The following is a 55,614-nucleotide window of genomic DNA, read 5'->3' on the forward strand; positions in this document are numbered from 1 at the left end:
CGTGACATTCGCAGCAGAGATGCCCCCCGCCGATGTCATCGCCACATTCGTGGCGCTGTTGCCGTCGCCGGTCACACTCAACAGGCCGGCACCGCTCGACAAGGCGATATCGTCGTCGGCAGCGACCGATTGCAGCGTAATGCCGGAATCGGCCTGAACAGCGAGCTTTGCCTTCGAGCTCACCTTGGCCGCCGTCACCTTGGACTTCGAGGTGATGGAGACGCCCTGGCTGCCCGACACATTGGCGATCGAGATCTTACCGTCCGCCGACAGCGTCAGGTCTGCGGCATTGGCGGCCATGTCGCCGCTCATATTGACGCCGGCGCCCTTCTCTGTGACGACGATCTTGATGCGGTCGGCCTGCATGGCGCCGAGCGCCGTGCCGTCGATGGCGTATTCCGGCGTGCCGGAGACGGAGGTTAGCGCCGTCGCCTCGCCCGTCGCATAGTCATATTTGTTCGCTCCGGCCGTCAGGCGCAGCGCCTTGCCATAAACCGGGCCGTTGACGTGAATGCTGCGGGAGACGACATCGAAGAGATCGACAGCACCGGGGCTGGCCGCAAAATTGCCGCCAGCTCCCTCGAAGGTGACGTCGCCGCCATTGACCGTAAAACCCGTCAGGCTGCCATCGGCGCCGATAGTGGGTACACCCGTGGTCAGGGTGGCATGCGGGGTGTTGATGAAGCCGCAGCCGTTGCATGTGATTCCGTTAGGATTCGCTACTATGACGTCCGCTTTTGTCCCGAACACTTCCGTCGGGCCATTCAGCGCCGAGCGGTTGCCGCTGGTGACTTCGTTGAGGATCACCGAGGCCGGGTTCGAGGCATTGAGGTTCGGATTGCCCGGCGTGACCCCGCCAAGGTTCGAGGTGCCTTCCTCGCCCTTGAAATTGTTGAGGATGGCACCCTGCGTGCCGACGTTGAAATTGTCGTATTTGTTGTGCGACAGTCCGGCCGCGTTCGGCGTGACGATGTCGACCAGCGGCACGCCGTTCGGAGCCGCTCCGACACTCGGCTGGTTGGCAATAGGTGCCGTCGTGCTTGCCGAGATCGATTGGGCATTGGCGAGCATCGGCTGCAAGAACAGAAGCGCGCTGAGGGTGACGGCAAGCGTTTGATGTCCAAGGCGCGCGAGCCGGTGAATGGCCTTACGTGCCCTCGACCGCAAGACGGTCCGCTCGTTGAACGATTTGCTGGAATCCCACCCGGAATGCTTGCCCACGATACGCTCTCGCCCTTTAGAGGCTGAGGCCACGTCTGCGGATCTCGCAGGAAAATGTAGCCTACATCTTGCCTCGCCCGGACCGCATCATGCGGCACCATATTGATGGTTTTTCTTGATTGACTTGGAGGCGGACGTCAATTCACTACACGGATATGGAGAGCAAACTTCAGGGAATTCGCGTGAATTTGGTAAAGCCTGTGTGAATTTTACACCAACCACTATAGTGACACGACGGAGAACACGCGTCGCGGCTGATTCAGGTGCTTCAGGTCGAGTGGCGCGGCGACGGCGACGTACGTCAATACGGCACCTTGGTTTGAAGCATTTGTTTTAGTCAGCTGTGTGGATCCGACCATCCTCTCTTCATTTGAGGCAGTCTCGGCTCAGTTTTGAGACCGGAATGACAGATCAAACGATCACTGGCAGGCAACTGTGTACCCCGCACCCTCGTCAAGGAGCTTGGTCAAATTGATCCAAGCGGGAAGTCTTGCGGCAATTGTTGCACTGGAATTGCCGTACCAGCTTTTTGCCGTTGTCGCGCGGCGCATAACCGGCAAAGTCAAGTTGGCCGAAGACGCCACAATGCGGACAAGCAAGATGCGCGACCGAGGGCTTAATACCCAACTTGATCTTGGCATGCAGCCGACCGGAGGGATCAAGGTCAAGCAGCCAGGCGCGGAAGACGCGTACCCAACGCGCCACCATGTCCTGCATAACGTCAAGCCGATCGGCGGCTTCCGCCATAGTCATCTGCTGCGAAAGCATCGGCACGAAGGCGGTCAGGCTTTCGCGTTTGCGGAAGCCGACAAGCGCCGTGCCGGTTCGCCGCGAAAAACCCTGACCGCAGCTCTTGCAGGAAAAATAGGGCGTTCCGGTCGGTGAAATGCCTTTGTAACGCAGAACAGTATTGCTGCTCTGGCAATAAAAGCAGGCCGGCGGATCGAGGCTCAGTGAATAGGCCTCTTCGATCTCTGCCATGAGGAAGGCGGTCAGCTCGGGATCTTCGGTCGGGGTGAGTTCGACGGGATGGCGACGGTTCTTGTGCCTCGTGCGTGGCAGCATCAGGTCGAATTCGGGTTCGGGAACCTTTGTGCGGGGCATTGGCTATCGTTTCTCCCTACGAAGGGTCCGAATTCTTAAGGCGGTCAAGCTGACATATCGGGATAGCTCAAGTTTTTTGCGGATCCACCTTTAATTTCAAGGCGTCATCTGGCGTTTTCCAATGGATTTACTCGAAATCTTTGATGAGCCATCCATAGAGAAAGCGTCGTCCCTGTGTCCCAAACTTTCTTCTCGATCTCGATGGAACGTTGGTCGATTCCCAACCGGGCATCCTCTCGAGCTGCCGGGCAGCCCTGCGAGCCCTCGGCCACGAAATGGATCCGGAGATGGATATTCGCTCGATTATTGGGCCTCCGATCGAGGATGTGATGCGCTATCTTCTCAGCTCATTCGGGGATGATCGTATCGCCGAGGCGGTTGACGCTTACCGGGCTGACTAGGGAACCCGTGGTCTCTGCTAAGCGAGCTCTGCCCAGGGATCAGGGAAACGCTGGTCGAGCTGCATTCTCAAGGCGTCCGTCTCTTCCTGGCGACCTCAAAACGAGAAACCTTTGCTCGGTGCATTCTCGATAAGGCACAGCAAAGTTTATAGGGGTTCATGGTGTTTTCCGTTCTGCTTATCGGAGCGTATCTATGGAGCGTTCGATCCTCGACCAGAGGCCCGTTTAATGACCGCAATTGGCCCATGTGAGACGTGACAGACTGCGGACGGCAGGGTCAGCGGTTCGATCCCGCTCAAGGCGATTAGATGACTTTGCGCACTTCCTGTTCGAAACTGAGGACATGATGCAGCGCAATTCGCTCAGCGGTATCGGCATCCCCACGGCAGACGGCTTCGAGCATGAGTATCTGCTCCTGCACGACTTTATCGAGTTCGGGTGATAGCTCCGGAAACCGCCGCATCGCGACGTGAAGAATCCGAAGAGAGAGATTGTGGTAATGATCGAGCGTGTCGAAGAGATACCGATTTTTGGCACATCGATAAATAAAGCGATGGATGCGCCGATCGAGCGCCAGCAGAGCGTCGAGCTCCGAAGGTAGGGAAAGCGCCTTTAGCGCTTCTATCAGTTCACCGGCCTCGCGCCGTTCGGGCTCACGCAATCGTTCCGCCGCCAGTCGCGTCGCCCAGGATTCGATGCGTGCTCTTGCCTCGTAGATCGCGGTGAGGTCGCTGATGTCAATCCTGCTAACGAACGTTCCTCGGCGCGCGTTGACATCGACAAAGCCATCCCGCTGCAGCCGCAGGAAGGCTTCCCGCACGGGCGTACGACCGACGTCGAGCCGGCGCATGACGTCGTTTTCCTTGAGGATGGTACCAGGGGCCAAGTGGACGGTGATGATGTCCTCGCGCAGCTGCAAATAGGTGCGCTCCGCCAATGTCAACGTGGCTTCCGGATCGTCGAGCATTTCTTCCGACATCCAAGTGTCCATCCACGTCTTCTCCATCCTTGGGGTGATCCGATGCGCTTTATACGGAATCACTTGACAATGCACCTCAATAATATACGGTGTAATATATTACAAAAATATAAGGAGGGTGAACATGAATAGCAGCGATATTTTCCCGCGTTCGCGGCTTAAGCATGCAGTTTCGGCAATCCTTGTCTTGGGGCTCGCGCTCTTTTCTGTACCCGTCATTGCGCAAGCCGCAGACCTGGAAACGCTAAAGCCGGGTGTGCTCCAGGTGGTCATCGAGCCCTATATGCCTTACACGGCATTGAAAGATGACAAGCAGGTCGGTCTCGACAGCGATATCCTGAATGCGATCGCCAACAAGCTTGGCCTGAAGATCGAAACGACGGTGACAGATTTCCCCGGCATGCTTGCCGCGGTGCAAGCGCAACGTGCGGACATCACGATCGGTGGCATCGCCTGGTCCGATGCGCGTCAAAAGGCGGGCTTGTTCACCGATCCTCCCTACTATTCGCCGCCGGCCATGGCCGTGCATGGTGACGTTGCATATCCCGATGTTCAGAGTCTTGAGGGCAAGGCGCTCGGAACCGTGACCGGTTACGTCTGGGCCAAATCCATTGCTCAGGTCCCGAAGGCCGATGCGCACACCTACCCGGCGGCCGACAGTGTTTTCTCGGATCTTTCCTCAGGAAGGATCGACGTCGGCTTTCTCGACCCGCTGCTGATCATCTATCAGCAACAGCAACGACCCGACATGAAGTTTAAGGTGGCCTATCTCAATCCACCAACCGCGGAGCAGGTCGCCGCGCATCCCGACTATAAATATTTCCAGCCCTACATGACCGGCTTCTATCTGCCCAAACAGGCTCCGAAGCTTACCCAGGCGATCTCGGACCAGATCAATGCGATGTATAAGGACGGCTCGCTCGCCGCACTGGTGACGAAATGGGGTGGCGATCCCAAGCAGTTCCTGGTTCCGTCCCCGGATATGGCAGCCCAACGGCGTGGCGTGGACCGCCCGGAGACATGGTCACCGCCATCCATCGCCAATTGAGCGCGGGAGAACGGACATGAGTTTTTGGCAACCTCTTGCTCAATTGTTTCAAGTTCCGTGGGGCGACTATGCGGGCAATCTTGCCGAGGGTCTTTTACGGACCCTGGCCTATACTCTGTGCAGTTTTGCTGGGGCGGCGATCCTGGGGCTGGTGCTTGCCTTGATGCGCCTTAACCGGTTGCGCATCGTGCGCTTGCCGGCCACCATCTACACGGAGGTCTTCAAGAATGTGCCTCTGCTTGCCATTATCTTCGTCACCTACTTTGGCTTGCCTTCCGTTGGCATCAGGTTCAGCGTCTTCGTCGCCGGCGTTTTGAGCCTCGTGCTGTTCTACGCTGCCTATCTCTCTGAAATCTTTCGCGCCGCCATAGCCGGCATTCACGCCGGTCAGAACGAGGCAGCGCATGCATTGGGTCTTGGCCGCGCCACGACCTTTGGTCACGTGATCCTGCCGCAGGCGCTGCGACTTGCGCTCCCAGGTACCAATACGATGTTCGTGGACTTGCTGAAGTCGACGTCGCTGCTGGTGACCATCTCGGCAGCGGAACTGATGACCCGGGCTCAGTTGATCGCCTCCGAGACGTTTCGGTCGCTGGAGGTCTATCTGGTGATCGCCGCGATTTACTTTGCTGTCTGTTATCCGGTCTCGCAGTGCCTCCTCTGGCTTGAGCGCACCATTCAAGCGGGGATACCCTTGTCGGTTGGCCGGCGGCGGCGTCTTAAGCTGGCAAGAGCCTTGATTCAAACTGGGAGCTAGACGAATGGCCCACGTAACGGTCGAAACAACCGGCGCTGCCGTCCCTTCCGACAAAACCGCGGCGATCAAGATCAGGGGACTTCGAAAATCTTTCGACGGAAGGCTGGTGCTCGATGGAGTAGACCTTGATGTCCCACGCGGGCGCATCATCAGCATCATCGGGCAGAGCGGCGGCGGCAAGACAACGCTGATGCGCTGCGTGAATTTGCTGGAGCAGCCGGATGACGGCGCCATCGAAATAAATGGCGAAACGATCTGTTCGAACGGAACGGTCACCTGCAGAGACCTCGCCAGACTTCGCCAAGGAGTCGGAATGGTGTTCCAGCGTTTCAATCTCTTTCCGCATCTGACCGCCGTGGAAAATGTCGTGCTGGCGCAGATGCACGCTGCTGCCGTCGGCGAGCGTGAAGCGGTAGAACGGGCCGTGCGATTGCTGACCCGGGTTGGTCTGGTACACCGTGCGCTGGCCTATCCGGAGCAGATGTCAGGCGGAGAACAACAGCGGGTGGCAATCGCGCGGGCTCTTGCTCTTTCGCCGACCGTGCTCCTGTTTGACGAGCCGACCTCCGCCCTCGATCCGGAGTCGACCGGGGAGGTGCTGCGCGTGATGCGCGAACTTGCAGGCGACGGAATGACGATGATCATCGTCACCCATGAACTGCCGTTTGCCCGGGAAGTGTCGGACTGGGTCGTCTTTATCGATGGCGGCCGGATCATCGAGCAAGGCCCGGCGTCAGCCGTGCTTGACAACCCCAGAGAGCCTCGAACCGTTTCTTATGTCGCACGATACGCAAAACCCGGCTGAACGCGAGCTGTAGTGCGTGAGCTCCGGCAGCAGCACAGACTGCCTTCCTCTTAGAGCAATGGATGAGATGCACAGGATATCGACGGATATCGCCGTTGTGGGTGGCGGCGTCATTGGCTTGGCGATTGCCCTTCGACTTCGCGCCGACGGGCGTGAGGTCGTCCTGATCGAGCCGAATGAGCCGGGTTCAGGGGCCTCCTACGGGAACGCTGGAACGGTGGCGAACTATGCAGTCATTCCGGTTGGCACTCCATCAGTGCTTCGAAATTTTCTGACGCTGCTCCTCAATCCAGGCAGTCCCTTGGCGATCAGGACCTCAGCCCTGCCAACCTTGTTTCCGTGGCTGGCCCGCTTTGCCTATGAATCCCTCCCACATCGCTATCGCCAAAATGCCGGCCGGATCGCCGAACTCGTTTCGGACGCTTCGTCAGCCTGGACGGAATTCGCCTCGGAGATAGGCGCGTCTAACTTTCTGTCGGCAAAGGGTTGCCTCTACCTTTATGAAACGGCCAAGGCGTTCCAGGCGGCTGGCGCGGATATAGAGTTGCGTCGCAATCATGGTGTTTCGCAACAGCTCCTGTCGGCTGGCGATGTGGCCGAGCTTGAGCCACGCCTCGCCGGGTTTGAGGGCGGCCTTTTCTTTCCCGAAGCCATCAACCTCAGCGATCCGGGCGCGGTGATGGGCCTGTTGGCTGCGGCCGTGAAGCGGGCAGGGGCTGAATTCGTTCAGGCATCCGTCACAAGCATTGTGCGTGAACGGAGCGGCTTGCGCATCGCTGCCTCACATTACGATGTTCATGCTCGCAGGGTTGTGATTGCTGCCGGTGCCCATTCAAAACAGCTCGCTGCATCGCTTGGTGATCCGGTACAGCTCGATACCGAGCGCGGCTACCATATCGAGTACGATATGACGGAGCTGCCGGTCGAGCGGCCGGTTTGTCCGACCGCGCATGGATTTTACTTCTGTCCGATGCAGGGCCGGCTGCGTGTTGCAGGGCTGGTGGAGCTTGGCGGACTGACTGCTCCGCCGAACTCGCAATTGACGGAAGCACTGGTGAGGAATGCGCGCAGAGTGTTTCCTGAACTTGGGGCTCCAAGTCGCTCCTGGCTGGGGTTTCGGCCTTCAATGCCCAATTCCGTCCCGGTTATCAGGCCGTCAAAATCCGGCAGAGATGTTATTCTTGCCTTTGGGCACGGTCACATCGGGCTAACGCTGGCGCCGCGTACAGCGCGTTTGGTCAGCGCAATGCTGACCACCTGAATTGCTGGTGCGATCATTTTGCAAATATTAGACCTTATCGGCGGGGGCTCGCGGGAGAGCGGCTTTAGATTCTCGTCGCCCCAACGAGGAGGGTACTCGTCCAGCAGCACGGCAAGAACTCGACGGACCTGAGGGTGGGTGATTAGGTCGATCGCATCGGCAAGAGGAAAATATCCGCGCTCTCGTATCTGCTGTTCCGGATAATGATCGGCGATCCGGTCGTTCAGCAGCACGTGAACGGCAACCTCATAGCGAGTGCAGCTGCCTTCCTTTTCGTAGCCGAAGTGACCGATAGGCCTTGAACAGACGATCCCCGTTACGCCCGCCTCTTCGAAGGCCTCGCGGTGAGCCGTCCGCGAACTGACTTCGCCAGGCTCAATTCCGCCTTTCGGTAATCATCCATATATTGGATCGGAGCTGCGAACTGACTGGCGGTCAGATCGAAGCGCTCTCCGACAACACGATTGTAGAAGTGACAAGCACCGGCAATTTCCGTTTTTAGAATTTCACCGCCAAGAAGGTCCTGCACCGGCATCCCGTCGGATGACATCAGCGCCGTTACAAGGCCAGGCCGCGCCAGCGCAACAGTAGTTGCGAAATGTCGAAGACCGAAGGAAGAGGTGGAGCGGCGGCCAGCTTGTTGCGTTGACGCCCGAGTCGCAAACCGTGTGCACCACTGAAGTGCTGCTAACGCAGAAGACCTTGGTCGGAAATATCGGCGGTCATGCCGATGATCTTACTGCCTAATCGCCGCAAGCGCTCTCCACCGCTGAACCATTCAGGTCGAACAGAGCGACGTCATGACCTGCTTCAACAAGCCGTTGCGCGGTTGCAGTTGCTATCCCTGAGCCTGCTCCCGTCACCATTGCTATGCGTCGTGCCATTCGTAAACCTTTCCCGGAGATCGGAATCGACTGATGCCGGGCGGTGCGTTTGCGAATGATGCAATCGGTCGCGCAACAGGATTCGCAAGCCTATCGCACTGACGGCTGCGAAATCTTTGCCTCGCCTGCATTTTCGGGAAGACGGCTTGACCTCATTCCCCGTATACGAAGACGCCATCCTCTCGCGCAGCCGCGATCATCGCACTTCGTGCTGCTTCGGTGCTAATTCGCCCCTCAACCGCGTCAAGAAGCGCTTGCTTTGCGCCTTCATAGGCCCTTCCAGTTTTCTCCTTCGGCCATTCGTTCAAAAGAAATCCCGCGGCACGTTCGGTGCTATTGATCCTGATCGCTCGGCCCAAGTGTCTTGTTTCAAGCATCAGGGGGTGGTCCCACCATTGTCTGTCCATAGCGATATCCCTCCGCAAGCCGAACAAGGCATTGGGAGCTTTGTTCCCGGAAACGCGGCATAAGGAAAATCAATACAGGAAGTCGCGGTTTTTTGGTGTTGCAGAGCGGCGGCACTCGCCCGTTCCGCAGTTGCGAACATTGCCGTAGTTAAGCTGCGAAGGGTTCGCCTGTGAGCTAGATCCCTGACCCTGCGACAATTACAACGGCTGCGAACTCAAGAGGGCCCTCGGATCTAATTCCTCTAAGAACGGCACCTCTTTGCCCTCCATTCCGTCAGCGCCAAACAAGCAAAGAACCCGCCACCGTACGGTGGCGGGAAATCTGTCTGGGAGGATCGCGCCGAGAACTAAGCGCGGCAAATTCTTGAAATTTAATAGCTGAAAATTACATCATTTTCAGTCGGCAAATCCAAAAGAGGAGGCAGGAAAGGAATGATCCGCAGGTATCTCAGCAAGCGTGATTTGGCTCTTGATTCAATTGATTTGGACACCTGTCAACGCGCCTTTGATGCCATTTTGCTGAAAAGGAACATCGAGCGCGAAAGTGAAGAAGCCGAGCTAGTGGCAGCAATGATCATCGAACTTTTCAGGGAAGGAGTTCATGATGAACAACAGCTCGTCGATCTCGTCGGCATTAACGATCGCCATCGCCCTGCTAGCGGGTAGCTCACCAAACGGCGGCCCGCATATGGTCAGTTGATTTGCAAGTGATGAATGGCGAGATGGCTGAATAATTCGGCGCAATCTGTTCTCGTCTCGGCGCCGACGGAGCTATCGAAGTTCTTCTTATCACAACGCGCGAAACGCGTCGTTGGACCATTCCCAAGGGATGGCCTATCAAGAGTTTGAAACCGAACGAGGTTGCGGAGCGTGAGGCTTGGGAAGAGGCTGGTGTCAAAGGCAAGGCCGAGAAAAAACCCTTTGGTTACTACACCTATTTAACGATTTTCGATTCAGAAAATGCCATGCCATCTATGGTCGAGGTTCATCTTTTACGAGTCCAGAAGGTATCTGCCTAATTTCCGGAACGTAAAGAACGCACCACAGAATGGTTCTCGCCATCGGGAGCTGCCAAAAGAGTGCAGGAGCCCGAGTTGAGGGGCCTACTGGCCTGCTTGATGCAATCTCCCATCGAAAACGTCGTGGCCGAAATGGGCGGGAGAAAAAGCCGTCCGTGACCCACCTTCACTGTAAATGCTGCCCAACATTCAAGTGGATGACGATACGAACTGCTCAAGTGCTGACGCCGACTTTTAATTGAGGCTGTCGGGCCGCAAGGCTTGCCAGCGCGAGCGTGCTAAGCTCCGTGGTAGACAAGCATAATTTTTTTGCTCAAGCCCTAGCCCAAGAGAATGTCGGTCGCCAACCATGCGCCCATAGCCCGAGCGAAGTTACCCTTGAGCAGTCGGACGCACTACGATGTCACCGACGTCCACGTCAGCGGGTTGGGCGATGGCGAACTCCACAGCGCCCGCGATCGCGTTCGGGTCGAGCGCCACCGTTTCCATCCCGCGCGCGACCTGGTCGCGCAGCGCCGGATCGCGAATGCTGTTGCCAAATTCCGAGCGCACGTAGCCTGGCGAAATGCCAGTGACGCGCAGGTCTGCCCCGGCTTCCTGGCGCAACCCTTCCAGCAGCGTGCGCACGGCGTTCTTCGTCGCAGCGTAGACCGCCTGGCCGGGCACGATCCGTAGGCCCGCAGTTGAGATGATGGTCACGAACTGCCCGGCCTTCTGGCGCCGGAAGACGGGCAGAGCGGCGGCGATGCCGTAGAGCACGCCGCGGAAGTTGATGTCGATCATCGCATCCCAATCATCCAGCTGCAATTCGTCGAGCTTGGAAATTGGGCCAATGCCGGCGTTTGAAACCAGCACGTCGAGGCGGCCGAACTCACTGCAGGCCAGGTCCACCAGCGCCTGCATCGAGGTGCGGTCCCGCACATCCGTCTGGCGAAAGGTGGCGCTTCCACCGGCCAACTCAATCTCATGCTGAAGGGCTTCAAGTTGTTCGGTGCGGCGCGCGCCAAGCACCAGCATTGCCCCGTGGGAGGCCAGCCGCAAAGCAGTGGCACGTCCGATCCCGCTGCTCGCCCCTGTGATCGCAATCACTTTGCTCTTTACGTTTTCCATCGTCGTTCTCCGTTTCGACTGGAGCAAGGTTATTGCCTGCGACCTGTCTTATCTATATCATTCGATCCCGTATTTTTGTTGAGATCGTCCGAAATATGACCGATGCCCTTACCTCGATCTTCAGCCTCCTCGATCTGCGCAGCGCCCGCTGCACACGGCTCGAAGCGGCGGGCGCCTGGTCCTTGCGGTTTCCCGAGAAGCTGGCGCTGAAATTCGCCGCGGTGATCCAGGGCGAGTGCTGGATGATACATCCCGATCATCCCCCCGTGCAGATGGCGCAGGGCGACGTGTTCCTGCTGTCGCAGACGCCCGCCTATGTTCTGGCGAGCGATCCACATCTCCCTGCAGAAGACGGCGCGAAGGTGATCGACTGGGAAGGTTCGGACGTTGGCCGCTACGGCGGGGCCGACACGGTGCTGCTGGGCGGCAGTTTCAGGGTGAATCCGCTGCACGAACGCTTGCTGACCGAGGCCCTGCCGCATCTGATGCTCCTGCCTCGGGACGCCCTGGCAGCATCGACGCTGAGCCGGACCCTGGAAATCATGGAAGGCGAGTTCCGTCAGATCCGGATGGGATCGGACCTGATCCGGCGCCATCTCGCCGATATGCTGCTCGTGCAGATGCTGCGCGCCTTTGCCGAGCGCGACGTGCGGGGCATGGATCGGCGGCAGCCGCGCGGGAGCGGCTGGATTGGCGCGCTGACCGATCCACGCCTCGGCGCGGCGCTTGACCGCATCCATGCTGAACCGGGGCGTCATTGGACAGTGAAGGCGCTCTCCGAGGTCGCGGGCATGTCCCGTACGTCCTTCGCAGAAGCCTTCCATGCCGCGATCGGGCAGACCCCGATCGACTACGTCACCCGGTGGCGGATGCAAGTCGGTGAAGATCTCATTCATCAAGGTTTGGGCATCGCTGACGTCGCTGCAACGCTCGGCTATGCATCTCAAAGTGCATTCGGAACCGCTTTCAAGCGCATCAAAGGTTGTTCCCCGAAAGTCGCGACAAGACAACCTGTGCGCTCAGCGGGCGAACGGGCATAGCGGCTCAGTCCCAAACCCTTCCGATCTCGGTGATGTGCGAAAAACAGGTGATTCAGACACCCGGGACCCTTAGCGCATATCGCTGTTAAAGTGCGACTTGCGAAGCGACCGACATCAATTCCTGGGAATTCGGTGCCTTGAATGTCTGAAGCCCGGCCTCCAGAACTTCAGTGAAGCTCCAGCGCACGATGCCCTCCCGGTCTATTAGGAACTGACCGACAAGCTGCCCGTGGTCGGCAGTCATCATCTGCTCATCGGCTTCCGTAATTTGATATCCTTCCTTCTCGTTAAGAAATTCGTCCATTGCCATTACGCCCATAGGCTCGGGCAACTCGCCCGGAAGTTCGATCCGTATCGCCATGACCATGTCGATCCCGACCTCGCGTAAGCCGAACGCTTGGTGCGAAGCCCGTGCCGGGTCGGAAGCCGCGAGAAGATCGGGTATGGGATGGTAACGGAAATAGAGCCGCGCGCGTTCGACCGGGGTGTTTACCACCGCCAGGGATTGGACGCCTTTCTCACGCAGTATCGGGCTGAGATATGCCATGGCCGCGACGTGGCGCCGGCAGAACGGGCAATGCAAGCCTCGAAACAAACCGATCAACAATGGGCTGCGGCCACGAAAATCGTCAAGTGCGATCTTCCCCTCGTGCGAGATCGCATCGAACTCAACGTTCGGGACCCGGTCGCCCGGCTGTAGCGGATGGTCGACATAGGGCGGGGACATGGACAACCTCCTCGCTCGGGGATCAGTCGAGCAAAGGCGCCACGTCAAGTACTGTGAGGTCGAGATTGAGCGTTGCAGGCCTGACCTCTCGTCTTACCGCGCCGCCAGGATCCGATCTAAGAATGGCCTCACATGAGCCCGCGGGCAAGCGGCAAACAGCGAATCGTGAATTGAAAAAGTCCGTTTTCTGCAGACTCTGATTTTTTTAGCGGCCGTAGAGACCGACACAGAGAATTGAGCTGGGGGACCTGCGGCCCCGGCGACCACAATTCGCCCATCGACTGGGTATTCGTAAACCGCCATTGCATGCCGATACGCTGTCGCCGAAGGTGTTGCCTGGCTTGGCGACCGGTCCACGGCCAGAGCTGGACAGGCCGAAGTCCGCACCGGAAAGCTTGCAGATCGAGAACGCAGTGCTTCGCGAGCAAAACAGCGGCTGGCCCTTCTTAACCGAAGTATCTTTCATCGGGCATTAGCGGCTGCCTGAACCACAAAGCGATCACCGATGCGAGGCTCCAAGAAACTCCGACGCATCCGAGTTCCAGAGCAAGCGTCGGGCCACCGGGAGGAACGTTCGGCTTTCGCTCAAAGAGCATCGGCAGAAAAGGCCATGCAACTCTATTTGTCGCAATAAGCTAAAATGCGACAGATCGATCCACTGGGAAAAAAGTGAGACGTGTGAGGCCTCTCCTTCAGTCGTGATTATGCAAGTCTTGTCTCGCCTGATCAGAAGATAGAAGAAAATGTTCAAAAACGTTTTTTCTTCGACGGTACGACAGATGGAGAGGCTGGATACGGCACATTCAATTTCAAGATAGACGCGCCGGAGTATCTGCCTAAAAAGGGGATTGTTCCCGTGGAGTTGAGGCTTTGGCGTTTCGAAATCGAGGACCACTTCCCAGCCATTTTCAGTTTTGTCATTTATCGTTTTGGCAACAAATCGATTTGAGGCAACCAGATAATCGGTAATGTTGTCATCTTAGATGCTGATGCTCTCACCAATTATGGACTGATTTTTCGGGTTTCTGGTTTCAAATGGGCGCCGTATAAATTTCAAATCGTCATATGTTGACTTTCAATTAGTCAATGCCATAGTTTCAAATGGTCACCGGGAGCAAATCTATGGCGATATATCCAAGGCTCGCCGAGCAGCGGATTAACGACGCGATGTCAGATACACGCGTCGTATTGATCGTCGGTCCCCGACAATCCGGCAAAACGACGCTGGCCAGGAAGATGGCCAGTCCAGAGATGGAATATTACACACTCGACAATGCGACGACTCTGGAAGCAGCTCAGCGAGACCCCGTTGGTTTCGTCAGAGGAATGAACCGGGCCATCATCGACGAGATTCAGCGCGCTCCCGAGCTGCTGCTGGCAATCAAAGAAAGCGTGGATACCGACCAACGTCCGGGACGTTTCCTCCTGACGGGCTCAGCCAATCTCATGACATTGCCACGCGTGGCAGACTCACTGGCAGGACGCATGGAGGTCGTCCGATTACTGCCGCTCGCTCAAAGCGAAATCAGGGCGGCAGGCGGCAGATTCTTGCTCGATGCCTTTCGAAACGATGCAAAAGCTGGGGATTCCGTCGTCGGCGACGACTTGATGGCTGCAGTTCTGGCCGGTGGATATCCCGAGGCGTTGGGCCGCAAAACCTCGACCCGTAGACAGGACTGGTATGCGGATTATATCCAGGCAATCGTTCAGCGCGATGTTCGCGATGTGGCACAAATCGAGCAGATCACTCAAATGCCGCGGTTGCTACGCATTCTTGCGGAGCATTCGGGCCAACTCGTGAACTACTCTGGTATCGGTGCCGCTATCGGGATGAATCACATCACAACACAAAAATACGTCGGCATATTCGAGAGCTTATTCCTCGCTCGAACCTTGCAACCCTGGTTTTCCAATAAGCTGAAACGCCTCATCAAGACACCCAAAATACATTTTCTTGATTCTGGTCTTCTTGCCTCCCTCCGAGACCTTTCTCTCGACCGGCTACGGGCAGAGAGGGGGCAATATGGACCATTGCTGGAGACTTTCGTCTTCGCCGAAATTCTTAAACTCGCAAGTGGCGGGGAAGAACGCTTTGAGTTCTCACACTTTCGCGACAAGCAGCAGAACGAAGTCGATATCGTTATCGAAGACAGAAGAGGACGTATTGTCGGCATCGAGATAAAGGCGGCAGCTACCGTCTCGAGCACCGATTTTTCTGGATTGCGAATTCTGGCCGAGACATTTGGAGAAAGATTTGTTTCAGGCTTTGTCTTGTATGACCATCAAAAGGTGGTCCCCTTTGGAGAGCGTCTATACGCCGTGCCTATTTCCGCATTGTGGCGTTAGGGCATGCGAACTTCGGTTCAAATTCCAAACCCGTACATGCTTAAAAATTCGACGGTTTCAATGAAAAAGGGCACTCTGGTTCAAATCCCTTCAAGGCAATCATTGGCCCTAAATGATCGTAAAGTCGCAACGCACGCTGACAAGGACAATAAATCATTCAGTTGACCGGCCCGTTCGACCAAATCCCAAGGATGATGACCAAGAATTTCAGGAGCAAGTTATTCCGCGCGGGACTGGGGAGGTACCAATTACCCTGTTTCGCCGTGTTCGTGGCTATTCAACCTCAAGCGTATGCCCTCCCTTGGCGAACTCCGCTCACGTGATGGACCCGAAGTCGGGCGGAGCTATCAAGGCAAAATCCGGTTCGAGCGGCCTTCGGTTCGGTTTCGACCAGCCTGTCCTTTGCCGAGGCGGCGGACTTCCGGACACTCGCGGAGTACGTCTCATGCCGAATAGGTCGCACGGTGCAGGCCAAAGGGCGTATATGATTGGTGGCATTCTCATGTTCTAATTCAACAGTCGGCCGTGCCCACGACCGCAATTGAAACGAGCACTTCATGGACCTCTGCCCCTATCCCTAACCGGATGGGGGCCTTTTCATAGCAATAATGGAGATTCGATGAAGAGAATGTTCGCGCTTGCAGTCATTGCGTTGGCTGTTCAAAGCCATACCGCTTTGGCGACCGACAATTCCGCAGTCTCGGTGTTTGCCGCAAATGCGAGAACGGACACCAACCTCCAAGAGATGCTTTTCATTGCGGGAGAGGCACTCTCTCGGGCAAATGACGAAATGTCGACGAAAGCAAACGGAAAGCGCCTGTACTGTCTTCCTGCCAATACGAAAATCAACGGCGAGCGCTATGCGGCAATATTTGAGAGCTATGTCAAGAGGAAGGCCTGGACCCAACGTCTCGGCCCCTGGGGCTTTGAAGGCTACCTTCTCCTTGCACTTGAGGACACGTTTCCCTGCGAGAACTGAAAATTATGAAAGCAGGCCTCCCGATCGAGATTAACCGCAGCCGCGAGAAAGTCGAGATAGACGGTCCGCATAAAAAAAGCCCCCGCCTACTTGCGTTTCAGCGGGGGGAGGAAATATGGCAATATATTAGAATGCGCGAGTGAATGATCAAAGGCCAAACTTAAGGTCACAAACCCTGTCCGAGCAGTTTTGGTAACTTTTTATTTCCCGAGAGCACGCAAAAGTCGTGTCAGGCGCTCGCCGTCCGATCTGCGAATGGTTCCTATCGCCTCACCATCTGGAAATTCCATCGTTAACGGCCTGTTGCCTCATTCTGCCGACTAGGGATGAATGGCAGATATTTCACCAGGAAGGGGTTCGCTAAAAGCGGCCATGCACCAGCCAATGTGGCGAGGTGGCGTTCGTCATGAACGCCTTGCTCATATAGAGTCACCACGATTGATGCCAGCCGCTCGGCTTCAGCTCCATTCTTCATAAGGTTCAATCTTGAAAGGACCTGTTGGAAAGCCCGCTGACAAATTTCTAGGTCGTGCTGTCCCAAGATTTCATCGTGGTTTCGAATATATCTGTTAACCACCGAACCATCTCTTCATGCAAAAGAAGGCAGTATACAACGCAAGTTTATACCGATGGTAGCGTTGTGCAACTGCAAGATACATTTTTCCTTGGAGATGGCTTGCGAACATCGCTTCGCTAAGGCCCAGCCCCCGTGCCGCTATTTATTGTTGAGCGGGCGCTGTCGCCGGCGGCGTTGTGGTGGTTGGTGGCTGTGTCGTCGTCGTCTGGGCTGGAGCTATGGAGCCTGTTGTACTGGCGTGCGGCCAGAAAGACCAGGCAAGCGCCGCGACCACAATAAACGCTAGTATGGCGACCCATGGCATCCAAGGTTGCCGAAGTACAGGGGTCGTTCTGAGATCTGGGTTAGGCTTGTTGATGTCGTTGCTCATCGGAGTACTCCTTTGAGACTTAACTTCTAGCTGCAGCAAAGGTTCCTGACCACGCGGGCGTTGCGCCCCTAGAAATGCGTATGCCAGGTCCGCCTGCGCATGCCAGAAAGGAATCCCCATCTGCACTCTCATCAGGTGGAAGCCGGTAGCTCTGGCAAGTCGTCTGGCACCCGATCCCAAGCAGCATGGCTGTGTCGAAAGAATGACCATGTCGGCTTGAACACCGAGGTGTCATCGAGCGTGCCAGCGTAGATGTTTACGAAGTCGGGAATGACCTCGGGCGTGCTAAAAAGAAGACTGCCACAGGTGGGGCAAAAATGCCGGACCGTCAATTTCCCGCTCCCTCCCGGAGCCGCGTAGCTTCTTGTCTCGCCGCTAATCGTTACCCTCTCGCGTGGCATGCTCATCGCGGGAACATGGCCTGAACCGGAAGCCCTTTGGCAATCTCGACAATAGCAGACCAAGAACAATCCGGTTCACCCTCGCACTCGTAGCGCACCGCACCGCATAAACAGCCACCTACTAACATCATTTTCTCCAGAACCGCACCGGTCTCTCAGGGCCCCTGGTTGCATTACGAGACAATATTACGATGCGCGGCACAGTCAATCGAGCTCCCCCTGCTTCTGCATGCAGCGGCTTCGACCGGGCCAGCAGCACAGCTTTCTCTCATTCGCCCTTTCAGAGTTGCCGATCGAAAAGATCACTGGTCGATCGATCTATCGTCGACCTGTTGCATGGACTGGACATTCATCGCGATGTGAAACCAACGCTCCAATGCGGCACTGGAGATACCGGAGTTCAATCAGGCAATCCGGCCTTCTCCAGTCCGCCAACATAGAGTTCGGACATGCGATGATCGCGAAAGACGCTGGTTCGGGAACTGCGCAGGTTGGAGGCCGGCTGCGCCTTCAGGATATCAGCGATCACGGCCCTTGCCTCTTCGAGGCGACCAAGATGTCCCAAAGCCGCGGCTCGATAGCGGCGTGCGACATTGTGGCTCGGCACTTCGGCCAGGATGCGGCCCGTTATGTTCACGGTTTCCTCAAAATGGCCGGCAAAAAAATGCGCGCACGCCAGCCCTAGCAGCGGGAAGTAGCTTCTGGGATCGACCGGACTGAGGCGCCGCGCCTCTTCGAATTGCTCGATGGCCCTGAGGCTCTCACCGAAATAGTTGAACACCCACCCGCAAAATGAGCGGACGTGCATCGAATTCGGGTGCAAAGCAAGCGCGTGGTTCGCCAATTCGAGCGACTGCTCGAAGCGGACACCGAGTGTGGAGTATGCCCAGGCCGCGATAGCGAGGACAGCAGCATTCTCGGGATCGATTGCGACTGCCTGGCCCGCCAGTTCACAAGCCTCCGCTGTGCTCGCCATCTTATCCACGGCCCATCCATTCAGCGTCATACGGACGAGGCATTCGGCCAATGCGGCAAGGGCATCCGCGTAGCTTGGGTCGAGCGCGATCGCCCGGCGCAGCATGGTTTCGGCTTCCACGAAGCCATCCCGCGTGTAGGCGTTCATGGACGGCAGCGCCCGCAGATAAAGATCGTAGGCGCCGAGATTCTCCGTCGGTTTCCGCTGCGCCCGCTCTATTTCGGCCAACCGGAGACGTGGTTCGACGGCCACGACGACGTTTGTGGTGATGCTGTCCTGCAAGTCGAAGATATCCGCCAGGTCGCCGTCGAAACGATCGGCCCAGATGTGCCGTCCGGTAGAAGCCTCGATGAGTTGCCCCGCGATGCGCACGCGCTGCCCCGCTTTGCGGATCGAGCCTTCCAAAAGATAGCGCACGCCGAGTTCGCGCCCAACCTGACGAGCGTCGACAGATTTGTGCTTGTAAATGAAGGACGAGTTCCGGGCGATGACGAACAGCCACCGGGTGCGGCTCAACGCCGTAATGATGTCCTCTACAATGCCGTCCGCGAAATAGTCTGTCTCCTGATCGCCGCCGAGGTTTTGAAACGGCAGTACCGCAAGAGAAGAGCGCTCCATCGCGGACCGGGCTGCCACGGAATGGTTCGGCACAACGCTTCCAGCAGGGTCTTTCTCGCTAGGTAGAATCTGATAGGCCCTGATCGAGCGCTTGATATTTTTGAGATCCCTCTCGCCGAGGTCGATGATGCGGCAGTCCAGCCTGTCGCGGACCTGGTCATAGGCTGCGGCCGAAAGGCAGACGCCATTGGGTTCGGAAATACCTTCGAGGCGGGCCGCGATATTAACGCCGTCCCCCATGAGGTCTCCGTCGGTCTCCTCGACAATCTCACCCAGGTGAACGCCGATGCGAAATTCGATGAAGCGGTCCGGAGGTAGTCCTGCATTCCTCTCCGGCATGGCGGACTGAAGCTGGATCGCGCATTGCACCGCATCGATCACGCTCCGGAACTCGACGAGCAGGCCATCGCCGGTGCGCTTGAATACGCGCCCGTGGTGGGCGGTGACCGTCGGGTCCACATGTTCACTCCGCAAGGCTCTGAGACGCGCCAAAGTGCCGTCCTCGTCGGCGCCTGTTAGTCGGCTAAAGCCGATTACATCGGCAGCTAATATCGCGGCGACCTTTCGGGTTTCAGCCATGGCATCCTCGTGCATTCTTAGCGACGCTATCTAGCACGATCGTCTGGCACCACGCTACGTGGCTCTGTTGCAAATATTCGGCGATCGCCTGCGCGAGATGGGCGGTCTGAACCCAATCCCCAAAGCCCCGGCGCGCAGCGAGTGGCCGGAGAACAAGCAACGCACGTTACCCTTTCGGAAGATCGGAACGGACACCTGCGGCGAATGCAGTCTGCGTGACCAGGCGGGCGACATGCTTGTCTGAAAGCCGCTCCACCTCGACCGTCTTGTTATCCATGAAGATGCGGCGAGATCGCCGCGGTGATGGCAGAGGCTGCTGCGAACAATGACGATGTCGGGAGTGTTCTGCTTAACCTCGCTGGGATGATCCGAGCACTGAAGATCATGGTGGATGGGGGGACTGAAGCGTGGAAGGGCGATCAATCGCACGCCGGAAGGTCGCTCGCCGGCGCTGACGGCCCGAAACCGGTCGCGCGCCTCACTCCTTTCCTTGAAGAAGCTTGCTGACGACGCCCAGGCCAGAGTTCAATTCAAGTGAAGTTGGAGCTCCGATACAAAGCCTTATTCCGCTTTCCTCGGACTCGGGGGCTGTCAACGTCGACAGCGGCGGTGTGACAATGATTCCATTCGCAAGTGCCTCGGTCTCGAAACGCACAGCGTCGCCGCGTTGCATCGGAAGCCACACATGATATCCGCTATAGTCCGACCGGCGGATTGCGGAGCCAAGGGCCGAACAGGCCAGAGCATGTCGCCGAAGCGCTTCCTGTTGGACTGCTTTACTGATGATTTCGGCCGTCCCATCAAGGAGCCATTGCTCCAGGACCGCGCAAGTGAATGGCGAAATCATCAGCGCCGTCGACACCAGAATGTTTTCGACTGCGGCGTGATGGGCATTGGGAACGATCAGTGCCCCAATGCGCAGCGCAGGATTCAAGGTCTTCGATACGCTATTGACGTACAGCGTTCGCTCGGGGGCGAGCAAAGCCAGGGGCGGCAGCGCTGAATTCGGACCAAGCCTGTAGACATCGTCCTCGATGATGGTGACGTCGCGCCGCCGGCAAACTTCGACGATGTCTTCGCGCCGCGACAAACTCATCGTACTCGTAGTGGGGTTTTGGATCGTCGGCGTCACGTAAAGCGCCTTTCGACCGATCGGCGACAGCGAAACTACCTCGTCGAGCGCGGAGGGGAGAAGGCCTTCGTGATCCATTGCAAGCCCGATCAGCCGACATCCTGTCAATTGGGAAAGGGCGATCGCCCCCGGATAAGTGTGCTGTTCGGTAAAAACGACATCGCCAGATCGGGAGAACAGCGAGAACGCCACCCAGAGCGCATGGTGGGCTCCACTGGTCAAAAAGAGGCGTGATGGTGCCACGTCCACGCCGAGGCCCTGAAGCCAACGAGCAAACTGCCGTCGATATTCGTCATGGCCGGCCGTAGGCGGATATGAATTCAGGATACCGGCGTCGCTCTTTTTCGCGACCGCCGCTAGGCTGCGCGCGAGAAGCCGTTCGGTCAGAACAGATGGCGGCGTGTTCCGCGAAAAATCGATCGATGGGCCGCGTCTTGCCGCTGCCGCCGACACAAATGTGCCGCTTCCCTTTACGGTCCGCACCAACCCTCGTCGCTCGAGTACGCCATACGCCTTGGTGACGGTCCCGAGTCCAACCTGAAGCGTGTACGACAGATCGCGATGGGCAGGCAGGCGGTCGCCACCTGATAGCTTGCCGTCAAGGATATCCTCGGCCAGCGCGTCCGCCAACCGCTCGACTGGTGATCCGCTGCTCTCGGCAAGGCGGGCCATCCAAGGGGATCGAAGAAGCATCTCACCTCATAAGTGTCGCGTGACACTATTCCTGTTCTCAAAAAGTGTAACGTCCTCTATACCCAAACGACGCGCCGTTCAACACGCCTAGAGATGGCGGTCTGAAGTGGGAACTGAGGAGAAGTTCGTTGCGAAAGTATAAAGTCGTTGATGCCTTCACCTCGAAACCCTTGCTGGGAAACCCGGTCGCCGTCGTCCTGGACGCGGAAGGTCTTAGCGACGGCGAGATGCAGGCCATCGCGAGATGGACGAACCTCTCCGAGACGACGTTTCTCCTTCCCCCGCAAAGCCGTGAGGCCGACTACCGCCTGAGGATTTTCACTCCTTGCAGCGAACTACCCTTCGCGGGTCATCCGACGCTGGGGAGCGCGCATGCGGTGATCGAGGCGGGACGCGTCTCGCCTCGTGACGGTGTCCTTGTTCAGGAATGCGGGGTCGGTCTTGTCAAATTGACGGTGCAGGGCGAAAGCAAACATCGCGTCATAACGCTCGACCTTCCCCCGGCCACGATGAGGGACCTCGACGCCGACGAGCTGGACGAGTTGGAAGCGATTCTTGGACATCAGGTGTCCCGCGATTCCGCCCCGGCGATCGTCGATGTCGGGGCTGTATGGATCGTGGCCGCCATGGCTGACGCTTCGACGGTCTTGAGGTTGACACCCGATTTCGCTCGTTCGGCCCGGTTCGAAGCGAAACTCGGGGCGACGGGAATCACCGTATTCGGACGTCATGCCAACGGCGACGCGGAGATCGAGGTCCGCTCCTTCGCGCCATCATGCGGTGTTGAGGAAGATCCGGTCTGTGGCAGCGGCAATGGCAGCGTCGCAATCTTCCGTTCCCGTCGGAATCTGATCTCGTCATCAGCCACGAATTACATCGCCGCACAGGGCCGGCGCGTCGGCCGAGACGGGCGGATCGCAATCTCCATCAGCGACGACGGAACGATCGGCGTCGGTGGATCGTGCGTCACCTGCGTGGACGGGACGCTGGTATATTGAGGCCGGCCGCCTGCACCATCACCGGAGGGTATCGAAATGCATCCAACGAAAGAAACGACCGTTCGTCCGATCCTGCTGATCCAGGCCGGAACGCCACCGGACGAAATTCGTCAGGCGAACGGCGACCTACCCATCTGGTTTTGTAATGCATTGGAGCTTCCTACGGAGACCGTCGAAGTCGTGCGGGTTTTCGAAGGCGAGCCTTTACCGCCGCCCCATCGCGGACGCGTCGCCGTTATCACCGGGTCATGGTCCATGGTCACGGAACGCCTCCCGTGGAGCGAGGCTGCCGCGCAGTGGATTCGCGACGCCATGGCCGTCGATATGCCGCTCTTCGGCGTTTGCTACGGTCACCAGTTAATGTCACATGCCCTGGGCGGGCGCGTCGATTTTCACCCCGAGGGCCGCGAAATCGGTTATCGGGAAATCAGGATGTCTCCCGCGGCAGCAACGGACCCGCTTCTCAAGGACATGCCTCTAAGGTTCAACGCTCATCTCACGCACATGCAAACCGTGCTCGAACTCCCGACGTCGGCAGTTGCGTTGGCTGCATCCGAGCATGATCCGCATCAGGTCGTCAGATACGGACCACGGGCCATCTCCACGCAGTTCCATCCCGAATTCACTCCAGAGATTTCGTCGGCGATCATCCGGTTTCGGACCGACGCGCTCCGACAGGAAGGTCTCGACCCTGACGGCCTGCTTGATGACGTCCAGGACGCACCGTTCGCGACAAGGCTCCTGGCGCGCTTCGTCAAGGATGCACTCGGTGAAGACCGGGCTGCCGCGTCCATTCAACGAGCTTCATAAACGCAAGGAACGGCAAAATGCCCTACGTGAATATCAAGGTCACGGGCGGCTTGGACGCGCCGACCGCCGAACAGAAAGCGAAGCCAATCCGCGAAGTCACGCAGCTCCTCGCCCGCGTTCTCAAGAAGAACCCGGCGACCACAGTCGCCATCATTGACGAAGTCGACATGGACAATTGGGGCGTCGGAGGCGAGAGCACCACAGTCCGTCGCCAGAAGGCCAAGGCGCAGCCAGAGGGCAGGACATGAAAAAGCTCGGTCTCATCGGCGGTATCGGGCCGGAATCCACGCTGCTCTATTATCAGAAGTTCGTCTACGCGGCGCATCGACAAGGTGGGCACACGTTCTTTCCGAACCTGACCATCGAAAGCCTGAACGTCTTTGACATTTTCCGCCTGTGCGGAAACAAGGACTACGATGGCCTTGTAACCTATCTCATGAAGGGCATCGACAACCTGATCGCAGCTGGCGCCGAGGTTATTGCGCTGACAGGCAATACGCCGCACATCGTGTTCGACGAGCTCCAGGAACAGTCGTCGGTCCCGCTGGTCAGCATTGTTGAAGCGACGCGGGACGAAGCGAAGCGGCAGAACCTGTCCAAAGTAGGATTGTTGGGCACGCGGTTCACGATGGAGGCCGACTTTTTCAAGGATGCCTTGAAAGCCCGTGGGATCGGCGTCGTGACGCCTTCCGCAAGCGAAATCGATTTCATCGCCGCCAAGATTTCGGACGAGCTGGAGAGAGGCGTCGTCAAAGCAGAGACCCGCACTGCATTCCTTGATATCGTGCACAGGATGAAAGACGAGCAGAAGATTGAAGCGGTCGTACTTGGGTGTACGGAGCTGCCGCTCCTCTTCAAGGACGCTGACTTGCCTGTAGAGCGCTTGGATACGATGGAAATCCACGTCAACGCATTGCTTGCGGCTGTTCGGTAAGCCGGCTACTCAGACGAAAGTAAGTCAGGTCGACGGGTGCGCCCGCCGAGCTTTTCTGGAAATCGATCTGCCGTTGACGTTCGAGGTCCGGCTGAACGGCGTGCCAAACCGACCTGGCAGTCAATGAGCGGCTTCCAACTTGAATGATGGGGCATCCGAGAGGGGACGGTTCCGGGAGGGCTAGATCGCGGACTTCGCCTTGGCGCCTGGTGCCCAACGCATTCTGGAAGGCACGGTGAGCCTCGCCTTGCACCGGGTCGCCAGTCATGCCTCTTCAATTATGAGCCGAATGATGCTGTGATTGATCGAATCGTTTTTCTTCGTCGCCCAATTGCTGGCGCTTCCAGCCTGCTCATAGCAAGGATGTGTGGCCTTTGCCGAGATGCGACCCCTGGTTATGCGCTTCAACTGCATTCTCCGCGCAAGAGATCGGGACCACTGGCTGCATAGATCGATGATGCAATCGACACCGAACTCATTCCTATTATGCGATTCCCCCGCGTCCGGCGCAGAGACATCCACCCGGTGAACAACGCCATCGAACTGCCGTTGGAGCAACGGCAGGCCGAAGGTCAGATCAACCGCCTCTAGACCCTCGGGCGGGCAATTTTTGGTAGGGCAGGTCCTGAACTGCTCAGGGCACGAATGCTGCCACCGCGCCGCACAAAGTAAGAAAGAACCACCGGCTCCGCCTCGTGGGGCAAGGCAGAGCCGGGTGACCGAAAAGAGCGTTCATCAGCACCCAGGTGCGGGGTGACAGGTGCGCTTGTAAATTTATACGACTGAAGGCTGACTTTCTAAGTGATAATTTCTAGTCGCTTTTACCGGCCATCTGTGCCGGGTCTGAAATGAAAGGAAGGTGACCATGAATCACTTCGCCGCCGTGCGCTCCACCATGTTCTCGTCAATCCCGCAAACGTCATCGTTGCGCGCCAGAAGCGTCGACCTTTTCCGCGAGCCAGATCTTGATGAGCGATTGGTAGGGTACGTCTCGTTTGCCCGCCGCGATCTTGATCCGTTCAAGCAGCGCGTTCGGCAGCCGCAGCGAGATTGATGTCGAGGATGGTTTCAGGTTCGGCATGCGCACACGTTCAGCCTTGCTCCAGTCGACATGATCGTCGGAATCCTGGCTTTCCCAAAAGGCGCGTTCTTCCGCTTCCGTCTTGAATTCCGGTACTGGCTTAAACGTCTTGCTCATAATAGCTCCGTTCCTTGCGGCTCATATCCCGGGCCGAGATCACTCTTATCTTCGATTGGTTATGCCGAAGCGTGAAGGTGATATGCAGCAGCCTTCCATCGTCGGTGCGCCCGAGAGCGTGGATGCGTCGCTCTTCGGCGCTATGCCTTGCGTCGGGAACCATCAGGAGCGGCTCGTTAAAAAACACCTGCTCCGCTTCGCCCTGGCCGACGTCATGCTTTTCAGCGCTTTTGCGGGCGTTTCCCGCGTCCCAGTCGAAGCCGGTGATCTGGTCCCAATTAATCATTGATGTATATTGCCATAATATACATCGATTTCAAGGGCACGACAGAGAAAGGGAAAGGCGAGGGATATACCCGTCCACTCCGCAGGCCGAGGCGTCGATGCAGACGGCCATCAAGGCCATTAGCATCTGCAGTCGCATCATCGATGCGTCGCATGGCAATCGTCGCCGATCCAGCCGAAATCGCATCGGCATGCAAGGTTCAGGCAGCAGCAAATTCACATCGTCGACCGCGGTCGGGGCGGCGCCTACGGGCTCGCTGCGGCAATGGCGTTGCCCAGCATATTGCATGTCCTCCGGTAAAAGCAAAAGCGTGGGACCCATGTCTCCGGTACAATTCGTCACCTGTTTCTCAGGTCGACAGACTAAAGAGTTGCCAGCCTCCGGTTTGAAATCCTGCCGGCATAATTCTTCCTCATCTCCACCTTCTGCTCCAGCGCGATGATGACCTCTGGCGTCAGATCGACGCCGTAAAGTTCAGCAATATCGGGCAGGCCTCCGGGCGTGAAAACGTTGATCTCGAGGATTTTGTCGCCGACGATATCGAGGCCGACGAGAAACATGCCGTCCTCGACGAGCTTGGGCCGTACCAATTCGGCGACCGCGAGGATCTTGGGCGTGATTTCGACGGCAGCGGCGGTGCCTGCCGCATTCATGTTGGAACGGACCTCGCCCTTTGCCGGCACGCGCCGGAAGGCGGCATAGGCGCCGTCACGCTGCAACGGCCGGCCATTCATCAGGAACAGCCGGATATCGCCGGCCGTCGCGTCGGGAAGATAGACCTGTGCAATCAGGTACCCTTCGCCGCTGACCGCCTCGAAGATCTGATTGAGGTTCGCTTCCTTGCTGGAGGCGATCTTGAAAACGTTCTTGCCGCCTGAGCCCTGCAGCGGCTTCAGGATGACACCCTGTTTCTGCTCATCGATGAAAACGCGGATTTCCTCGAAGCTTTTCGATATCAGCGTGGTCGGCCGCACGGCTTGCGGAAAATCCTGAAAATAGAGCTTGTTCTGAGCGCGTATCAGTCCTTCGGGATCGTTGACGGTCAGCACGCCGCGCTCGGCCGCAAGCCTTCCGAAGATCGCACCAGCATGTGCCGCCCACGGCCGTTCATCGGCATCTTCAGATGGGTCGTTTCGTAAGAACAGCACGTCGATCTCGCTGACGTTGATGGTCTGAATTTCCGCCTGATCGCCCTGCAATGCACTGATGAAAGCATCGGCTTTTTTGGGCTTGCCGTTTTTAAGGTTAGTGGCGCGGATCATCAGGTTGTCGTCGGGGTGAAGCACGAAGTCGCCTGGCGTCAAATAAGAAACGTCGTGACCGCGAGCCATGCCGGCAAGCGCGAGCGCGGTCGTCGTGTAATAACCGGCTTCGCCTTTGATGGAATTCACAAAAAATGCAATCCGCATTCACGGCTCCTGTCGTTGGATCAAGTCGAGAGGGCGGATGCCGCTTCTGGCCCGTTCCAGCCGCGCACGCCCGCCGTCATTGTCAAGAAAGATTGGGTGGATCGCCGGCAAGCGGAGGAGTCCGCGCTCGGCAAGCTCCTGCATGACTTTGAAATGCGACGCAGCAATTTTGCCCATCCAGAAAGGCTCCAGAGCACCGCCATTTTCGAGATGGTCGAGCAAGGCGAGCAGTCCGCGCAGATAGATCGCATCCTTTGCAAGGCCGCCGCCTCGATAGAGTCGCAGGACGAGGTTGAAGGCCGCCGGTTCGGAGAAGTTATAGTCGTTGACGAGCACGGAATAGGTTTCAGCAAATGTCGCACCATCGAGCATACACGCACATCCAACGACCCGGCTCGCAATCAGCTTGAGCCTCTCCGGCGTCATGCCGCCGGAGAGGTATTCGGCAAAAACGGCCAAGCCTTCCTGCATGCCCTCGTATCCCGAAAGCCCTGTGCGAAACAGGCGCAGTCCCTGGGCCGAACCATTGAAATAAGTCAGCAGATGGACACCGATCTCATGCGACAGGAGGGGTTCGACGCGGCGCATATCCATCAGCGTGCTACGGGCGATCAGCAAACGATGTCCGGACACCATCAGGCCGGAGGGCAAGTCGTCGCGAATCTCGACCGACGCCTCGAAGTCATTTCCCTGCCGCTGATAAGCAGCGATCATAGCTTTGGCTTGCCGCTCCAACTGGAAACAGTCGGCAATCCTGTTTTCCACGCCCGCGCCGTCATCGCCGCTCCGCTCGTTTCCGGCCAAAGCTGTAAGGATTGTCCTGGCCTCGCGCAGCAGCGGTCGCTCGACCGGCTCATAGAGTGCACGGCTGAACTCGACGAACTTCGGGCTCTGCCGCGACGACAGCAGTGAGAGTTGCAGATCGAGCTCCTGCTGCTTTTCGCGATAAAGTTGATGGAGCACAGGGTCTTCGAGATGCTCGAAGGAGATTGAGAAAAGCTTCCGCTTGATCGCCTCCACCTGCAATCCGAGCGGGCGGTAGAGAAAGGTCGGCTGAGCCTCGCGGCCATCGGCCTTAAAGCCTTGAAACGCCGCCTCCGCATTAATGGGTGTCACCGCCAGAAGAAAATCGAAGGTCGACGCGACCTCATCGACGCTACGGTCCACCCTGGAAACCGCGTCGATGAACGCTTTGCGTCCCAGCGCCCTATGTGTGGTCAGCTTGAAGAGCTGATGTGAGCCTATGAAGGAGGCGAAAGCCTGCAGGCCTGCATCGAAGAGCATGCCAACAAGCTGTTCGCGAAGTTCCGGATAAATTTCTTCGGAGTTGGGTTGGCGGTAGATCGGTGCAAACCTCACGGCGATCGCCGAGCAGCCGAGTTCGCGAGCAAGCTGTTTGTCATCGCGCGAAGGAGCGGCCTCCATATTTTCCACGCGCGGCGTACGGAACCGGGCTTCGCTGTCGCTGACCGCCGTTGAGAATGCGTCGGCTGCTGCAATCGCATCAGCGCTCGACCAGATCGACACTTCGAAGGGCGGCAGGAAAGGCGCGTCGTCGGTCAAAAACTTGTCCTGTGACAGTTCGCCGACGTCGAGGAGCATGAAAGCGCCAAATCGCTCTTCTAGGATACTCGCGACAGCCTCAATCACCGGTATGGCCGCGGCCGCATGCGGCGCTACCAGGTAGGAGGCATTGGCTTGGGCAACGTCCCGGGCCGTGGGTTCGGCACCCTCTTTCGCGATATGGACGCACAGAAACGGCAAGGGCCGGTCGATATGTAGGCGGCCGCCGCCGGGCAGCTCGCGGCGGATCGACTTGCCTTCGCGGAGACAGGTCAGGATGTCTCCTATCCAATCCGGCTCGTCCTGCCGGCTGAGCGAACTCGCCTTGCTCATCGCCTTGACCCCAGTGCTTGCTCCAGCAAGGGAACGGCGGATGCGACGATGCCGCGGAGCTTTTCGAGGACATCGAGATCCGGCTCACCCGTCCATTCATCCATGAAGAACTTCTTGAATTCGACTGCGATGGCACAGCCGGAGAGGGGGAAATGCTCATGGATGAAGCGGGTCTGCTCGCCCTTCCCCTGGAAGGCAATGTTTTCCCGGACGTCGAGCCGGCAGCCGTTGATCTCGCAAGACCGGAAATGGTCCGTGAGGATATCGATCACGTGCGACCAGCGGACACGGTCGATGGAGAACGTGCCAATATTGATATGCGGCGCTTTTGCCTGTTCCGTTGGAGCCGCCGCGGCTCCTCCTCGACGATGATTGTAGCTATGGATATCGAGAACCACGAACCGGCAGTGCCAGCGCTCGATAGCCTTCAAAAAGGCCAGCAGCATTTCGTAATATTCGTCATGGGTCTGAAGGGAGGCCTTGACGTGTTTGGATGAAAGCTCGTCCTTCCAGACCTTCAGCCCCCAGGCCTGTTCCGGCGCGAAGTAAATCGCCGCATCGCGACTGCGGTTGATGTCGACTTCGAAACGAGACCTATGGAAAACGATCCGATTCGGGACGTCGCGTGTGGTGAACTCCGTGAATGGATCTTCCTCGCGAAGACGCTCGTCCGATGAAAGCGCATACAAGCTCTCCAGCTCCTTACGAACGGAGTGCCCTTCGTGGATGGCGGTCGCGACGATTGGGGAGATGCCGCGCTCGATTGTCCAGAGGGCGTCCGAATGTACCGGAGGGCTAATCAGCGACTGATGCATGTCTTTGTCGGAACCTACCTGTGAGCGAAGAGATAAGGCTGAATGCGGATTGAGCCGTTGTAACTTCTCGCCATGCTTAGCCTAAACGCATACGAGCAATAAAAGTTACAGGGCCATCGATCGAGTCTAAATCCGGCTGGGTTCGGCGGATGCCGTCAGACTTTTCAGTGTAGGCGTCGTCGGAAATGCATTCAAATTGTTGCGCAGGCGCAGCCCCGGTTAGTCCGCAAATTGCGGTTCGGAGAGAGGTTCATTATAGGCGAGCGGTCCGATCTCGTGATCTCTTGGCCGTCGGTCTCGACAGGCATAATCACCAAAATGCTCGGGCCTGACGCCCGGGGTGGCGCTCCGGATCGCGGAGGAGCCGCAATGCTTGGGCTGACGGCCGGGGGGAAGGGAGTGGTTTCCACGCACTTGGGGCGCTTGTCTGCTGTTGTTCATCCCGCTAGTTAAGGATTACATCATGAGTAACGTCGGCTCCCTCTCAGGGAAGCACTCTGGTCGAGACTAGAATTCGCTAGCGGTAGCCCGTCATCTCTAAATAGCCTAGCCCGTTGAATGACCCTGTCGCTCGTACGGGGCCCTCCCAATAAGGAAACTGGCTTGCCACCCACGCCTGGTCGTTCATGGCGAACACACTCACATCAAGACCCCTTTTCGGCAGCTCAAGGCGCCACTTTACGGGAACGTTTCGGCCAGCGACTGACGCGGTAGCTTCGGGCGTTAGCCTGAGCTGGTTGGACGGGATCGTCGTTGGCTTGCCCTCCGCCGATATCCAGGTACCTGAGGTAAAGCCTCCGCCAGCACTATCGCGCAGGCGGAACCCCATCAACTTCTCGCCGCTGTCAAAATGGAGCGAGAACCAGTCCCAGCCTGTCTGGTTTGCCGCGAGAGGCTGGCTCGACCATTCCCGGTCCAGCCATGCCTTCCCGGTCACTGCAAACTCCTTGCCCGGCAGGTGTAGCGCACCGGAAACCGAGTAGAACGGCTGGGAGTAATAGTAGCTCGCTTGCCCGTCTGCCGATTTGACTGAAAATCCGTTGTCTCCTTGTGGCACGATCGGCCCGCTCGCATCAAGATCAAAACGGTACCAGAAATCGGCACCCGTTGCGAACATCGTCAAATGCGAAAGCTCGTCTCCTCCCAACGTTGGCTTCCGCGCGGCTAGGTTCCATTCATCAATCCATGCGGAAAAGGGAGATGCGTTCACCCCGGCCTGACCGACACCGCCACGGGCGAGCCGCTCTGCCGAGAATTGCCTGTCGGGCGTCGTCACGGCGGCGTTGCCCATCCAGACCTGGGGACTGGACCATCCCGACTTATCGCCAGGCGCGGCAGCCGATCGAAAAAGTGTCCATTGCGCGCCGTAGTCAATGCCGTCCGATCCTTTCAGGTTTGCCGTCACGTACCACCACTCGATTCGGAAATCTGGGTGTGGACCATGGTCCTTGGGGAAGTCGAACCTGCAGCCAGGTGTCGGAAGAGCGAAACCTTCGGCCTTCGTGCCAAGTCCGGCGAAGCCTTGGGCCTTGGCAACGCCAAGCTCGGCCAGGCAAAACGTCAGGACGACGCAGAGACATAACTTAGCGTTCATTCGCAAACACCTTCAAAAGAGTGGCGGGTGTGACCTTCGAAAGCCGCCGCAATGGAACGAGGGCGGAAACAAGCGCCGCCAAAATTGCGACCCCACCAAGTCTAAGCCAGTCTGCCGGGAAAAGACGAAGAGGCAGCCGCCATCCGAATGCTTCGACGTTCACCACGGCGAGAAGCACCCAGGCGAGCGCGATGCCGACAGGAATAGCCAGGACAAAGGTTACGAGGACAAGCAGCATCGTTCGCCAAAGCTCCAGCTGAGCCAGCCGCCGCCGGGTCAGACCCATCGCCCAGACGGGGGCCAATTGCGGGAGCCTCATTCCCGAGAGCGTGGTCATGCTCGCGAAGAGCGCGACCCCAGCCACGCCAAGGGTCAAGACGTTCAAGGCGGCGGTCACCGAGAACGTCTGCTCGAATACTTCGGCCGAACGCCGCTTGAGGTCCGCCTGATCGACGACGTTCTGCGGGGGAAGTCCGAAGACGTCCACGACCTCCCGCCTCAGTCCAGAAACCTTTTGGGGGTCAACGCGCACGCCAAACCTCAGGCGCGCGACGTTGGGATAGTGATGAGTCAGGGCATCGATAGCGACGATGGCCTGGCCGGTGGGATTTCCGTAGTCCGAGTAGACGCCGACGATCGGGACCTTCCAGCCGCGTGGCAGCGAGATGATATCGCCGAGACGATGGTGGCCTCGTCTAAACAGTTGCTCGTTGACCAGTGCAGCGCCACCACTGACGATCCTGTCCCAGGCATACGGCACGGCCTCGAGGAGCGGCCATTTATCGCGGTAGGTCCGATGGTTGACAGCACCGAAGATCTGGCCGGGCTGACCGTCGATATCGCCTTCGGCGTTCCAAACCGGAAGGACCGCATCGACTCTGGGCCGGAGCCAGCGAGCCAGCCTGTCTCCCTCCTCGTCCGTTCTCGCCGTGAGATAGAGCTCGGAGGCTAGTCGCTGGTCAAGCCAACCGGTAAAGGTTTCCCTGAAGCTGGAAACCATTGTGCCGACCCCCACGTTCGCCGACAGGGCGATCAGTAGTGCCATCAGCGCCAATGCTAGGCCGGGTATCTGTTGCCGGGTGTCGGCCCAAAACCAGCGGGCTACGGGTCGGGCGGACGCTCGCGACATCAAAGCGAGAAAGCCCGAGAGTACGCCAGGCAGCAGCAAGGCTGCGCCAATCAGCAGGCATGCGAGAACCGCAAAGCCCATGACTAGCCCGGAACCCCATTGCGACAGAGCGGCGGCGGCGATGAGCAGAACGAGGGCCGCCGCCGACTGCGCCAAAATCAATCGCTCGGACGCCCTGGCCCAGGCTCTCGGTTGAGCTGGCGCGAGAAGTGGCATGCGCGATGTCTGCCAGAGACTTTTCGCCGCAGACAGGAGCGTGCCAGCGACGGCGATCGCCATTCCGCTCAAGATCCAGCCGCTTCGGAACGTCAATGCTCCATCGACGCTCGCGCCATAGAGGCTACGGATCGTCGCGGCGACGCCCGGCAGAAGGAATGACGCGAGGATATATCCGAGAGCAACGCCTACTAGGCCGGAGAACACCGCCAAGACCAAAAGCTCCAGAAGCAACAAGCCAATAAGCGTCGTCGCGGGGACACCCAGGGATCGCAATGTCCGGAACGTCGGGCGACGCTGCTCGAAGGCCAGCCCGATCGTCGAATAGACGATGAATAGGCCAACCGCAAAAGCGAGAAAACCAAAGGCCGTCAGATTCAAGTGGAAGCTATCCGTCAGCCGGCTGAGGTCGCCCTGCACGTCGGGCGTTTTGAGCGACAATTCGGGTGCGACCACGGAGAGCTCCGGCTTCCCCATTGGCTGGTCCGGCGAGACGACAAATCGGGAAACCAGCATAGGCTTGTCCAGCAGACCCTGGGCAATACCGATGTCGGCGATCGCAGTACCCGGAAGCATCCCCGGACTGACCTTGAGAGGCGGCGTGGAATTGCCCTTGAGTTGCTGGGCAGTTTCGGAAGAAACGTAGAGAAGGCCAGGAGGTGTAATGAAGGCCAGGAGATCGGATGTGATACCCAGAGCCGCGGCCGATGCTCCTCTTGGCAAGGTCACGGGGTCGACCCCAATAAGATGGATGCGGCTTGGGCCAATCCGCCACTCGCCCTCGACAATGGGTGAGACCTTCCAGCCGGCACGGCTTAAGCGGGCAAACGTTTCCTGGCTCACCTCCTCGCCGCTGGTGGGAACGAGCTGGTCGTACCTGTCCTGTCCCAGCATGGCAGCCGCCCTGTCGTAGCTCGCGCGTGCCTCGCCGTTGATCGCCTGAACGCCCGACCAGAGGGCGGTCGCCAAAGACAGGCCCAGTAAGAGCATTGCTAGCTGCAACGGGTGGCGTTGCCAATGCGAAAGCAAAGCACGCAGGCCGGAGACGATCATGAGACGATCCGCCCCTGCGTGAGCTTCACCTGTCGATCGAGGCGGCCCGCCAAGCGTGTCGAGTGGGTGACCATCAGCAGCGCAGAGCCGGTCTCGGCGATCAACTCCAACATCAGTGTCATGACGGCGTCGCCGTTGGCCTCATCGAGATTGCCGGTCGGTTCGTCCGCCAGGATGAGCGGCGGCCTGCTCGCCAAGGTTCGGCCGACCGCGACGCGCTGCTGTTGGCCGCCTGACAGTTGCTCGGGGTACCGGCGCATGACAGAAAGAAGACCCAATCGTTCCGCCAGCTCCGTCTCCCATGCAGGATCCGAGCGCCCGGTCAGACGCGCATGAAAAGTGAGGTTAGCCGCCACATCAAGAGACGGAATCAAATTGAACTGCTGGAAGACCAACCCAACGACCCCGCGTCGCAGAGTGGCGCGTCCCCGGTCGTCCATCTCCGAAACAGCTTGCCCGGCAACCTCGATTCGCCCACGGTCCGGCTTGTCCAGACCAGCCGCAAGGTGGAGAAGCGTGCTCTTCCCGCTGCCGGATTCGCCCGTCAGCGCGAGACTGTTCCCCGCGGCGAGGTCGAGATCGACGTCACTGAGGACGGCCAGGGGGCCCTCCGCCGTTTCGTAATGCTTGCTGACGCCTCTTAGGGACAGAACCATTCAATCTTCCATTCAGATAATGTCGGGCTTCACCAAATGACTCTGTATGGCGCCTAAGGCAATGAATCAGGGAGTGCCGCGCGACGTGAACGCAAGCGACGGCACATCTCAGATTTGCGCGTCCGCGTCGCGAGGGGCCAACCCATCAATGCAAACGTATGGCCCGCCCTGTTCGCAGGTAGAATTTTAGATTCCTGCACAGTTTGCCTCAACGTATTCCGTCTCACGGTCATGCCATGGCCAAGATGGATATCCGCACGTCCGGCGCCTCAATAATCAACACGGTTTCAACGAGCAATTTGGACTGCTGGGCTTTGCGCACGCCCGTCAACCGTCAGGCCATCTATGGTCGTTCTCGCTAACATCATTGACTGTGGGTACTGGATCATCGACGTCCAACTCGCCTCGAGGTTGATCGCGATGAGTGAATTACAAATTTGCTAATCTGCGCAAGAGTTCGGGTGGCGCGCGGGCAGCTATTTTCCACATTCTCACGATCGACAGGCTGCCGCTAGTTTTCCCGGCTCAGCCGACCTGCTGCACAGAAAGGGTGCTCACCGGGAGCGGCTTGATCAACGACGTCGCTGAAACAGCGGGGTCAAGCCAATCGGCCCAGGAGCCGCGTGCCAGGATCACAATCTGCCGGTCGTGAAACGGCGCGATGTCCGGCCCTGGCTCCATCGTCAGCATGGTGAAGGCCGGCGCCTCGCGCCAAATGCCGGCAATGCAGAAGATCGGCTCGTCCTTCTTGGTGAAGAGCCATTTGTCCTTGCGCTTCTTCTTCGGGTCCTTCGGATCTGTGAACTCGTGAAAGCCGTCGGCGATGATCGCCACCTGCGCGGTCCATCCTCTTCCTTTTGCAGGGGTCCTACTTCGCGCGAACACATCCGTGTCGCAGCGCAATTCCGCTCACTTGGTGGGCGTCGACGTTTTGCCAAGTTCCATCGACGGCTCTCGCGCCCAGACACGCAACTTGCCGAGCTTGGAGACGTAGGCGGAAAGGCCTTGCTCTCCCGAGAGGGACACTATGCCCTCATCGAAGGCATTGGCAATCCCGGCCCTCTCTAAGAGGGGCATCGCAGATTGGTCATAGCCAATGAACTTGCAGTGCTGAAAGGCGTCGGCAACGAAGTCGCGTGCTGTCGCCTCTTTCAGGAGGTCGTCCATGGCGGCGACGGAGGTAAGAAGGGCAACGGCGTCGAATAGGACCGAAGGCCCGCCGTCGATCATATGATGCGCCTTTACCCACGTGCCGTCTGAGGCAGTCACACCACCGACCTTGGGAGCGATCAGTTCAAAGACGGCTTTTTCCTCGGCAATCGTCTCAACTAGGCGGCTCAACAGTTTCGCATCGACGCCGTCGGTGATGAGAATACCGAGCTTTCGCCCCTCGAAACGTTGTGGTCCGCGTTCGACGATGCTTAAGGCCGGCGACGGCTCCAGATCCTCACGGGTCGGCAGTGCCGCATCCACGGGTTTTGGCATGGACCGGAATCCGAGCTTTTGGGCGACGGTTGTCGCCAGGGTTTCATCAATGTTCAAGAGGTGAGCGACCATGCGTTCGCGGATCACCGGTATCTCGACCTTGCTGAGTTCGAAGGTCAGGGCCATAGCGATGTGTCGTTGCTCCGGCGGAGTTTGGCTGATGTAGAACTGTCGCGCCTGACTATAGTGGTCGGCAAAGCTCGCCGGACGGAGCCGCGCCTTCGGTGCTTGTTCTTCCGAAGGAAAATGGCGATAGCCTTGATCCGGTGACTCTCGCGGTCCCTCGCTGTGGGAATTCGGCTGGTAATTCGCCCGCCCGACCGGATTCCGCATCGCCATATTACCGTCCTGTTGGAAATTGTGGAACGGACACTTGGGCGCATTGATCGGGAGATGGCTGAAATTCGGTCCGCCAAGGCGCTTTAGCTGGGTATCCAGATAGGAGAAGTTACGGCCCTGCAGCAGCGGATCGTTGCTGAAGTCTATGCCTGGAGGAACGTTTTGAGTCATGAACGCCACCTGCTCGGTTTCGGCAAAGAAATTGTCGGGCATGCGATCGAGCACCAATCGGCCGATCGGCTTCACGGGAAGAATTTCCTCCGGAATGATCTTCGTTGGGTCGAGCACATCGAAATCGAAGTTATCGGCGAAATCCTGATCGAAAAGCTGGACGCAAAGGTCCCATTCCGGAAAATTGCCGGACTGAATCGATTGCCAGAGATCACGGCGATGGAAATCAGGATCCGCGCCGTTGATCTTTACGGCTTCGTTCCAGGCAACGGACTGCAGGCCAAGCTTCGGCTTCCAATGGAATTTGACGAAGGTCGACTCATCCTTGGCGTTGACGAAGCGGAACGTGTGGACACCAAAGCCTTCCATGAACCGGAAGGAACGAGGTATCGCCCGATCGGACATGACCCACATGATCATGTGCATACTTTCGGGCGTCAGGCTGATGAAATCCCAGAAATTATCGTGGGCGGATTGTGCCTGTGGGAACTCGCGGTCCGGCTCTGGCTTCACCGAATGGACAACATCCGGGAACTTGATGGCGTCCTGGATGAAGAAAACAGGAATGTTGTTGCCGACGAGGTCCCAGTTTCCCTCTTTGGTGTACATCTTCACCGCAAAACCGCGAACGTCCCGCGCGAGATCAAAAGACCCTTTGCTGCCGGCGACTGTCGAAAACCGGACGAAGACGGGTGTCTTCTCGCCGGGCCGCTGGAAGATGTCGGCTCGGGTATAGGCTGCAAGCGACTCATAGGTCTCGAAGAAACCATGCGCACCATATCCGCGCGCATGGACGACGCGTTCAGGAATGCGCTCGTGATCGAAATGGAAGAGTTTTTCGCGTAAGTGAAAGTCTTCGATGAGAGCAGGACCACGTGCCCCGACCCGCAGGCTATTCTGATCATCGGCAACCGGACCGCCCTGAGCAGTCGTCAAGACCGGTTGCCCATCTTCCGCGAATTGATGAAGTTCGCCTCCTTCGCCTCGACAAAGTTTTTGGTCATGAACTGTGGCGACAGCAGGTCCGGTGGTCTTAGAGGTCCTCTTGGCCATTGGTGTTATCCCGTAAGGTAATGTGTGAAGCAGCTACGTGGAAAAAGCCGCTCGTCGAGCGGCCTTTTTGAGAGACCTGCGTTGGTCTCAGGCGGCCTTGCCCTGGGGATTGGCCGCGGACTGCGCAAGTTGCGTCAGCTTCTTGTCCGTGGCCTCTTCTTCAGCCAGGCTCGCTTGGAGGAGCGGCACGGCGTCCTTGAGGCCAAGCTGCTTGGCCCATGCGATCAATGTGCCGTAGCGCGCGATCTCATAATGTTCGACTGCCTGTGCCGAAGAGATGAGCCCAGCGTCGAGAGCCTTCGTGCCCTTATACTCTTCCATGATCTCTTCACCTTCGGCGATGATGCCCTGGATCGCTTCGCAGGTTTTGCCGCGGGCTGGCTTGCCCAAAAGTTCGAACACTTGATCAAGGCGTTCGATCTGGGCCTGCGTCTCGTCACGATGCTTCATGAATCCTGCCTTGCCCTCCTCGAGCTGGGCGGCCCGGGCCATTTTCGGCAAAGCCTTCAGGATTTGTTTTTCGGCAAAATAGATGTCCTTGACGGTATCAAGGAATAAGTCGTTCAGCGTCTTCTCTGTAGCCATTAGATCCTCCTGGCGCCTGATTGCGTCGTCACCGAACATGGAAAGCACCTGAATGTTCCGGGAGGTGTCTCGGGTCAGAGCGTTGCAAGCCGTTGGCAGAGGGCGCTCGCATGTGACGGAGCGCTGCGCCGGCTAATGTAGCGAGGTGGCGGTCGTTGGGAAACGCCTCCCACCCCTTTGTGCCGGGAAGACAACAATCGTAAGCCAGAGGCTCTGCCGTCGTGGTGCGCTCCATGCGAGCGCGATTTCGCGAATTCAAATGAGTGGATTTTTGTACTGCTCGATGTGCATTTGGATCGTAATCGCCTCATAAAGCGCCTCAGGCGTTTTCTCACCGGCGACTACGTGGTTGACCGCAGCGGCCATTGCAGACTTCCCACAATCGCTGTCGAGGTCCACGTGGTTCTTTTCGCACCAGAGTTTGACGATGGTCGTAACTATCTCGATTTCATCGTCTTCGAGAGTGAGTAAGTTGGAGAGCAGCATCAATGTGCGTTCCATAGACAAACGGTCTGGATATCCCAGTCGCCGTGCCGATTGTCACGTTACGCCGTTTTGATCCCTCTGACAAATCAACCGAGGGGGGTTCCGATAAGGGGCGAAATGACGCTGCAACAATCTTAGATGACCGCCTCAGGTCCCGTTGGACGTTGTGAAAGATGATAGGGCAGTGGGTATTGGTGATCTACCTTGTCAATCTCGCGAGGTGATGGCGGAGAACCCCGTGGGAGATGAAGCGTGCTGTTAACAAAACGGGCGAACTGCCTCATTGTCCCACCAGCAGATCGACCCCCGCAAAACCCGAAAGCAGCCACGACCCGAGACATCTCGGGTCTGGTTTCGTCTGTCGTCGTCAAAGCGGTCTGACGTTTTCCGCCTTTGACTTGCCGGTCTTCCGATCCTGACCGAGATCGTAGGATACGGATTGGCCCTCTCTGAGCACATCGCCATATTGCAGGGCGGAGACATGCACGAAAACGTCCGTTCCTCCGGATTCCGGCGTAATGAAACCAAAGCCCTTGTCGGCGTTAAAAAACTTAACTTTACCACTCGGCATGAAAATCCCCGTGTCGTTGCAATTTGTTCGCGGCGGCAACCTAGCGGTCAGCCGTCGCCAGATCAAGCTGATCCATCGCATGGCGCTCTTTCGCGTCTCTTTCGAGATCTGGTGGATGTAATCCTGATCTGACTAAAGAGCCTCTAGTCCATTCAAGGCGGCCACAAGGCCCATTACGCAAGGGAGCTAGCCTTAGGTCTTTGTTGGATTTGTGCTGCGGCTGTCGTGGCGAAGAGAGCGCTATCGGAAAGTTGCTCTACATGAACCTGAAGTTTTACCCGCCAGTTGGGATACTCAGAAGACGTGCCCGGCACATTTGTCGAACGATATTCTCCCACCATGTCGGCCAGCCGCAAGGCGACCAGAACGCTGCTCGACTTGGACAACAACGCCGCTAGCGCAACGACGACAGCCTCGGGCATAGTTGGTCCGCAACTTTGGGCAGCAACTTCTGCGTCAATGAGATCGGCCTCCACTAGTCGCTGAAGCACGGTCAGCTTCCAGCTGTGTCTTTCAGCGCGGGAGCGGTCCGCTGCTTCGGCGTCACACCAGTTCTGACGTTCGGCAAAGGAGATGTCGTCGTTGCGCCACCAGCCGATCAGCGGCGGCAGATCGTGGGTAGACAGGCAGGCAAGAGAAGGGTGCGGTATGGCGGTGGTGGGGGATTCTTCTGCGGTCAAGTCCTCGAAATAAAGCACCTTATAGCCTAGAACGCCTGCCTTTTGCATGGCCGGCCGAAAGCCAGCCGGCACGTTGCCAAGGTCTTCGCCAATGATTATCGTCCTGCGCTTTTGCGATACCTCAGCAAGATGGGCTGTCATCTCTGTGAAAGGATAGCGCAGATAACCTCCCGCTGCCGGTGTCTCGCCTGCCGGGATCAAGAACAACTGCCATAGTCCAAGCGCATGGTCGAGCCTTATCGCTCCAGCGAAACGTGCCGTGCGGTCCAGAAGCTCCTTATAATCGGGACCAGCCGGATCCTGCAAAGCTACAGGAGACACCGGCACCAACCCCCAGTCCTGTCCTTGGGCATTGAAGGCGTCCGGAGGAGCGCCGATACGCATCTGCGGCAGCACGAGGTGCGGCGCCGACCAGGTCGACGAGCCATCGGGAACCTCTCCGATCGCAAAATCGAGATAAAGGCCGATGCGCAAACCGACTGCCCGAGCGTGAACTTTGGCCTCGTTCAGTTGCACCGAGGTCAGCCATTGGAGCCACGCGTGAAAGTCAACATCCTCGCCTTGCGCGTCACCGAACGCGTGGACTGCGGGACTACGGCGGTTACGGAACTCGTCGGGCCACGTGTACCAGCCGCTTCCGTAGCCTTGCGCACACATTTCACACGACAAAGTCTCGAAAAGGCAGTGGGCATAGAGATGCTCTCCGCCCTCGTCTTTGAAATCTTCGAATGCTCGTTTGCTGAGGAGAGCATCGCCGGATCCGGCTTTTTTCCAACGGCTCCACAGCACCTTCAACGCGGCAATCTTGAGCTCTGCCACCCCCTTGTAGTCGACAAGACTACGAGTTCTCGCCTCCACCAGCTTCCCATGAGCGACGAGGTCATCCTCAAAACCTGGTATCTTGTCGACGGCCAGGTAAATCGGGTTCAGGAATAAGCGGTTGGAGGGAGAATAGGGGCTGCATCGTGTTGGTTCCGCCAGAAACAACGCGTGAAGCGGGTTGAGACCGACGAAGTCGGCGCCAGCTTGGGCGGCGATGGTGCAGAGATGCTTGAGATCTTCAAGGTCTCCAATTCCCCAATTTCGAGCGGATTTGAGTTCGTAGAGTTGCGCCGAAATTCCCCAGGCCCTTTCAGTCTGAAGCGAGAAAGGCAGGAAGCAACTGACACCCTTGGAAACCGTCAGCCGGGGCTGCGGCCGTTGTTCCACAAAAGAGGGGTCAAGACGAACGGGAACACCAAGAGCCTTCAGCATCTGCAGCCTGGTCGAAAATGGGACTTTCTGAACAACGCCTTGAAGATCCTCATAACGCTCTTGAATACCGAACGTCGCCGCCAGCGCCATAAGAGAAAGGGAGGTATCTTCTTCGGTCATTGAAATCGCAATCGTCGAATTAAGCCTCGAACCCGCTCGCCACTCTGAAGTTCCCGCTCCTCGACTTCGACGTCCATGCACAGTTCGAACGAAGCCCTCGGGATAAGAGCGCCAGCCAGTGCGAGGTGTCTTGTCTCACTCGATTCCGCTACGGAATCCAGCCTCCTGGATCCTTTATTATTTGGTAGTAATCTCACGTGCAGCAGTTTCTGAGTGGTCCCGGATACCTTGTAGGCGCCCGACGATCATCATGCTCTAACGCCAAACCTTTACGGCGCAGAAAGAGCCCGCCGGCGGGCTCTTTCTTTTTCTTTGCTCACTTGGAGTTCTTGTGGCTCTGCTCGCCAGCTTTGACATGCTGCTCGTGTGAACCACCCTGCTTGCCGGGCGACCTCGAGCTTCCCTTGCCCAAAGCGCCTTTGCTGCCTTCAGACTTGGAGCCGCTTTTGCTGCCATGCGTTCCGCTGGTAGATGGCATGTTAACACTCCTTCGTTGGTCGAGATCATAATTGATCCCTATCGACGCGAACCGCGATCGCGAGCAAGTGTTCCGACGATTGCACCAAAAATTCTGAAACGGAATGAGCAGCGACAGCGCAGTCCTATAGCCACCGGCGGCCGATCACGGATCTGAAGCGCCTCTCAGCCAACCGTGTCTACCGGCGGAGTGACCGTGTCGCAGGTTCATAAATTAGCACGAGCCAGCATTTGCAGTCGCTGTTTTTAAACACTATGGGCTCGGCATGAGGACACGGTTACGGTCGTATCAGGGCCTATTGGTGCCTGTGTATTCTGGTGGGGATTCGCGGAGGAGCGCATTTAGCATAAAGCTGGCAACATCCCGATCCAGCCCTTCGAGGATGATCCCACGGAACTCAGCGGGCCGGCTGGTGGCCGTGTCAAAAACGGTCCACGCGTTCCCTCGCTCGGGCCTCAGGATGTAGTGAGCGGCAATTGGAAAGCTCATTTTCGTCTCCTTCAGGGTTCGTGTTGACGATCTCAGTTCCTTTTGACTGCAGGCTTTTGCACGCGGGAAACCTCAATCTTCCAATCCCGGTTTCTTTTTGCTCTCCTCTAAATTCAGCAGATCGGCCGTATCTTGGGCCAGCTCTTTGCCAATACCGATGAGCGGCACGCCAAGTATCTCGGCCACGTCCTGAGTGACAGCATCGACCACCGACCAACCGCCGTTAACGTCCTCCTTCGCCGAATATCTCATGTGGCCATCATCGCTCATCTCATCAGAGGCTTGAAAAGCTTAACGTTCCAACCTTCAAATTGTTTTGATAGAAGTCCATGCGCGGAATTAACGGAAAGCACGCAGTCCGGCTGTTTATGGCAGACCAAGTTCTCCAGACGCAGCAGGCCCAGACAGCTCGCGATTTAGCCGAAGTCATTCTAGCAACCTAGAGATCACCCACCACTTTAGCCTTGCTGGCCAGCGGCGACACCACCGTGAAGCAACGACTGCGTCTTGAAGGGCTGAGATCAAAAGAGGAAGCATCCGAGCCACGGGAACAAAAGGACGGGCTTGAATATTTCGATACCGAGACGGTTTCCGAACTCAAGAGGCTTTCGGAACTCCGAAGCGAACTCGTCAGGATCAAGACCGATGCCGGTATCTTACGCCCGGTGGTTTCGATGCCGGCGTAGTTCATTTCTGTTCCCGTGAGGGCTGAAGGAACCATCAGTCGCGATTGCGAAAATGCTGCCATGCAGTGGCTTGTGAGCTGGCATGAGATCTCGCCAGACGGTGGGAACGTCCTGCAAAGCCGTGGAGGCTTCTGACTTGGATCGCCGAACGACCGAAGCGCTAAAGAACGACTGCAGGCCGATTGCCGACTATGGCTTGATCGGCAACATGATCTCGGCTGCGCTCGTCGGTCGCGATGGCTCCATCGACTGGCTTTGCCTGCCTCGTTTCGATTCACCGGCATGTTTTGCTTCGCTTCTGGGTACGCCGGAAAATGGCCGCTGGCGCATCGCGCCCGCCTTGACGCCAAGGCGCAGCCGCCGGCGATATCTCCCCGGCACGGCGGTCATCGAAACCACGTTTGAGACCGAAGACGGTGTGTTTGAGCTTATCGACTTTATGCCTCTCGCCGAGGATGAGGAGAGAAGCGATATAGTGCGCATCGTGCGCGGCAAGCGCGGGCGCGTAGGCGTCGAGATGGAACTTGTCCTGCGCTTCAATTATGGGGTCGTGGTGCCTTGGGTGCGCCGGCGCGACTATGGCCTGAGTGCCGTGGCTGGTCCCGACGCGGTCGAGCTTCACACCCAGGCACCGCTGGAAGGGCAGAACATGAAGACCCTCTCCCGCTTTGAGGTCACCGAGGGTGAGAGCGTTCCATTCACCTTATCCTATCATCGGTCGCACCGGCGGCCGCACTTCGTGCCGGACCGCGAGGAGGCACTGAAACACACGATAAGCCGGTGGCAGGAATGGTCGAAACGCTGTTCGTTCGACCCATCGCGAGAGGACTGGCGGGAAGCGGTTGTGCGATCGCTCATCACACTCAAGCTGCTCACTTTCCGCCCTACCGGCGGGATCATCGCCGCCCCAACCACGTCCCTTCCGGAAACCCCCGGCGGAGAGCGAAACTGGGATTATCGCTACTGCTGGCTCCGCGATTCGGCGCTGACCCTTTACGCCCTTCTTAACGCCGGGTATCGAGAGGAGGCGGAGGAATGGCGGCGCTGGCTTCTGCGCGCCATCGCCGGGCGGCCAGACCAGCTTCGGATCATGTATGGTCTCGCCGGCGAGCGCTGGCTGCCGGAGCATGAAATTCCGTGGCTGGCTGGATATAGGGACAGTCGGCCAGTCCGGATTGGCAACGGCGCCGCCCGGCAGTTGCAGCTAGATGTCTTCGGCGAAGTGCTCGACACGCTTCACACCGCGCGGGAGGCGGATCTCGCCTCGGCTCCGGACGCCTGGCAACTGCAAAAGGTTTTGCTCGAGCATCTTGCCCAGATCTGGCGCGAGCCGGACCAAGGCATCTGGGAAATGCGGGGACCGGCGCGACACTTCACGCATTCGAAACTCATGTGCTGGGTGTCCTTCGATCGCGCTATCAAGGCAGTCGAGCGGTTTGGGCTGGACGGGCCCGTCGATCGATGGCGGGCGGAGCGCGATGCAATCCACGCAGAAATCTGTGCCGAAGGCTTCGACCCGCGGCTGCGCAGTTTCGTCCAGTCCTATGGTTCGAAAGCTCTCGACGCGAGCCTCCTGCTGTTTTCCCAGGTCGGCTTCTTCCCTGACGACCATCCGCACATTCTCGGTACAGTCAAAGCGGTTGAGCGCGACCTCCTGCGGGATGGGTTCCTACTCAGGTATCGTCCCGAGCACACTGTCGACCCATACAAGCAACCCGAAGGCACATTCCTTGCCTGCTCGTTCTGGCTTGCCGACGCGTATGTCATGTCGAAGCGTATGGACAAAGCCGAGGCGCTGTTCGAGCGGCTGCTCTCGGTGCGCGCAATGACCTTGGCCTCCTCGCGGAGGAATATCAGCCCTCGTCCCGAGAGTTGCTCGGCAACTTCCCGCAGGCCTTCTCACACGTCGGCCTCGTTAATACGGCCTTCAATCTCATACGTGCCGCAGGGCCGGCGCGCCAAAGAGCCGCGCGCACGGGACCCAATATCGCTTCTCAGCGCCCAACGGCGATGTGAAGCTTTCCCTGCTAGCGATGGGGGCCAGGTGACGCGAGCTTTAGATGAAACCGGGTCAATTCAAGATAGCAGGGAAAGAAGCAAACGGATCGTCTGGCCCGGACACTACTATCATTTTCTGGATATGAAGGTGGAAACGGCGCGTCTGGCGATGCGAGCTTTCCAGCATCGACACGGCGCTTCTGATTGCCGGCGTTCTTCGGAGCGTTTGAAAACGAAGCGGAGATGCGGACATTGTCATCGCCATTGAGGCGGAGACTGCATCGCCGGCGATTAAGTGATCCAGACGGCTTGTGAAAGGCCCGGGCGCGAGACATTGCTGAGAATTAGCGGCAGACCCGCTCCTCCGTGACAACCCTGTGGCCATGGTGCCATTCCTTTACAACCTTGGTAAAACAATGGCGATTGTGACGGCCATAGTACCCATCGTCGCGGTCGTCGTAGTGATGGCGATGATGATAATAGGGACCGCCGTCGGTCATAACCTCAACCGAAGCAGCGTGGGATGGAAGGGCTGTGGCTGCAAGCGAGGCGGCGGCGATTGCAGAGGCGATAAAGAACTTGTTCACGGGTTTTCTCCGTTTAGCAGCATTTTGATTTTCTATAACGTCGCTTGGGGACGTTGGTTCGAACTTAATTCCGAAGGGATGAACAAGACCTGACGGTAGCGTTAATGTGAGCTTCAGCCGGTCGCCTACCGCCACATTCGATTCGCACGATGAGAGTGAGCCGTCTTATCGGCTTAGGTTTTTGTCGAAGATAATCCGGTGGTGTCCGCCCGAATGACCGCGATCCTCTTGACGATGGCTCCGGTATTCCGGCCGGCCTGATCGGTGATATTCGTGATGACCATGATAGCGATGTCGATAGTAGCGGTTCCGATCATAGCGATATCGGTAACGATCGCCGCCGCCAATAAAGATGGCGCCGCCATTGTAATAGCCAGGGCTATATCCGCTCGTGCGGTAAGGGCCTTCTTCGACGCAGCTTGACAAGGTGAGCCCGGTAAGGCCAATGGCAGCTACCAGCATTGATTTCATGTTCATGAACGTTTCCTCCTACGCTGGTAACTAGGGCCGGAGTGTGTTTGTGGCAACGCGTCGGCGGGCTAAGCGGGCGGCGCTTCGGCCGGCGGAGCAAAAGCACCGCAGGTTAGGGCAAGGGCGGGCTCCAGAGAAACCGGATGGCCCGGCAGAAGCGAAAATTGCGCGTGGCATCATGCAATGCGGTCAAACGAAAACTTGAGATCCATGACATGAGCGGAACCTGAATCGGAATATTGTTGCATTCGAGCCACGAGCCGGCACTACACGAACCTCAGCAATTTCCATGAGTCGGTAAAGACGGACATTCTGTCGCCTCGTGGCAGGCCGTACTCTTTGCGGTCGAACTGCGGGTGGTGTTCTGGCCGGTCAGCGAGGCCACTTTCTAAATTATTGGCCAAAGACGGCAAGCGGGAGCCTCTTTCATCGCATCCTCACACGGCCGTGGTAAAATTCTCGGATTAAGGCTTCCGCCGAATTTCAGTATCTGCAACAGCAAACCGAAGGAAAAAACGATGTCTGAACTCGTAGTGCTCGGCTTTGACAACACCAACCAGGCGGACGTTGTCCTCAATCGCCTCATTCAGCTTCAGAAGGAATATCTGGTTGATCTCGAAGACTCCGTGGTTGCGATCCGCGACGCTTCGGGCAAGGTTCGTCTCAAGCAGAGTGTCAATCTGGCAGCAGCCGGCGCGGCGAGTGGCGGGTTGTCAGGTGCCATCTGGGGATCGCTTGTCGGCCTTTTGTTCCTCAATCCTCTTGCGGGCATGGTTCTCGGCGGTGCGTTCGGGGCAGGTTCCGGGGCATTGGCAGGCTCGATGACGGACTATGGCATCGACGACGACCTCATCAAGCGGCTGGCCGACACCATCCCGGTAAACAGCTCAGCCCTCTTTCTGCTGATCCGGAAGGTTCAGCCGGAAAAGGTGCTGCAGGAGTTCCAGGGCGAACATGCGCGTATCTTGAGAACGTCGCTCTCGCCGGAGCAGGAGGAGCGTCTGCGCAACGCGCTTGCATCCGAATCGTCCGCCGCGGCGCCGCCGCCGAGCGATGGGATTTGATGGGGGTGGTATCCACCGCGCGGGTAATCACACCCGTGGAACCGGTTCGTGCATAGGAAATGCCCTCCCGCAGGCCCTATCGGCTTCATCGGTTCCGGCGATTGTAGATCGTGGTGTAGTATGGAAGATGCGTGAGACAACTCGACTGTCATCGACACCCGTGCGTCCCCCCGATCGCGGTGCAAATGATGCTTGAGGGCTTTTCGTTGAGGCTGTCCGGGTTCGAAGGAAAGGGCGCTTCCTGATAGGCTTGAGCGCCCTTTCTCGTTTGTCGGAACGATTGCCGGCTGAGGATCTTGCCGCAACTGGAACAACAATGGCTTGATGGGCATTCTGTTGGCGACCTATGTCCGAGAACCGCCATGGCCAGCGACAAGTTATCGACTTACAAATCAAAGCGAGATTTTCAGAAAACCGCTGAGCCGAGCGGCAAGAGGCCGATCAAAAAGGCCAACCGCCGGCGCTTCGTCATTCAGAAGCATGACGCCACGCGTCTGCATTACGATCTACGGCTCGAACTTGACGGCGTATTCAAGAGCTGGGCCGTCACCAAAGGACCGTCGCTCGATCCGCATGACAAGCGCCTGGCAGTCGAGGTCGAGGACCACCCGCTCGACTACGGCGACTTCGAAGGCACTATCCCGAAGGGCCAATATGGCGGTGGTACGGTGATGTTGTGGGATCGCGGCTATTGGGAACCGGAGGGCAGGAAAAGCCCCGAACAGGCGCTGGCAAAGGGCGATTTCAAGTTCACGCTGGAAGGCAAACGCCTGCAGGGCAGTTTCGTGCTCGTGCGGATGCGCAATGATCGCGACCGCGGCAAGCGCACCAACTGGCTGTTGATCAAGCACCACGACGAATTTTCGGTCGAGGAAAATGGCGCCGCGATCCTGGAGGAGAATGCCACATCGGTGGCGTCGCGACGCTCGATGAAGATGATCGCTGAAGGCAAGGGCCGCAAACCCAGCCCGTTCATGGTCGAAGGTGGAACGATCGAGGCCGATGCCGTCTGGGACAGCAATCATGGTCTTGCCGCCGAGGAGCGCAAATCCGAAGCGCGACGCGTCAAAAGGACGAAGACCGTCATCCCCGTCGATCTGCCGGACTTCATTGCGCCGCAGCTATGCGAAACCCTGCAGCGTCCGCCTGCCGGCTCGGATTGGATCCACGAGATCAAGTTCGATGGCTACCGCATCCAGATGCGCGTGCTCGATGGCGAGGTGACGCTGAAGACCAGGAAAGGTCTCGACTGGACCGGCAAATACCCCGAGATTGCCGAGACAGCGTCGACGCTGCCGGACTGCATCGTCGATGGCGAGATCTGCGCGCTCGACGATCACGGCGCGCCGGATTTCGCTGCCCTGCAGGCGGCGCTTTCAGAGCGGAAGACCGCAAGTCTCGTCTACTTTGCCTTTGATCTGCTTTATGACGGCGGCGAGAATCTGCGCTCGCGGCCTCTCGTTGAGCGGAAGGAGCGGCTGCAGCAGCTTCTCATCGAGGCCGGCGAAGATCCGCGGATCCGCTTCGTCGAACACTACGAGACCGGCGGCGATGCTGTCTTGCGGTCCGCCTGCAAACTCTCGCTCGAAGGCATCATCTCCAAAAAGGCGAATGCACCCTACCAGTCTGGCCGCACGGAAACCTGGGCGAAGGCGAAATGCCGTGCCGGCCACGAAGTTGTGATCGGCGCCTATGCTAAGACCAACGGCAAATTCCGGTCCTTATTAGCCGGTGTTTATCGTGGCGACCGCTTCGTCTATGTCGGTCGCGTCGGAACTGGTTACGGCGCAAAGAAAGTTGAAACGTTGCTGCCGAAGCTGAAGGCGCTGGAGACGGGAAAATCTCCCTTCACAGGCATCGGCGCGCCGAAGAAGGAACACGAGGTCGTCTGGCTGAAGCCGGAACTCGTCGCCGAAATTGAGTTCGCGGGCTGGACGGCTGACGGTCTGGTTCGTCAGGCAGCCTTCAAAGGGCTGCGGGAAGACAAACCGGCCAAGGAAGTCGAGGTCGAACGGCCGGCGCCGCCTGCGGAGACAGCCGTTCCAGAACCGGGTTTCCGTGCAAAGGCAAGCCCGGCGCGACGGAAAGGGGCGAAGGCCGACGTCATGGGCGTGCTGATCTCCAATCCGGACAAGCCGCTATGGCCGGACGCCAACGATGATGAACCCATCACCAAGGGGGACCTCGCGCGATATTATGAGGCGGTGGGATCGTGGATGATCGAGCATATCAAGGGAAGACCTTGCTCCATCATCCGTGCGCCGGATGGAATTGCCGGTGAGCAATTCTTCCAGCGTCATGCGATGCCCGGGCAATCGAACCTTCTCGATCTTGTCAAGGTATTCGGCGACAAGAAGCCCTATCTGCAAATCGATCGCATCGAGGGGCTTGCCGCCGTTGCGCAAGTCGCCGCCGTCGAGCTGCATCCCTGGAACTGCGAACCCAATCTGCCGGAAGTGCCAGGCCGCCTTGTCTTCGATCTCGATCCGGGTCCGGACGTCCCGTTCTCAACCGTCGTTGCCGCTGCCCGCGAAATGCGCGACCGGCTGGACGAATTGGGGCTGATCAGCTTCTGCAAAACGACCGGCGGCAAGGGCCTGCATGTCGTCACGCCGCTCGCGGTCAACAAACGCAAGCCGCTTTCCTGGAGGGAGGCAAAGGCGTTTGCCCATGACGTCTGCCAGCAGATGGCGCGGGACAATTCCGATCTCTATCTCATCAAGATGACGAAGAGCCTTCGCAACGGCCGTATCTTCCTGGACTATCTTCGCAACGATCGCATGTCGACGGCCGTAGCACCCTTGTCGCCGCGCGCCCGGCCGGGTGCGACGGTATCGATGCCGTTGACCTGGGCGCAGGTGAAGGCTGATCTTGATCCCAAGCGCTTTACCTTGCGCACCGTTCCGAAATTGGTCCCGAAATTATCGGCTTGGAAAGATTATTGCGAGGGGAAACGCCCGCTGGAGCAGGCGATCAAGAGGCTTGGCCGGACCACGCATGCGGCGTGACCCATGGTGCGTCTCATTGGCGTGTCCAAGGCTCTGCTGGCTTCGCCGCGACTGCAGAAGATCATTTTGCCGTAGACGGCGCATCCGTCATATCGAAGACGGCGGCATTGTCCTGTACCTCACGCAGGCCTTTATAGGAGGGATGACGTAAGCTTCCCTCACGCGTCCAGCCACGAAACTCGATCTCGGCGATCAGGGTTGGTTGCGCGAAAACCAGGCGCTTGCCTTTCAACGGCACGACCGGGGTCTTCGTCTTGAGCCTATCCAACGTTCTGCGCAGATCTTCGGCTTCCTTCCGATTGAAGCCCGTTCCGACGGATCCGACGTAGATCCAGCCGTGACCTTTCCGCCCGGCGAGCAGAAGGCTTCCGAGGCCTCCACGCGTGGTGGCGGACTCCTCGTAACCGACGATCATGAAACTTTCGCTCTGGACGCACTTGATCTTCAGCCAATCGCCGAGGCGGCCACTGCGGTAGGGCCGATCGCGGTGCTTGGCAATGATGCCTTCCAAACCAAGGTGACATGCGTAGTCGAGTAGTTCCTCGCCATCAAGCTGTAGTTCCTCCGAAAGCCGGAGGGCGCCATCGGCGTTCTCCGGGATCAGACCTTCCAGAAGGTGACGGCGCAGGGAGAGCTCGGTGCGTGTCAGGTCATGGCCGTCCAGATAAAGCAGGTCGAAGGCGTAGAGGATGGATTCGGTCGAGATGCGTTTGCCGCCGCGCCCTCCGAGCGAGCGCTGCAGCGCCCCGAAATCCGACCGGCCCTGTTCGTCAAGCACGACGGCCTCCCCGTCGAGAATAGCCGTTGTGATCCCGAGGCCTCTCGCCGCGGCTGCGATCGTCGGAAACCGATGGGTCCAATCATGGCCGCCACGCGTGAGGATCCGAATACTCTTTGGTTCGATGTGGATTGCCAAGCGGTAACCATCCAACTTCACCTCGTAAAGCCAATCCGGCCCTTGCGGCACAGTTGGCTTTAGCAGCGCCAGGCAGGGCTCGACGCGCGAAGGCATCGGATCGAAGGGCAGGCTTGGCTGATCGGGGTCGCGCCGCCGGATTGGTCGCGACTGAATCGTCGAATTCGCATCACGTAAAAGAGGAGCGGAGGGCAGACGCGGTCGGATCATCGCTCAGTGCCTGCCGGAGCGGTTCTCAGCGTCTACGGATTTGCGCAGAGCATCCATGATATTGATGACATTGCTCGGCTCCGGTTCAGCCTCTTCCTTGCCCTTGGGCTTCGACTTGACCGGCTTCTTCATCTGCTTCTTCTTGGCCGCGATAATGTCGAGCAGCTTATCCTGGACCGGGTCGGAGGCCATTTTCGGGGTCCAGGGTCGGGTCTGCTTCTTGATCAGTTGCAGTACGAGCGGCATCATCTGACTATCGGCCGGTTCATCGTCCACCCGCTCGAAATAGTTTTCCGCATCCCGCACTTCGTCGCCATAACGCAGCGTCCAGAGCACGATACCCTTGCCGCGCGGTTCCAGCATGACGGCGCGTTCGCGCCGCGAAATCACCAGCCGGGAAATGCCGACCATGTTCTCGGCCGCCATCGCGTCGCGAATGACCGAAAACGCCTCAAGGCCGACCGGATCGTCGGGAGAAAGATAATACGGCGTATCGAGCCAGATCCATTCGACACTGTCTTTCGGTGCAAAGACCTCGATGTCGATCGTCTTGGTGCTTTCGAGCGCGACGTTCTCCAACTCCTCGTCTTCGAGGATGACATAGTCATTTTCCCCGCGTTGATAGCCTTTGACTTCGTCCTGCTCCTTGACCTCCTTGCCGGTGACGGAATCGACATAGTGGCTGACGACACGGTTCTGCGTCTGCCTGTTTAGCGTGTGAAAGCGGACCTTCTCGTTTTCGGAGGTGGCCGGCATCATCTGCACCGGACAGGTGACGAGCGAGAGTTTCAGATAACCTTTCCAATAAGGGCGGATCGCCATGGCAACCTCCGATTACCCGGCGCGGCGCTGCTGGTGGCCGCCGGAACTGCGCGGCTTCGATGCGGTTGCCCGTGCGGTCTTTTGCCTGTTCTTGCCGGCATTGACATTGGCCGCCGTGCGCTTGGTCTTTGCTGGTGCGGACATGCCGGCGCTCTCACGCAGCGCCTGCAGCAGGTCGCTCGGCTTCGAAGCCGGCGGCGCCTTCTTCTTCGGCAGCGTGCGACCTTCGATCTTGGCCTTCACAAGTTCGGCGACGGCCGCCTCATAGCGATCATCGAACTGTTTCGGATTGAACGCGCCCTTCTTTGTGTTGAGGATGTGCTTGGCAAGGTCCAGCATTTCGCCTTCGATCTTCAGATCGGGCATTTCGTCGAACGCCTTCTCGGACGACCGGACTTCATAATCGAAGTTCAAGGTGGAGCCGACCAATCCTTTGCCGTGTGGGCGAATGAGAAGCGTGCGCAGGCGTCTGAAGAGGACCGTCCGGGCGATCGCCGCAACCCTGGCCTTGTTCATGCCATCGCGCAGCAGCTTGAATGCGTCGCTGCCCATCTTGTCGGCCGCCAAGTAATAGGGTTTGTCGAAATAGATGTCATCGACGTCGTCACAGGGAATGAAAGCCTCGATCTTCAGCGTCTTGTCGCTTTCCGGAATAGCGGCGGCGACTTCTTCCGCTTCAAGGACGACATAGCGTCCGTCCTCGATCTCGAAACCCTTGACCTGATCCTCCCGCTCGACGGGATCACCGGTTTCGCTGTCGACGAATTCACGTCGGACGCGATTGCCGGTCTTTCGGTTCAGCGTATTGAAGGCGATCCGTTCGGAGGAGGATGCAGCCGTATAAAGCGCGACCGGAAACGCCACCTCGCCGAACTTTATGTACCCTTTCCAATTTGCCCGCGGCGCCACCATTTCATTCGCACTCCTCTAGCAACCAATGCGAGTCAACAGAATCACTCCACTTATTGTTCCGAGTCAAAAAGAATCTAAAGTCAATAGCTTAGCGCCTATCCGCCGCTCGTCTTCCGAGTCCTATCCATCTCTTTGAATCGGGTGCATCTTTTTACTGCTGAGTGCCTTCTTATGAGCAACCGTCACAAGGTAAAGTCGTGCCCGCGCGTGCTCATCGAGATGGCATGAAGAGCAGTAACTCGATTGAGAGGGCCTAGGTCGAAGGAGCGCGTCTCGACATCAGCGGCTCGCTTTTTCGGACTGGCCAAAGAGTAAGGCGTACGCGATGAAGGCAACCGCGGCGACCCCAACGTTACCGGGCGCGTCTGTTCAGACCCGCGACCTCCCGGTTGCCGAATTGGTTTGCTAAGGCAGCTGTGCAGGCGTACGATTTCGCTATCGTTGCCCATGAATACGGGCGGCAACGGCGCAGAGATCACAAATGCTCTAGCCCTTACTTTGAAAGGGACAGGCCGATGGTCTTCATGCGATTTACTATCCACGTTTTCTCGCCGACGAGGTTCTCCCGTTCGCGGCTCGGCCGCTTGGCATCCTCTTGCGCTAGCGATGGGACCGCTACCATACCGCAATGCCCACGCTCGCCACGCAGCCACCCAAGGAATACGCGCATCAGCATCGCCGTGTCTAGCCTGTCGGTTTTCGCCCTTCGATGTTCCCGGTTCACGGCGACGCCGGTAGAATGGATGACGTGAGCCTCAACGCCTTTTGCCCCAAGCCACTGGGCCAGCCAGAAGCCATCTCGCCAAGCCGCGAAGGCTAGCGCGACCCGGTCCATCGGTATCCCAGAAGCCTCAGCTTCCGATTGCCAACGCGCGATAAGGTCGCGCAAAGCATTCGGATCGGGATTGAGTTTCTTAAGGGGGTGCCGCTGGATGCCTGGAAGCATTCCGGCCGCCAGCCAGCTATTCTGACTCATCTCTATAACGGCGAGTAGGGTGCGCGCTTGATCTAAAACAGTGACTGATCGGCTGAGATTTTCGACTTTAGACATGGTAAGCTCCCCTTCGGGTTGATCGCACGACGAGCGTGCCACCTCGGCGCTTCCCCGCATAGCTTCTCATGCCTCAGCTCACCCTCGTAAAAGGTGTAGTGAAATTCGCGCTTTCGAATAACGAAGGCCAAGAATTAGAAGAATTAGCCGGGCGTTTTCCACGGATCATCGCCGTAGGTTCGCTCTTCGCGGATCGTCCCATCGCCCTTGTGCAAAACAGCTTGAGCCAGCGCACCCTTGTTGTGAGCAGCGCGACCGGCAGCAGTCGCGGCACTCTCCGCTTCGGCTTGGGACTTGTGGGTGGAAACTGTCTTTCCGCCCGACGTGACTTTCAAGCCCTCCTTTGAAGGCGACGAATGGAACACCTCTCGCTTTGCCATGGACCTTACATCCTATCTAGTTAAGATGGTGCTAAAGTACAATCTTAACGATTGTCGGTCGAGGCGTGACAAGAGAGAGCGAATCTGCTTCTTCCTACTTAAAGCATTTTGGAAGGCGCTAATATGGATGGAGCAGAAAACGATCTGCGTTTGATCGCAGTTATGCGGCGCTACTTCGCTGTTAAGGAGGAGCTCGCAGATTTGAAGTTCTCGCTTGAGGATAAGCGAAAAGCGGCCGGAATTGCGGTAGGTGATTTTTATCACGTCCGCACTGAAAACGAGCATGCCGACGATGTCAGTCGCACGGTCACGCTAAGAAGGGAGATGGAGTTTCTAATGCGCCTCGCCGAAGGCTGGTCGCGGGGAGACATCATTCATCTCACTCCATCAGCCGATTGATCGGGCAAGCGCTCAGGATATTGATAGGGCTGAACCTATCCAGCGGCCAATCAACGCCACAGATGTGGATCACGTCCAACCGCCAAACAGAGGCGAACAGCCTCGCTCGACCGAGCAAGGCTGTTCCGTTGTCAGTTGTTCAGTGCATCTTTCAGCGCCTTGGCCGGCTGGAAGGTGAGCTTCTTCGCAGCTGCAACTTTGATCATCGCGCCGGTCCCCGGATTGCGCGCTTCACGCTCCGGCGTGTCCTTGACCTTAAACTTTCCGAATCCCGGGATGGACGTCTCTGCGCCGGAGGTCGCTGCGGCGGTAATAGATGCGAACACAGCCTCCACGACCGCCTTGCTCTGAGCCTTGGTGAGGTTGTGATCGACGGCGATTTTGTCTGCGATTTCGTTGGTAGTGGTCATGACGGTTCCCCTTATTGAACACGGGGTCATAGGTTTCATTCGCGATGGTTGTTGTCACCTGCCTCCGCGTTCGAAAGGCACTGAATCCGGCCATTTCCACAAGTTCCGACGGGTCGATAGCCTTTCGCGTACTTTTTTGCACCCCAAGTCCAGCAGGTGCTTGCAGGAGCGCAGCATTATTTGTGTTCTCATGGTTGAGCACGGAGCTGCATGTCGATGACGAAGAAATTGCGGATTATCTCCTCAACAGGGCTGCAAATCTCTTCAATCTTGAAACAGCCGCGATAGTCGATTCTCGAGGAACTCACTCTGCCGGAGCAGGTCATTGGCGGGGAAACGGCGATGAGAAACACTACTGCCTTGCACCAGCAGGGCTATCGGCGTATCCGTCGTGGTCTCCAGCCGGGTTTCGGATGGGCTGCTGCTTTCAAGCTATCGCGGCGGCGGTCATGATCTTGCCGATGCCGGCGCCAGTCATTCCTCGACACTAAGGCCGGGGCAGGCGAGAATCCTTTGGCAACTCTCTTCGCCTCCGGCGCGACGCCCGAGTTGATCGAGCAG

Annotated in this window: 52 protein-coding genes and 6 pseudogenes (2 of these 58 running past the window's edge); 20 read left to right on the forward strand and 38 right to left on the reverse strand. The window is 58.0% G+C overall.

Translation table 11 applies throughout. The features are described 5' to 3' along the window. Both ACXHXG_RS21020 and ACXHXG_RS21025 read right to left on the reverse strand, forming a co-directional pair. A protein-coding gene (locus tag ACXHXG_RS21020; RefSeq protein WP_457900569.1) for a two-partner secretion domain-containing protein crosses the window boundary here: on the reverse strand, positions 1-1,221 show its 5' portion. It extends 13,074 nt beyond the left edge of the window; 1,221 of the gene's 14,295 nt are visible here — the first part of the coding sequence; the start codon lies at positions 1,219-1,221; the stop codon falls past the left edge of the window. Between the two features lie 453 nt (positions 1,222-1,674). After that, positions 1,675-2,325, reverse strand: a complete 651-nt coding sequence (locus tag ACXHXG_RS21025; RefSeq protein ID WP_457900570.1) for a DUF746 domain-containing protein — start codon at positions 2,323-2,325, stop codon at positions 1,675-1,677. Between the two features lie 209 nt (positions 2,326-2,534). On the opposite strand from ACXHXG_RS21025, the gene ACXHXG_RS21030 reads away from it, so the two are divergent. Next, complete coding sequence (locus tag ACXHXG_RS21030) at positions 2,535-2,726, forward strand: HAD family hydrolase (RefSeq protein WP_457900571.1); 192 nt, start codon at positions 2,535-2,537, stop codon at positions 2,724-2,726. A 304-nt stretch (positions 2,727-3,030) separates the two neighbouring features. Here the strand turns inward: ACXHXG_RS21030 and ACXHXG_RS21035 are convergent, their stop codons facing one another. Further along, positions 3,031-3,717 carry a GntR family transcriptional regulator gene (locus tag ACXHXG_RS21035; RefSeq protein WP_457900572.1) on the reverse strand — a complete coding sequence of 229 codons (687 nt, stop codon included), beginning with the start codon at positions 3,715-3,717 and terminating at the stop codon, positions 3,031-3,033. A gap of 112 nt (positions 3,718-3,829) precedes the next feature. Between ACXHXG_RS21035 and ACXHXG_RS21040 the strand changes: the two genes are divergently transcribed. The 4 genes from ACXHXG_RS21040 (at position 3,830) to ACXHXG_RS21055 (ending at position 7,576) form a co-directional block, all read left to right on the forward strand. Further along, positions 3,830-4,753, forward strand: a complete 924-nt coding sequence (locus ACXHXG_RS21040) for a substrate-binding periplasmic protein (RefSeq protein WP_457900573.1) — start codon at positions 3,830-3,832, stop codon at positions 4,751-4,753. A gap of 16 nt (positions 4,754-4,769) precedes the next feature. Beyond that, positions 4,770-5,510: an amino acid ABC transporter permease gene (locus ACXHXG_RS21045; protein WP_457900574.1), complete on the forward strand. Its 741-nt coding sequence runs from the start codon at positions 4,770-4,772 to the stop codon at positions 5,508-5,510. 4 nt (positions 5,511-5,514) lie between these two features. Beyond that, positions 5,515-6,315, forward strand: coding sequence for an amino acid ABC transporter ATP-binding protein (locus ACXHXG_RS21050; RefSeq protein WP_457900575.1), 801 nt, complete (start codon positions 5,515-5,517; stop codon positions 6,313-6,315). 67 nt (positions 6,316-6,382) lie between these two features. Further along, entirely contained in the window at positions 6,383-7,576 is a 1,194-nt protein-coding gene (locus tag ACXHXG_RS21055; RefSeq protein WP_457900576.1) for an NAD(P)/FAD-dependent oxidoreductase, read from the forward strand. On the opposite strand, the pseudogene ACXHXG_RS21060 reads toward ACXHXG_RS21055, so the two are convergent. From ACXHXG_RS21060 to ACXHXG_RS21075, 4 genes and pseudogenes are all read right to left on the reverse strand, one after another. Next, a pseudogene (locus ACXHXG_RS21060) lies at positions 7,513-7,959 on the reverse strand (NUDIX hydrolase); the annotation flags it as partial. The gene ACXHXG_RS21055 and the pseudogene ACXHXG_RS21060 sit on opposite strands and share 64 nt — an antisense overlap. Further along, positions 7,893-8,126, reverse strand: a complete 234-nt coding sequence (locus tag ACXHXG_RS21065) for a YunG family protein (RefSeq protein WP_457900577.1) — start codon at positions 8,124-8,126, stop codon at positions 7,893-7,895. The gene ACXHXG_RS21065 and the pseudogene ACXHXG_RS21060, both read right to left, overlap by 67 nt. A gap of 193 nt (positions 8,127-8,319) precedes the next feature. Then, positions 8,320-8,460 carry an SDR family NAD(P)-dependent oxidoreductase gene (locus tag ACXHXG_RS21070; protein WP_457900578.1) on the reverse strand — a complete coding sequence of 47 codons (141 nt, stop codon included), beginning with the start codon at positions 8,458-8,460 and terminating at the stop codon, positions 8,320-8,322. A 152-nt stretch (positions 8,461-8,612) separates the two neighbouring features. Continuing rightward, on the reverse strand, positions 8,613-8,867 hold the full coding sequence (locus ACXHXG_RS21075) for a DUF982 domain-containing protein (protein WP_457900579.1): 255 nt from the start codon (positions 8,865-8,867) through the stop codon (positions 8,613-8,615). 432 nt (positions 8,868-9,299) lie between these two features. Here ACXHXG_RS21075 and ACXHXG_RS21080 point away from each other — a divergent pair, with 432 nt between their 5' ends. After that, positions 9,300-9,533 carry a hypothetical protein gene (locus ACXHXG_RS21080; protein ID WP_457900580.1) on the forward strand — a complete coding sequence of 78 codons (234 nt, stop codon included), beginning with the start codon at positions 9,300-9,302 and terminating at the stop codon, positions 9,531-9,533. A gap of 77 nt (positions 9,534-9,610) precedes the next feature. After that, on the forward strand, positions 9,611-9,886 hold the full coding sequence (locus tag ACXHXG_RS21085) for an NUDIX hydrolase (RefSeq protein ID WP_457900683.1): 276 nt from the start codon (positions 9,611-9,613) through the stop codon (positions 9,884-9,886). 372 nt (positions 9,887-10,258) lie between these two features. Here ACXHXG_RS21085 and ACXHXG_RS21090 read toward each other — a convergent pair whose 3' ends face one another. Beyond that, a complete protein-coding gene (locus tag ACXHXG_RS21090) occupies positions 10,259-10,996 on the reverse strand; it encodes an SDR family oxidoreductase (RefSeq protein ID WP_457900581.1) in 738 nt (245 codons plus the stop codon). Positions 10,997-11,091: 95 nt separating this feature from the next. On the opposite strand from ACXHXG_RS21090, the gene ACXHXG_RS21095 reads away from it, so the two are divergent. Further along, complete coding sequence (locus ACXHXG_RS21095; RefSeq protein ID WP_457900582.1) at positions 11,092-12,036, forward strand: AraC family transcriptional regulator; 945 nt, start codon at positions 11,092-11,094, stop codon at positions 12,034-12,036. Between the two features lie 85 nt (positions 12,037-12,121). Here the strand turns inward: ACXHXG_RS21095 and ACXHXG_RS21100 are convergent, their stop codons facing one another. Beyond that, on the reverse strand, positions 12,122-12,763 hold the full coding sequence (locus ACXHXG_RS21100; protein ID WP_457900583.1) for a peroxiredoxin-like family protein: 642 nt from the start codon (positions 12,761-12,763) through the stop codon (positions 12,122-12,124). 1,122 nt (positions 12,764-13,885) lie between these two features. Here ACXHXG_RS21100 and ACXHXG_RS21105 point away from each other — a divergent pair. Continuing rightward, positions 13,886-15,109 (forward strand): ATP-binding protein, encoded by a 1,224-nt coding sequence (locus ACXHXG_RS21105; RefSeq protein ID WP_457900584.1) that lies wholly within the window; start codon positions 13,886-13,888, stop codon positions 15,107-15,109. Between the two features lie 628 nt (positions 15,110-15,737). Further along, positions 15,738-16,088, forward strand: a complete 351-nt coding sequence (locus tag ACXHXG_RS21110) for a hypothetical protein (protein WP_457900585.1) — start codon at positions 15,738-15,740, stop codon at positions 16,086-16,088. A gap of 1,078 nt (positions 16,089-17,166) precedes the next feature. Here the strand turns inward: ACXHXG_RS21110 and ACXHXG_RS21115 are convergent. The 4 genes and pseudogenes from ACXHXG_RS21115 to ACXHXG_RS21130 form a co-directional block, all read right to left on the reverse strand. Beyond that, complete coding sequence (locus ACXHXG_RS21115) at positions 17,167-17,442, reverse strand: GFA family protein (RefSeq protein WP_457900586.1); 276 nt, start codon at positions 17,440-17,442, stop codon at positions 17,167-17,169. A 394-nt stretch (positions 17,443-17,836) separates the two neighbouring features. Next, the gene (locus tag ACXHXG_RS21120) at positions 17,837-19,609 is read right to left on the reverse strand and encodes an adenylate/guanylate cyclase domain-containing protein (protein ID WP_457900587.1); all 1,773 of its coding nucleotides are present in this window, start codon (positions 19,607-19,609) and stop codon (positions 17,837-17,839) included. A 126-nt stretch (positions 19,610-19,735) separates the two neighbouring features. Next, positions 19,736-19,898 (reverse strand): annotated as a pseudogene (locus ACXHXG_RS21125) (integrase); the annotation flags it as partial. A gap of 189 nt (positions 19,899-20,087) precedes the next feature. Then, a complete protein-coding gene (locus tag ACXHXG_RS21130; protein WP_457900588.1) occupies positions 20,088-21,413 on the reverse strand; it encodes an aminotransferase-like domain-containing protein in 1,326 nt (441 codons plus the stop codon). Between the two features lie 149 nt (positions 21,414-21,562). Between ACXHXG_RS21130 and ACXHXG_RS21135 the strand changes: the two genes are divergently transcribed. The 5 genes and pseudogenes from ACXHXG_RS21135 to ACXHXG_RS21155 all read left to right on the forward strand — a co-directional run. Beyond that, positions 21,563-22,432, forward strand: coding sequence for a PhzF family phenazine biosynthesis protein (locus tag ACXHXG_RS21135; protein ID WP_457900589.1), 870 nt, complete (start codon positions 21,563-21,565; stop codon positions 22,430-22,432). Between the two features lie 36 nt (positions 22,433-22,468). Continuing rightward, positions 22,469-23,242, forward strand: a complete 774-nt coding sequence (locus ACXHXG_RS21140) for a glutamine amidotransferase (RefSeq protein WP_457900590.1) — start codon at positions 22,469-22,471, stop codon at positions 23,240-23,242. Between the two features lie 17 nt (positions 23,243-23,259). After that, the gene (locus tag ACXHXG_RS21145; protein ID WP_457900591.1) at positions 23,260-23,490 is read left to right on the forward strand and encodes a tautomerase family protein; all 231 of its coding nucleotides are present in this window, start codon (positions 23,260-23,262) and stop codon (positions 23,488-23,490) included. Next, the gene (locus tag ACXHXG_RS21150; RefSeq protein WP_457900592.1) at positions 23,487-24,176 is read left to right on the forward strand and encodes an aspartate/glutamate racemase family protein; all 690 of its coding nucleotides are present in this window, start codon (positions 23,487-23,489) and stop codon (positions 24,174-24,176) included. The genes ACXHXG_RS21145 and ACXHXG_RS21150 overlap by 4 nt, the downstream gene beginning before the upstream one ends. A 358-nt stretch (positions 24,177-24,534) precedes the next feature. Beyond that, positions 24,535-24,848 (forward strand): annotated as a pseudogene (locus tag ACXHXG_RS21155) (ISL3 family transposase); the annotation flags it as partial. A gap of 247 nt (positions 24,849-25,095) precedes the next feature. On the opposite strand, the gene ACXHXG_RS21160 reads toward ACXHXG_RS21155, so the two are convergent. The 17 genes and pseudogenes from ACXHXG_RS21160 to ACXHXG_RS21240 all read right to left on the reverse strand — a co-directional run bounded on the left by ACXHXG_RS21160 (position 25,096) and on the right by ACXHXG_RS21240 (position 42,887). Further along, the gene (locus ACXHXG_RS21160; RefSeq protein ID WP_104826330.1) at positions 25,096-25,374 is read right to left on the reverse strand and encodes a BrnA antitoxin family protein; all 279 of its coding nucleotides are present in this window, start codon (positions 25,372-25,374) and stop codon (positions 25,096-25,098) included. After that, positions 25,358-25,660, reverse strand: a complete 303-nt coding sequence (locus tag ACXHXG_RS21165; protein WP_283060736.1) for a BrnT family toxin — start codon at positions 25,658-25,660, stop codon at positions 25,358-25,360. The genes ACXHXG_RS21160 and ACXHXG_RS21165 overlap by 17 nt, the downstream gene beginning before the upstream one ends. A gap of 362 nt (positions 25,661-26,022) precedes the next feature. Then, the gene (locus ACXHXG_RS21170; RefSeq protein ID WP_457900593.1) at positions 26,023-27,069 is read right to left on the reverse strand and encodes a glutathione synthase; all 1,047 of its coding nucleotides are present in this window, start codon (positions 27,067-27,069) and stop codon (positions 26,023-26,025) included. Then, positions 27,070-28,965: a flavohemoglobin expression-modulating QEGLA motif protein gene (locus tag ACXHXG_RS21175; RefSeq protein WP_457900594.1), complete on the reverse strand. Its 1,896-nt coding sequence runs from the start codon at positions 28,963-28,965 to the stop codon at positions 27,070-27,072. Beyond that, a complete protein-coding gene (locus ACXHXG_RS21180; protein ID WP_457900595.1) occupies positions 28,962-29,780 on the reverse strand; it encodes an N-formylglutamate amidohydrolase in 819 nt (272 codons plus the stop codon). The genes ACXHXG_RS21175 and ACXHXG_RS21180 overlap by 4 nt, the downstream gene beginning before the upstream one ends. Before the next feature lie 517 nt (positions 29,781-30,297). Beyond that, positions 30,298-31,374, reverse strand: a complete 1,077-nt coding sequence (locus ACXHXG_RS21185; protein ID WP_457900596.1) for a lipocalin-like domain-containing protein — start codon at positions 31,372-31,374, stop codon at positions 30,298-30,300. Next, on the reverse strand, positions 31,364-33,772 hold the full coding sequence (locus tag ACXHXG_RS21190; RefSeq protein WP_457900597.1) for an ABC transporter permease: 2,409 nt from the start codon (positions 33,770-33,772) through the stop codon (positions 31,364-31,366). The genes ACXHXG_RS21185 and ACXHXG_RS21190 overlap by 11 nt, the downstream gene beginning before the upstream one ends. Beyond that, positions 33,769-34,428: an ABC transporter ATP-binding protein gene (locus tag ACXHXG_RS21195; protein WP_457900598.1), complete on the reverse strand. Its 660-nt coding sequence runs from the start codon at positions 34,426-34,428 to the stop codon at positions 33,769-33,771. Before ACXHXG_RS21195 ends, ACXHXG_RS21190 begins: the two co-directional genes overlap by 4 nt. 525 nt (positions 34,429-34,953) lie before the next feature. Next, a pseudogene (locus ACXHXG_RS21200) lies at positions 34,954-35,259 on the reverse strand (SOS response-associated peptidase family protein); the annotation flags it as partial. 78 nt (positions 35,260-35,337) lie between these two features. Beyond that, a complete protein-coding gene (gene katE, locus ACXHXG_RS21205) occupies positions 35,338-37,476 on the reverse strand; it encodes a catalase (RefSeq protein WP_457900599.1) in 2,139 nt (712 codons plus the stop codon). Positions 37,477-37,563: 87 nt separating this feature from the next. Next, positions 37,564-38,061: a YciE/YciF ferroxidase family protein gene (locus tag ACXHXG_RS21210; protein ID WP_457900600.1), complete on the reverse strand. Its 498-nt coding sequence runs from the start codon at positions 38,059-38,061 to the stop codon at positions 37,564-37,566. A 255-nt stretch (positions 38,062-38,316) separates the two neighbouring features. Further along, positions 38,317-38,547, reverse strand: coding sequence for a hypothetical protein (locus ACXHXG_RS21215; protein WP_457900601.1), 231 nt, complete (start codon positions 38,545-38,547; stop codon positions 38,317-38,319). 367 nt (positions 38,548-38,914) lie between these two features. After that, the gene (locus ACXHXG_RS21220) at positions 38,915-39,118 is read right to left on the reverse strand and encodes a cold-shock protein (protein ID WP_104826349.1); all 204 of its coding nucleotides are present in this window, start codon (positions 39,116-39,118) and stop codon (positions 38,915-38,917) included. A 173-nt stretch (positions 39,119-39,291) separates the two neighbouring features. Beyond that, positions 39,292-41,172: a 4-alpha-glucanotransferase gene (gene malQ / locus ACXHXG_RS21225; RefSeq protein WP_457900602.1), complete on the reverse strand. Its 1,881-nt coding sequence runs from the start codon at positions 41,170-41,172 to the stop codon at positions 39,292-39,294. Between the two features lie 316 nt (positions 41,173-41,488). Beyond that, positions 41,489-41,650 carry a hypothetical protein gene (locus ACXHXG_RS21230; protein ID WP_457900603.1) on the reverse strand — a complete coding sequence of 54 codons (162 nt, stop codon included), beginning with the start codon at positions 41,648-41,650 and terminating at the stop codon, positions 41,489-41,491. A 561-nt stretch (positions 41,651-42,211) separates the two neighbouring features. After that, positions 42,212-42,391, reverse strand: a complete 180-nt coding sequence (locus ACXHXG_RS21235; RefSeq protein WP_457900604.1) for a hypothetical protein — start codon at positions 42,389-42,391, stop codon at positions 42,212-42,214. 187 nt (positions 42,392-42,578) lie between these two features. Further along, positions 42,579-42,887 carry a hypothetical protein gene (locus tag ACXHXG_RS21240; protein WP_457900605.1) on the reverse strand — a complete coding sequence of 103 codons (309 nt, stop codon included), beginning with the start codon at positions 42,885-42,887 and terminating at the stop codon, positions 42,579-42,581. A gap of 146 nt (positions 42,888-43,033) precedes the next feature. Here ACXHXG_RS21240 and ACXHXG_RS21245 point away from each other — a divergent pair. Continuing rightward, a pseudogene (locus ACXHXG_RS21245) lies at positions 43,034-44,841 on the forward strand (glycoside hydrolase family 15 protein). Positions 44,842-45,167: 326 nt separating this feature from the next. Here ACXHXG_RS21245 and ACXHXG_RS21250 read toward each other — a convergent pair. Both ACXHXG_RS21250 and ACXHXG_RS21255 read right to left on the reverse strand, forming a co-directional pair. Beyond that, on the reverse strand, positions 45,168-45,410 hold the full coding sequence (locus ACXHXG_RS21250; RefSeq protein ID WP_104826353.1) for a hypothetical protein: 243 nt from the start codon (positions 45,408-45,410) through the stop codon (positions 45,168-45,170). Positions 45,411-45,583: 173 nt separating this feature from the next. Then, positions 45,584-45,775 (reverse strand): hypothetical protein, encoded by a 192-nt coding sequence (locus ACXHXG_RS21255; protein WP_457900606.1) that lies wholly within the window; start codon positions 45,773-45,775, stop codon positions 45,584-45,586. A 624-nt stretch (positions 45,776-46,399) separates the two neighbouring features. Here ACXHXG_RS21255 and ACXHXG_RS21260 point away from each other — a divergent pair. Then, the gene (locus ACXHXG_RS21260; protein WP_457900607.1) at positions 46,400-46,945 is read left to right on the forward strand and encodes a DUF1269 domain-containing protein; all 546 of its coding nucleotides are present in this window, start codon (positions 46,400-46,402) and stop codon (positions 46,943-46,945) included. A gap of 362 nt (positions 46,946-47,307) precedes the next feature. Next, positions 47,308-49,953, forward strand: a complete 2,646-nt coding sequence (gene ligD / locus ACXHXG_RS21265; RefSeq protein WP_457900608.1) for a DNA ligase D — start codon at positions 47,308-47,310, stop codon at positions 49,951-49,953. A 61-nt stretch (positions 49,954-50,014) separates the two neighbouring features. Here ligD (ACXHXG_RS21265) and ligD (ACXHXG_RS21270) read toward each other — a convergent pair whose 3' ends face one another. From ligD (ACXHXG_RS21270) to ACXHXG_RS21290, 5 genes are all read right to left on the reverse strand, one after another. Beyond that, positions 50,015-51,079 (reverse strand): non-homologous end-joining DNA ligase, encoded by a 1,065-nt coding sequence (gene ligD, locus ACXHXG_RS21270; protein ID WP_283060878.1) that lies wholly within the window; start codon positions 51,077-51,079, stop codon positions 50,015-50,017. Positions 51,080-51,082: 3 nt separating this feature from the next. After that, positions 51,083-51,901: a non-homologous end joining protein Ku gene (ku, locus tag ACXHXG_RS21275; protein ID WP_457900609.1), complete on the reverse strand. Its 819-nt coding sequence runs from the start codon at positions 51,899-51,901 to the stop codon at positions 51,083-51,085. A gap of 12 nt (positions 51,902-51,913) precedes the next feature. Continuing rightward, positions 51,914-52,813 carry a non-homologous end joining protein Ku gene (ku, locus tag ACXHXG_RS21280; protein WP_457900610.1) on the reverse strand — a complete coding sequence of 300 codons (900 nt, stop codon included), beginning with the start codon at positions 52,811-52,813 and terminating at the stop codon, positions 51,914-51,916. A gap of 493 nt (positions 52,814-53,306) precedes the next feature. Further along, positions 53,307-53,864, reverse strand: a complete 558-nt coding sequence (locus tag ACXHXG_RS21285; protein WP_457900611.1) for a hypothetical protein — start codon at positions 53,862-53,864, stop codon at positions 53,307-53,309. 143 nt (positions 53,865-54,007) lie between these two features. Beyond that, positions 54,008-54,244, reverse strand: coding sequence for a DUF2188 domain-containing protein (locus tag ACXHXG_RS21290; RefSeq protein ID WP_457900612.1), 237 nt, complete (start codon positions 54,242-54,244; stop codon positions 54,008-54,010). Between the two features lie 123 nt (positions 54,245-54,367). Between ACXHXG_RS21290 and ACXHXG_RS21295 the strand changes: the two genes are divergently transcribed. Then, positions 54,368-54,643, forward strand: coding sequence for a hypothetical protein (locus tag ACXHXG_RS21295; protein ID WP_457900613.1), 276 nt, complete (start codon positions 54,368-54,370; stop codon positions 54,641-54,643). Between the two features lie 131 nt (positions 54,644-54,774). Here the strand turns inward: ACXHXG_RS21295 and ACXHXG_RS21300 are convergent, their stop codons facing one another. Beyond that, complete coding sequence (locus ACXHXG_RS21300; protein ID WP_283054563.1) at positions 54,775-55,053, reverse strand: HU family DNA-binding protein; 279 nt, start codon at positions 55,051-55,053, stop codon at positions 54,775-54,777. Between the two features lie 361 nt (positions 55,054-55,414). On the opposite strand from ACXHXG_RS21300, the pseudogene ACXHXG_RS21305 reads away from it, so the two are divergent. Then, a pseudogene (locus tag ACXHXG_RS21305) lies at positions 55,415-55,614 on the forward strand (asparaginase) (its annotated part continues 36 nt past the right edge of the window); the annotation flags it as partial.

It is taken from the genome of Rhizobium sp. LEGMi-198b, from assembly GCF_054114205.1.

Excerpts from the sequence above, each read along its gene's own strand:
- ACXHXG_RS21240 (WP_457900605.1), bottom strand. The coding sequence starts at position 42,887 with ATGGCAGCATTTTCGCAATCGCGACTGATGGTTCCTTCAGCCCTCACG.
- ACXHXG_RS21075 (WP_457900579.1), bottom strand. The coding sequence starts at position 8,867 with ATGGACAGACAATGGTGGGACCACCCCCTGATGCTTGAAACAAGACAC.
- ACXHXG_RS21295 (WP_457900613.1), top strand. The coding sequence starts at position 54,368 with ATGGATGGAGCAGAAAACGATCTGCGTTTGATCGCAGTTATGCGGCGC.
- ACXHXG_RS21140 (WP_457900590.1), top strand. The coding sequence starts at position 22,469 with ATGCATCCAACGAAAGAAACGACCGTTCGTCCGATCCTGCTGATCCAG.
- ACXHXG_RS21065 (WP_457900577.1), bottom strand. The coding sequence starts at position 8,126 with ATGTCATCCGACGGGATGCCGGTGCAGGACCTTCTTGGCGGTGAAATT.
- ACXHXG_RS21235 (WP_457900604.1), bottom strand. The coding sequence starts at position 42,391 with ATGAGATATTCGGCGAAGGAGGACGTTAACGGCGGTTGGTCGGTGGTC.
- ACXHXG_RS21195 (WP_457900598.1), bottom strand. The coding sequence starts at position 34,428 with ATGGTTCTGTCCCTAAGAGGCGTCAGCAAGCATTACGAAACGGCGGAG.
- ACXHXG_RS21145 (WP_457900591.1), top strand. The coding sequence starts at position 23,260 with ATGCCCTACGTGAATATCAAGGTCACGGGCGGCTTGGACGCGCCGACC.
- ACXHXG_RS21110 (WP_457900585.1), top strand. The coding sequence starts at position 15,738 with ATGTTCGCGCTTGCAGTCATTGCGTTGGCTGTTCAAAGCCATACCGCT.
- ku (WP_457900609.1), bottom strand. The coding sequence starts at position 51,901 with ATGGCGATCCGCCCTTATTGGAAAGGTTATCTGAAACTCTCGCTCGTC.
- ACXHXG_RS21170 (WP_457900593.1), bottom strand. The coding sequence starts at position 27,069 with ATGCGGATTGCATTTTTTGTGAATTCCATCAAAGGCGAAGCCGGTTAT.
- ACXHXG_RS21230 (WP_457900603.1), bottom strand. The coding sequence starts at position 41,650 with ATGCCATCTACCAGCGGAACGCATGGCAGCAAAAGCGGCTCCAAGTCT.
- ACXHXG_RS21210 (WP_457900600.1), bottom strand. The coding sequence starts at position 38,061 with ATGGCTACAGAGAAGACGCTGAACGACTTATTCCTTGATACCGTCAAG.
- ACXHXG_RS21180 (WP_457900595.1), bottom strand. The coding sequence starts at position 29,780 with ATGCATCAGTCGCTGATTAGCCCTCCGGTACATTCGGACGCCCTCTGG.
- ACXHXG_RS21105 (WP_457900584.1), top strand. The coding sequence starts at position 13,886 with ATGGCGATATATCCAAGGCTCGCCGAGCAGCGGATTAACGACGCGATG.
- ACXHXG_RS21285 (WP_457900611.1), bottom strand. The coding sequence starts at position 53,864 with ATGTCTAAAGTCGAAAATCTCAGCCGATCAGTCACTGTTTTAGATCAA.
- ACXHXG_RS21255 (WP_457900606.1), bottom strand. The coding sequence starts at position 45,775 with ATGGCGGCGCCATCTTTATTGGCGGCGGCGATCGTTACCGATATCGCT.
- ACXHXG_RS21220 (WP_104826349.1), bottom strand. The coding sequence starts at position 39,118 with ATGCCGAGTGGTAAAGTTAAGTTTTTTAACGCCGACAAGGGCTTTGGT.
- ACXHXG_RS21130 (WP_457900588.1), bottom strand. The coding sequence starts at position 21,413 with ATGGCCCGCCTTGCCGAGAGCAGCGGATCACCAGTCGAGCGGTTGGCG.
- ACXHXG_RS21165 (WP_283060736.1), bottom strand. The coding sequence starts at position 25,660 with ATGATTAATTGGGACCAGATCACCGGCTTCGACTGGGACGCGGGAAAC.
- ACXHXG_RS21045 (WP_457900574.1), top strand. The coding sequence starts at position 4,770 with ATGAGTTTTTGGCAACCTCTTGCTCAATTGTTTCAAGTTCCGTGGGGC.
- ACXHXG_RS21115 (WP_457900586.1), bottom strand. The coding sequence starts at position 17,442 with ATGAGCATGCCACGCGAGAGGGTAACGATTAGCGGCGAGACAAGAAGC.
- ACXHXG_RS21095 (WP_457900582.1), top strand. The coding sequence starts at position 11,092 with ATGACCGATGCCCTTACCTCGATCTTCAGCCTCCTCGATCTGCGCAGC.
- ACXHXG_RS21090 (WP_457900581.1), bottom strand. The coding sequence starts at position 10,996 with ATGGAAAACGTAAAGAGCAAAGTGATTGCGATCACAGGGGCGAGCAGC.
- ACXHXG_RS21215 (WP_457900601.1), bottom strand. The coding sequence starts at position 38,547 with ATGCTGCTCTCCAACTTACTCACTCTCGAAGACGATGAAATCGAGATA.
- ACXHXG_RS21300 (WP_283054563.1), bottom strand. The coding sequence starts at position 55,053 with ATGACCACTACCAACGAAATCGCAGACAAAATCGCCGTCGATCACAAC.
- ACXHXG_RS21035 (WP_457900572.1), bottom strand. The coding sequence starts at position 3,717 with ATGGACACTTGGATGTCGGAAGAAATGCTCGACGATCCGGAAGCCACG.
- ACXHXG_RS21080 (WP_457900580.1), top strand. The coding sequence starts at position 9,300 with ATGATCCGCAGGTATCTCAGCAAGCGTGATTTGGCTCTTGATTCAATT.
- ACXHXG_RS21290 (WP_457900612.1), bottom strand. The coding sequence starts at position 54,244 with ATGGCAAAGCGAGAGGTGTTCCATTCGTCGCCTTCAAAGGAGGGCTTG.
- ACXHXG_RS21025 (WP_457900570.1), bottom strand. The coding sequence starts at position 2,325 with ATGCCCCGCACAAAGGTTCCCGAACCCGAATTCGACCTGATGCTGCCA.
- katE (WP_457900599.1), bottom strand. The coding sequence starts at position 37,476 with ATGGCCAAGAGGACCTCTAAGACCACCGGACCTGCTGTCGCCACAGTT.
- ACXHXG_RS21070 (WP_457900578.1), bottom strand. The coding sequence starts at position 8,460 with ATGGCACGACGCATAGCAATGGTGACGGGAGCAGGCTCAGGGATAGCA.
- ACXHXG_RS21150 (WP_457900592.1), top strand. The coding sequence starts at position 23,487 with ATGAAAAAGCTCGGTCTCATCGGCGGTATCGGGCCGGAATCCACGCTG.
- ku (WP_457900610.1), bottom strand. The coding sequence starts at position 52,813 with ATGGTGGCGCCGCGGGCAAATTGGAAAGGGTACATAAAGTTCGGCGAG.
- ligD (WP_457900608.1), top strand. The coding sequence starts at position 47,308 with ATGGCCAGCGACAAGTTATCGACTTACAAATCAAAGCGAGATTTTCAG.
- ACXHXG_RS21040 (WP_457900573.1), top strand. The coding sequence starts at position 3,830 with ATGAATAGCAGCGATATTTTCCCGCGTTCGCGGCTTAAGCATGCAGTT.
- ACXHXG_RS21050 (WP_457900575.1), top strand. The coding sequence starts at position 5,515 with ATGGCCCACGTAACGGTCGAAACAACCGGCGCTGCCGTCCCTTCCGAC.
- ACXHXG_RS21260 (WP_457900607.1), top strand. The coding sequence starts at position 46,400 with ATGTCTGAACTCGTAGTGCTCGGCTTTGACAACACCAACCAGGCGGAC.
- ACXHXG_RS21120 (WP_457900587.1), bottom strand. The coding sequence starts at position 19,609 with ATGGCTGAAACCCGAAAGGTCGCCGCGATATTAGCTGCCGATGTAATC.
- ACXHXG_RS21185 (WP_457900596.1), bottom strand. The coding sequence starts at position 31,374 with ATGAACGCTAAGTTATGTCTCTGCGTCGTCCTGACGTTTTGCCTGGCC.
- ACXHXG_RS21190 (WP_457900597.1), bottom strand. The coding sequence starts at position 33,772 with ATGATCGTCTCCGGCCTGCGTGCTTTGCTTTCGCATTGGCAACGCCAC.
- ACXHXG_RS21160 (WP_104826330.1), bottom strand. The coding sequence starts at position 25,374 with ATGAGCAAGACGTTTAAGCCAGTACCGGAATTCAAGACGGAAGCGGAA.
- malQ (WP_457900602.1), bottom strand. The coding sequence starts at position 41,172 with ATGACCGAAGAAGATACCTCCCTTTCTCTTATGGCGCTGGCGGCGACG.
- ACXHXG_RS21100 (WP_457900583.1), bottom strand. The coding sequence starts at position 12,763 with ATGTCCCCGCCCTATGTCGACCATCCGCTACAGCCGGGCGACCGGGTC.
- ACXHXG_RS21175 (WP_457900594.1), bottom strand. The coding sequence starts at position 28,965 with ATGAGCAAGGCGAGTTCGCTCAGCCGGCAGGACGAGCCGGATTGGATA.
- ACXHXG_RS21055 (WP_457900576.1), top strand. The coding sequence starts at position 6,383 with ATGCACAGGATATCGACGGATATCGCCGTTGTGGGTGGCGGCGTCATT.
- ligD (WP_283060878.1), bottom strand. The coding sequence starts at position 51,079 with ATGATCCGACCGCGTCTGCCCTCCGCTCCTCTTTTACGTGATGCGAAT.